This window comes from Pararhizobium capsulatum DSM 1112 (assembly GCF_030814475.1).
Taxonomy (GTDB): Bacteria; Pseudomonadota; Alphaproteobacteria; order Rhizobiales; family Rhizobiaceae; genus Pararhizobium; species Pararhizobium capsulatum.
Genome location: NZ_JAUSVF010000001.1, coordinates 1,075,876 through 1,133,546 on the forward strand (window position 1 = coordinate 1,075,876; position 57,671 = coordinate 1,133,546).

The 57,671-nt window shown below is 59.4% G+C and carries 48 protein-coding genes (1 of these 48 running past the window's edge); 25 read left to right on the top strand and 23 right to left on the bottom strand.

The window, feature by feature from the left end:
* Positions 1–10: 10 nt before the first annotated feature.
* Entirely contained in the window at positions 11–3,502 is a 3,492-nt protein-coding gene (locus tag QO002_RS05115) for a hybrid sensor histidine kinase/response regulator (RefSeq protein ID WP_307227336.1), read from the bottom strand.
* A 215-nt stretch (positions 3,503–3,717) separates the two neighbouring features.
* On the opposite strand from QO002_RS05115, the gene mscL reads away from it, so the two are divergent.
* From mscL to QO002_RS05150, 7 genes are all read left to right on the top strand, one after another.
* Positions 3,718–4,155, top strand: coding sequence for a large conductance mechanosensitive channel protein MscL (gene mscL, locus QO002_RS05120; protein WP_307227339.1), 438 nt, complete (start codon positions 3,718–3,720; stop codon positions 4,153–4,155).
* 194 nt (positions 4,156–4,349) lie between these two features.
* Positions 4,350–5,516: a pyridoxal phosphate-dependent aminotransferase gene (locus tag QO002_RS05125; protein ID WP_307227341.1), complete on the top strand. Its 1,167-nt coding sequence runs from the start codon at positions 4,350–4,352 to the stop codon at positions 5,514–5,516.
* Positions 5,517–5,603: 87 nt separating this feature from the next.
* Positions 5,604–6,596, top strand: coding sequence for a UDP-glucose 4-epimerase GalE (galE, locus tag QO002_RS05130; protein ID WP_307227343.1), 993 nt, complete (start codon positions 5,604–5,606; stop codon positions 6,594–6,596).
* A 228-nt stretch (positions 6,597–6,824) separates the two neighbouring features.
* Positions 6,825–7,595, top strand: a complete 771-nt coding sequence (gene rfbF / locus QO002_RS05135) for a glucose-1-phosphate cytidylyltransferase (protein ID WP_307227345.1) — start codon at positions 6,825–6,827, stop codon at positions 7,593–7,595.
* A complete protein-coding gene (gene rfbG / locus QO002_RS05140) occupies positions 7,595–8,680 on the top strand; it encodes a CDP-glucose 4,6-dehydratase (RefSeq protein WP_307227347.1) in 1,086 nt (361 codons plus the stop codon). The genes rfbF and rfbG overlap by 1 nt, the downstream gene beginning before the upstream one ends.
* 2 nt (positions 8,681–8,682) lie before the next feature.
* Positions 8,683–9,240 (top strand): dTDP-4-dehydrorhamnose 3,5-epimerase family protein, encoded by a 558-nt coding sequence (locus QO002_RS05145; protein WP_307227349.1) that lies wholly within the window; start codon positions 8,683–8,685, stop codon positions 9,238–9,240.
* Positions 9,237–10,466, top strand: coding sequence for a class I SAM-dependent methyltransferase (locus QO002_RS05150; protein ID WP_307227351.1), 1,230 nt, complete (start codon positions 9,237–9,239; stop codon positions 10,464–10,466). The genes QO002_RS05145 and QO002_RS05150 overlap by 4 nt, the downstream gene beginning before the upstream one ends.
* 83 nt (positions 10,467–10,549) lie before the next feature.
* Here the strand turns inward: QO002_RS05150 and QO002_RS05155 are convergent, their stop codons facing one another.
* A complete protein-coding gene (locus QO002_RS05155; RefSeq protein WP_307227353.1) occupies positions 10,550–10,858 on the bottom strand; it encodes a chorismate mutase family protein in 309 nt (102 codons plus the stop codon).
* A 152-nt stretch (positions 10,859–11,010) separates the two neighbouring features.
* Here QO002_RS05155 and QO002_RS05160 point away from each other — a divergent pair, with 152 nt between their 5' ends.
* A complete protein-coding gene (locus QO002_RS05160) occupies positions 11,011–12,228 on the top strand; it encodes a glycosyltransferase (protein WP_307227355.1) in 1,218 nt (405 codons plus the stop codon).
* 137 nt (positions 12,229–12,365) lie between these two features.
* On the opposite strand, the gene QO002_RS05165 is transcribed toward QO002_RS05160, so the two are convergent.
* The 3 genes from QO002_RS05165 to QO002_RS05175 are packed head-to-tail and all read right to left on the bottom strand — an operon-like array spanning position 12,366 to position 15,154.
* Positions 12,366–13,085: a cephalosporin hydroxylase family protein gene (locus QO002_RS05165; protein WP_307227356.1), complete on the bottom strand. Its 720-nt coding sequence runs from the start codon at positions 13,083–13,085 to the stop codon at positions 12,366–12,368.
* Positions 13,086–13,144: 59 nt separating this feature from the next.
* Complete coding sequence (locus QO002_RS05170) at positions 13,145–14,023, bottom strand: NAD-dependent epimerase/dehydratase family protein (RefSeq protein WP_307227358.1); 879 nt, start codon at positions 14,021–14,023, stop codon at positions 13,145–13,147.
* A 48-nt stretch (positions 14,024–14,071) separates the two neighbouring features.
* The gene (locus tag QO002_RS05175; RefSeq protein ID WP_307227360.1) at positions 14,072–15,154 is read right to left on the bottom strand and encodes a glycosyltransferase family protein; all 1,083 of its coding nucleotides are present in this window, start codon (positions 15,152–15,154) and stop codon (positions 14,072–14,074) included.
* Positions 15,155–15,697: 543 nt separating this feature from the next.
* Between QO002_RS05175 and QO002_RS05180 the strand changes: the two genes are divergently transcribed.
* Entirely contained in the window at positions 15,698–16,267 is a 570-nt protein-coding gene (locus QO002_RS05180) for a transglutaminase-like cysteine peptidase (RefSeq protein WP_307227362.1), read from the top strand.
* A gap of 139 nt (positions 16,268–16,406) precedes the next feature.
* Here the strand turns inward: QO002_RS05180 and QO002_RS05185 are convergent, their stop codons facing one another.
* The 5 genes from QO002_RS05185 to QO002_RS05205 all read right to left on the bottom strand — a co-directional run bounded on the left by QO002_RS05185 (position 16,407) and on the right by QO002_RS05205 (position 20,887).
* Complete coding sequence (locus QO002_RS05185) at positions 16,407–17,576, bottom strand: M20 aminoacylase family protein (RefSeq protein WP_307227365.1); 1,170 nt, start codon at positions 17,574–17,576, stop codon at positions 16,407–16,409.
* 1 nt (position 17,577) lies between these two features.
* The gene (locus tag QO002_RS05190) at positions 17,578–18,411 is read right to left on the bottom strand and encodes an ABC transporter permease (RefSeq protein WP_307227367.1); all 834 of its coding nucleotides are present in this window, start codon (positions 18,409–18,411) and stop codon (positions 17,578–17,580) included.
* Positions 18,408–19,136: an ABC transporter permease gene (locus QO002_RS05195; protein ID WP_307227369.1), complete on the bottom strand. Its 729-nt coding sequence runs from the start codon at positions 19,134–19,136 to the stop codon at positions 18,408–18,410. Before QO002_RS05195 ends, QO002_RS05190 begins: the two co-directional genes overlap by 4 nt.
* A 164-nt stretch (positions 19,137–19,300) precedes the next feature.
* On the bottom strand, positions 19,301–20,083 hold the full coding sequence (locus QO002_RS05200) for a transporter substrate-binding domain-containing protein (protein ID WP_307227371.1): 783 nt from the start codon (positions 20,081–20,083) through the stop codon (positions 19,301–19,303).
* 30 nt (positions 20,084–20,113) lie between these two features.
* Positions 20,114–20,887 carry an ABC transporter ATP-binding protein gene (locus tag QO002_RS05205; RefSeq protein WP_307227372.1) on the bottom strand — a complete coding sequence of 258 codons (774 nt, stop codon included), beginning with the start codon at positions 20,885–20,887 and terminating at the stop codon, positions 20,114–20,116.
* Between the two features lie 209 nt (positions 20,888–21,096).
* Between QO002_RS05205 and QO002_RS05210 the strand changes: the two genes are divergently transcribed.
* From QO002_RS05210 to QO002_RS05275, 14 genes are all read left to right on the top strand, one after another.
* A complete protein-coding gene (locus tag QO002_RS05210; protein WP_307227374.1) occupies positions 21,097–21,975 on the top strand; it encodes a dimethylarginine dimethylaminohydrolase family protein in 879 nt (292 codons plus the stop codon).
* Entirely contained in the window at positions 21,972–22,664 is a 693-nt protein-coding gene (locus QO002_RS05215) for a TetR family transcriptional regulator C-terminal domain-containing protein (RefSeq protein ID WP_307227377.1), read from the top strand. The genes QO002_RS05210 and QO002_RS05215 overlap by 4 nt, the downstream gene beginning before the upstream one ends.
* Positions 22,665–22,673: 9 nt before the next feature.
* Complete coding sequence (locus QO002_RS05220; RefSeq protein ID WP_307227379.1) at positions 22,674–23,876, top strand: pyridoxal phosphate-dependent aminotransferase; 1,203 nt, start codon at positions 22,674–22,676, stop codon at positions 23,874–23,876.
* Positions 23,873–25,483 (top strand): 5-guanidino-2-oxopentanoate decarboxylase, encoded by a 1,611-nt coding sequence (locus tag QO002_RS05225; protein ID WP_307227380.1) that lies wholly within the window; start codon positions 23,873–23,875, stop codon positions 25,481–25,483. Before QO002_RS05220 ends, QO002_RS05225 begins: the two co-directional genes overlap by 4 nt.
* A 146-nt stretch (positions 25,484–25,629) precedes the next feature.
* Positions 25,630–26,049 (top strand): hypothetical protein, encoded by a 420-nt coding sequence (locus QO002_RS05230; RefSeq protein ID WP_307227383.1) that lies wholly within the window; start codon positions 25,630–25,632, stop codon positions 26,047–26,049.
* A gap of 107 nt (positions 26,050–26,156) precedes the next feature.
* Complete coding sequence (gene secD / locus QO002_RS05235) at positions 26,157–28,685, top strand: protein translocase subunit SecD (protein WP_307227385.1); 2,529 nt, start codon at positions 26,157–26,159, stop codon at positions 28,683–28,685.
* A gap of 499 nt (positions 28,686–29,184) precedes the next feature.
* Positions 29,185–29,418: a hypothetical protein gene (locus QO002_RS05240; protein ID WP_307227387.1), complete on the top strand. Its 234-nt coding sequence runs from the start codon at positions 29,185–29,187 to the stop codon at positions 29,416–29,418.
* A 136-nt stretch (positions 29,419–29,554) separates the two neighbouring features.
* A complete protein-coding gene (locus tag QO002_RS05245) occupies positions 29,555–30,013 on the top strand; it encodes an RrF2 family transcriptional regulator (RefSeq protein WP_307227389.1) in 459 nt (152 codons plus the stop codon).
* Positions 30,014–30,276: 263 nt separating this feature from the next.
* On the top strand, positions 30,277–31,287 hold the full coding sequence (locus tag QO002_RS05250) for a KpsF/GutQ family sugar-phosphate isomerase (RefSeq protein ID WP_307227391.1): 1,011 nt from the start codon (positions 30,277–30,279) through the stop codon (positions 31,285–31,287).
* 57 nt (positions 31,288–31,344) lie between these two features.
* Positions 31,345–32,673, top strand: a complete 1,329-nt coding sequence (locus QO002_RS05255; RefSeq protein ID WP_307227393.1) for a capsular polysaccharide export protein, LipB/KpsS family — start codon at positions 31,345–31,347, stop codon at positions 32,671–32,673.
* A 75-nt stretch (positions 32,674–32,748) separates the two neighbouring features.
* On the top strand, positions 32,749–33,519 hold the full coding sequence (locus QO002_RS05260; RefSeq protein WP_307227395.1) for an ABC transporter permease: 771 nt from the start codon (positions 32,749–32,751) through the stop codon (positions 33,517–33,519).
* Complete coding sequence (locus QO002_RS05265) at positions 33,516–34,175, top strand: ABC transporter ATP-binding protein (RefSeq protein WP_307227397.1); 660 nt, start codon at positions 33,516–33,518, stop codon at positions 34,173–34,175. The genes QO002_RS05260 and QO002_RS05265 overlap by 4 nt, the downstream gene beginning before the upstream one ends.
* Complete coding sequence (locus QO002_RS05270) at positions 34,176–35,501, top strand: KpsE/RkpR family capsule polysaccharide export protein (RefSeq protein ID WP_370878454.1); 1,326 nt, start codon at positions 34,176–34,178, stop codon at positions 35,499–35,501. It begins immediately after the preceding gene.
* A 370-nt stretch (positions 35,502–35,871) separates the two neighbouring features.
* Positions 35,872–36,417, top strand: a complete 546-nt coding sequence (locus QO002_RS05275) for an acyltransferase (protein WP_307227399.1) — start codon at positions 35,872–35,874, stop codon at positions 36,415–36,417.
* Positions 36,418–36,421: 4 nt separating this feature from the next.
* Here the strand turns inward: QO002_RS05275 and QO002_RS05280 are convergent, their stop codons facing one another.
* The 5 genes from QO002_RS05280 to QO002_RS05300 form a co-directional block, all read right to left on the bottom strand.
* The gene (locus QO002_RS05280) at positions 36,422–37,720 is read right to left on the bottom strand and encodes a capsule polysaccharide biogenesis protein (protein ID WP_307227401.1); all 1,299 of its coding nucleotides are present in this window, start codon (positions 37,718–37,720) and stop codon (positions 36,422–36,424) included.
* Entirely contained in the window at positions 37,707–39,326 is a 1,620-nt protein-coding gene (locus QO002_RS05285) for an LTA synthase family protein (RefSeq protein ID WP_307227403.1), read from the bottom strand. Before QO002_RS05285 ends, QO002_RS05280 begins: the two co-directional genes overlap by 14 nt.
* Positions 39,327–39,411: 85 nt before the next feature.
* Positions 39,412–40,209: an SDR family oxidoreductase gene (locus tag QO002_RS05290; RefSeq protein WP_307227405.1), complete on the bottom strand. Its 798-nt coding sequence runs from the start codon at positions 40,207–40,209 to the stop codon at positions 39,412–39,414.
* Positions 40,210–40,311: 102 nt separating this feature from the next.
* Positions 40,312–41,727, bottom strand: a complete 1,416-nt coding sequence (locus QO002_RS05295; RefSeq protein WP_307227407.1) for an aminotransferase class I/II-fold pyridoxal phosphate-dependent enzyme — start codon at positions 41,725–41,727, stop codon at positions 40,312–40,314.
* Complete coding sequence (locus QO002_RS05300) at positions 41,724–49,256, bottom strand: SDR family NAD(P)-dependent oxidoreductase (RefSeq protein ID WP_307227409.1); 7,533 nt, start codon at positions 49,254–49,256, stop codon at positions 41,724–41,726. The genes QO002_RS05295 and QO002_RS05300 overlap by 4 nt, the downstream gene beginning before the upstream one ends.
* A 414-nt stretch (positions 49,257–49,670) precedes the next feature.
* Here QO002_RS05300 and QO002_RS05305 point away from each other — a divergent pair, with 414 nt between their 5' ends.
* On the top strand, positions 49,671–50,849 hold the full coding sequence (locus QO002_RS05305; RefSeq protein ID WP_307227411.1) for a polysaccharide biosynthesis/export family protein: 1,179 nt from the start codon (positions 49,671–49,673) through the stop codon (positions 50,847–50,849).
* Between the two features lie 55 nt (positions 50,850–50,904).
* On the opposite strand, the gene QO002_RS05310 is transcribed toward QO002_RS05305, so the two are convergent.
* From QO002_RS05310 to QO002_RS05340, 7 genes are all read right to left on the bottom strand, one after another.
* Entirely contained in the window at positions 50,905–51,186 is a 282-nt protein-coding gene (locus QO002_RS05310; RefSeq protein ID WP_307227413.1) for a hypothetical protein, read from the bottom strand.
* A 189-nt stretch (positions 51,187–51,375) separates the two neighbouring features.
* Positions 51,376–51,630 (bottom strand): hypothetical protein, encoded by a 255-nt coding sequence (locus QO002_RS05315; RefSeq protein ID WP_307227416.1) that lies wholly within the window; start codon positions 51,628–51,630, stop codon positions 51,376–51,378.
* An 843-nt stretch (positions 51,631–52,473) separates the two neighbouring features.
* The gene (locus QO002_RS05320) at positions 52,474–52,656 is read right to left on the bottom strand and encodes a hypothetical protein (protein WP_307227419.1); all 183 of its coding nucleotides are present in this window, start codon (positions 52,654–52,656) and stop codon (positions 52,474–52,476) included.
* A gap of 11 nt (positions 52,657–52,667) precedes the next feature.
* A complete protein-coding gene (locus QO002_RS05325; RefSeq protein ID WP_307227421.1) occupies positions 52,668–52,907 on the bottom strand; it encodes a hypothetical protein in 240 nt (79 codons plus the stop codon).
* Between the two features lie 109 nt (positions 52,908–53,016).
* A complete protein-coding gene (locus QO002_RS05330; RefSeq protein WP_307227423.1) occupies positions 53,017–53,430 on the bottom strand; it encodes a hypothetical protein in 414 nt (137 codons plus the stop codon).
* Positions 53,431–53,712: 282 nt separating this feature from the next.
* The gene (locus QO002_RS05335; protein WP_307233173.1) at positions 53,713–54,261 is read right to left on the bottom strand and encodes an OmpA family protein; all 549 of its coding nucleotides are present in this window, start codon (positions 54,259–54,261) and stop codon (positions 53,713–53,715) included.
* Positions 54,258–54,932, bottom strand: a complete 675-nt coding sequence (locus tag QO002_RS05340) for a L,D-transpeptidase (protein WP_307227425.1) — start codon at positions 54,930–54,932, stop codon at positions 54,258–54,260. Before QO002_RS05340 ends, QO002_RS05335 begins: the two co-directional genes overlap by 4 nt.
* A 477-nt stretch (positions 54,933–55,409) precedes the next feature.
* Here QO002_RS05340 and QO002_RS05345 point away from each other — a divergent pair, with 477 nt between their 5' ends.
* Positions 55,410–56,594: an HPP family protein gene (locus QO002_RS05345; RefSeq protein ID WP_307227427.1), complete on the top strand. Its 1,185-nt coding sequence runs from the start codon at positions 55,410–55,412 to the stop codon at positions 56,592–56,594.
* Between the two features lie 135 nt (positions 56,595–56,729).
* Here the strand turns inward: QO002_RS05345 and QO002_RS05350 are convergent, their stop codons facing one another.
* Positions 56,730–57,671, bottom strand: partial view of a helix-turn-helix domain-containing protein gene (locus tag QO002_RS05350; protein WP_307227430.1) — the 3' portion only. Its footprint extends 465 nt past the window's final position; 942 of the gene's 1,407 nt are visible here — the last part of the coding sequence; its start codon lies beyond the right edge, outside the window — the gene reads right to left on this strand; the stop codon is at positions 56,730–56,732.

The following is a 57,671-nucleotide window of genomic DNA, read 5'->3' on the forward strand; positions in this document are numbered from 1 at the left end:
CGTTGTGAGCCTATTCGGCCGCAGGTTTCAGGGCAGTTGAAAGTTGCGTCAGCCACGCCCTGAGCGCAGCGGGACGCACCGGTTTGTTTTGTATGGCAATTCCCTCGGGCTCAGCCATAGCCCTGACTTCGGGGGACCTGTCCGCTGTCACCAGCAGGGCAGGGATAGGCGCTTTGAAATGTGCGCGAATAGTTCGGACGGCGTCTGTGCCGACCGCATTGTCAAGATGATAGTCGGCGATGATGGCATCCGGTCGCAATCTAGGACCGGCAAGCCAGTCTTCAAGCGATTGTGTGGTCATCACATGACAGCCCCATCCCTCAAGGAGAAGGGTCATGCCTTCAAGGATACGCGGTTCGTTGTCGATGCAAAGGACGGCGAGCCCGGTCAGTGGTTCAGCGACCCGCAGCGCCGTGACGATGGCCGGACCTTTTACTGCCGTCGCGGTTTTATCGATTGGCATCGTCACCCGAAAGCGCGTGCCTTTTCCGGGTTTGGATTGCAGATCGACGGCGTGATTGAGCACACGGGATATGCGGTCAACGATCGACAGGCCGAGGCCCAGCCCTGAAGCCGTCTTTGCACCTTCGTCAAGACGGGCAAATTCCTTGAACACCGTGCGGAACTTCGATGCGGGAATGCCGATGCCGGAATCGAGCACTTGAATGACGGCATGGTCGCCCTCTCGTCGCACGCCAACCAGAATCTTGCCCTTGAGAGTGTATTTGATCGCATTCGAGACCAGGTTCTGCACAAGGCGACGCAGGAGGTTGGGGTCGCTACGCACCGAGAGCGAGGTTGGCATAATGGTGAATTTGAGATTGGCAGCGCGCGCCATTGGTGCAAAGTCTGTCTCGATGCGCCGAAGAAGATCATCAAGCATCACGGTCTGCAGGCGCGGTTTCATCGCGCCCGTATCGAGCCGCGATATATCCAGTACGGCTCCAAGAATAGTTTCCACGGACTCCAGCGAGGAATCGATATTCCTGACAAGCAGGCTGTTTTCAGAATCGCCAAGACGTTCAACGAGCGAGGATGAATAAAGTCGCGCCGCGTTCAATGGCTGGAGAATGTCGTGGCCTGCCGCGGCGAAGAAGCGCGTCTTGCCGATATTGGCCTCCTCCGCCGCGGCCCGTGCCTCGGCAACCTCGCGATTGACGCGCGTGAGTTCGCCCGTGCGTTCAGCAACGCGGAGTTCAAGTGTCTCGTTTGCCTGTTTCAGCGCCATGTCGGCGGCCACGCGCTGCGTGATGTCGGTATAGGTCGTCACGATACCCTTGTCGGGCATGGCATTGGTCCGTACTTCGATGATGCTTGCCCCTCCGGCAAGTTCGAGCAGAAAGGCCTTGTCGAGAATGAGAAAGTTTTCGATGATGACTTTCTCGTCTTGCCGGGCGATATCGCCCCGTTCGGCGAGTATCGAGACGATTTCGGCAAGAGGAAAACCAACCTCTCCAACTCTCTCAGGCAGGTCGAGCAGATGGCGGAAACGCCGATTCCAGATGATCAGGTTGCTGGAGCTGTCAAAGACAGCGATGCCCTGGTCCATCTGGGAAAGTGCGGTCTGCAACATATCCTGATTGTATTGCAGGGCTTCACTGGCCTGGTCGAGCAGCCAGGCTGTGTCAACCGGCGAATCATCCATACGTTGCAAAACGAGTGAAAGAACAAGGCGTGCCGACGAGGAGCCGATAGCGCTGCCGAGGAGCTGCTCGGAGAAATGCACGAGCGCGCTATCCGCTGGTTGGTGGTCTTCCAGCCAGCAGCCGTTCTGGCGCTCGTAAGTGTGGAAGGATCGCTGCATGCGTTCCCTTCCCAGATAGCGGGCAATCGTGGTCTTGAGATCGAGCACTGTAACCTTGGTTTTGCGACCGCGAAATACACGTTCTGTTCGCGACTTGCGCCGGATGAAGACGCCGGCCTGTGCTCGCTCGATCGGGTTTGGCGCACGGCTGAGCGAGAAAACGACATAGGCGATCGCATTGACCAGCAGGCTGAGCGTCGATGCGTTGACGAAGGGATCGGAGCCCGATTTGGAGAAGATGCTGGCGAAGGGGAAAAGGAACCCAAGGATATTTGTAGCAACGTGGGAGTTATCCGAGCCGCCAAGGCTGGGCAGGAAAAGCATGTAGGCCCAAACAACAAAGCCGAGCGTCATGCCAGCAATGGCGCCGCGCGCGTTTGCCTGATGCCACAACAGGCCTCCGAACAAAGCTGGCGCCATCTGGGCAATGGCCGCGAAGGAGAGGAGGCCGAGGGACGCCAATCCGGCATTCATGTCAGCGGATCGGTAGTATCCATATCCGAGGAGCAAGACGCAAAAGATTGCTGTGCGCCGGACGTTGAGCAGCAGGGTCGATACGTCGGGTACTGCACCACGGCGCAGCAGATTACGGCGCAGAATGACCGGCATAACGATATCGTTCGATATCATGATCGACAGTGCTACCGAGGCGACGATTACCATGGCCGTCGCAGCCGAAAATCCGCCGATGAAGGTGATCAGCGTCATGACCGGAACGTCAAGCGTTATCGGCAGGTTTAGGAGATAGAGGTCAGGCTCGCCGCCGCCCTGAAAAATGATGACGCCAGCGATAGCAATCGGCAGCACGAAGAGATTGATCGCGACGAGATAAAGGGGAAAAAGGATACCCGCGACGCGCAGTTCGCCGGCTGTGCGATTTTCAACGACCGTGACATGGAATTGACGGGGCAGCATGACGATGGCGAACGCTGACAGGAGCATCAACATGAGCCAGCGCTGTATCGGTGTCTTGTGGGTGATCGCGGCCATGACCTGTTGATTCTCGATTGCCCGGTTCCAAAGGTCGCCTGGCCCGTCGAATACGAAAAACACAATGTAGGCGCCGGCGGTTACCAGCGCGAGCAGCTTGACAAGCGATTCCATCGCGATCGCCAGGATCAGGCCATCCTGATGTTCGGTCGCGTCGGTATGTCGCGTTCCGAACACGATGGCGAAGCAGGCAAGAAAAAGCGTGACAAGCAGCGGAAGGTCTATGAAATTCTGCCCCGAACCGATGCCATAGCTGCTGGTATCGACCATGGCTGAAACAGAGCTCGAAACAGCTTTCAGCTGCAGTGCAATATAGGGGATGGCGCCGACCAGGGAGATAAAGGCGACAATGGCCGCGACGGTCGGATTCTTGCCGTAGCGGGCGGCAACGAAGTCCGCGACGGAGGTGAGCTTCTCAGCTTTGGCAAGCGTGGTTATTCGGCGAATAACCGGCATGCCGATCGTGAACATCAGAATTGGGCCGATATAGATGCCGGTGAATTCGAGCCCGCGTTCCGCGGCAAGGCCGATGCCTCCGAAATAGGTCCAGGAAGTACAGTAGATCGCCAAGCTTAGCGCATAAACTAAAGGTCGCCCCCTGATGGAAGGGGGGGACTTAAGTACCTTACGGTCGCCATAGCTCGCCACAGCAAACAGCAGCAGCAGGTATGTGAATGCAGCGGCAAATATGATCGGACCGGAAAGCATGATCCTCCTTATTCAGGTCTTACCCAAGGAAGTTGAAGCATAGAATAAGACTGCGGAGAAGAAAATATTTGCGCCATTGGTCTTAAGTCCAATACGTTTCCAGGTTCATTGGCGTTGACAATGTAAAAAGGCCGATATTTTTGCTTTTCTTTCCCGTCGCGCGCGATAGGTTTCGATTGCGGGTGACCACCTGCAAATGGAACAAGGAGAGCGGGATGCTGAACGAATTCAAGGAATTCATTGCGCGCGGCAATGTCATGGACCTGGCGGTCGGTGTCATTATCGGCGCGGCCTTCAACAAGATCGTCGAATCGATCGTCAACGATCTGGTTATGCCGATCGTTGGCGCGCTGACAGGCGGTGGCTTCGATTTCTCCAACTACTTCCTGCCGCTCAGCGCCAATGTCACTGCCACGTCGCTTGCTGCTGCTCGCGAACAGGGCGCAGTTTTTGCCTACGGCAACTTCATCACCGTTCTCATCAACTTCCTGATCCTGGCATGGATCGTCTTCCTGATGATCAAGGGCGTGAACCGGATGCGCAAATCGCTGGAAGCCAAGGACAAGGCGGGCGCACCGGAAGCGGCTCCGCCCCCGGCCGACGTACAGCTGCTCACGGAAATTCGCGATCTGCTGAAGCAGCCACGCGTGTAGGTTAAATCTTGTCCGCGGGCAGCGCGATACGGGTTCGGAAATCGCGCTGCGCTGCACGATACATCACAAAGTTCAATCGATGTGTCACCGATTGTCGCGTGATCCTCCCCCTGAAAAACGTTAGAAGCAACGGCATCCCTTTTGATCTGCGCACTCTTTCCTTTGGGAGAAAGATGCCCTTACCGGAGCCATCGATGAACGTTCTCGCCAGCCTAAGCCCCCGTTCGCTTGCGGCGCCAGAAAGCGGTATTGTCGAGGTGGTCAACTATGCGCGTGGACGCGAAGGTCTGATCCCGCTTTGGGTGGGCGAGGGAGACCTGCCTACGCCCTCCTTCATTTCCGAGGCTGCCCAGGCGTCGCTTACTGCAGGGGAAACCTTTTACACCTGGCAGCGCGGCGTTCCGCCGCTACGCGAGGCATTGTCACGTTACTATCAGCGGTATTTCGACAAGAACCTGCCGATGGACAATTTCTACGTGACCGGCTCGGGCATGCAGGCGATCAAGCTGGCGATCGAGGCCGTGACCTCGCCCGGCGATGAAATGGTTTATCTCTCGCCGGCATGGCCGAATTTTGCAGCCTCGGCCGCGCTCTCCGGTGTACGTCCCGTGTCGGCCCCACTCGAGTTCACCGGCGGCAAGTGGCAGGTCTCGCTGGAGCGTATTGCTACGGCAATCACGCCGAAGACCCGCGCACTGTTCGTAAACACGCCCTCGAACCCCACGGGCTGGACCGCAACACGAGAAGATCTGGCCGCCATAATGGCGCTTGCCCGTCGCCATGGTCTCTGGATCGTCGCCGACGAAATCTATGCGCTTTATTCCTACGAAGGCGAACGGGCGCCCTCCTTCCTCGATGTCATGGAGGATGACGACCGGATATTGTTCGTCAATTCCTTCTCCAAGAACTGGTTGATGACCGGTTGGCGGGCAGGCTGGATCGTCGCTCCGGCGGAAATCGGCCAGGTGCTGGAGAATCTCATCCAGTATTCCACCTCCGGCGTTGCCCAGTTCATTCAAGCCGGTGCCATTGTGGCGCTCGACAAGGGCGATGCCCTTATCGCGGAAAACGTCGCCAAGGCAACGCACTCGCGGGATATACTCTGTGATGCGCTGATTGCCACCAATCGCGTCGAAACGCTTAAACCTGATGGTGCGATCTACGCGTTTCTGAAGATCGACGGCGTCACCGATGCGCGCCGGGCGTGCCTCGACATCGTCGACAAGACAGGCGTCGGCCTGGCCCCCGGAACGGCCTTCGGAGACGGTGGCTCCCTGTTCATGAGGGCCTGTTTCCTGCGCGATCCGGTGCAGATTTCGACGGCGGCCGAGCGACTTTCCGGTTATATCGCAGCACTCTGAGGCCGACGAACGGGGTTTTTTAAACTCCAACCTTGTGAAATGGTGCCGAACCGGCTTTTATCCCGTCGGTTCTAACAGGAGTTTTGCATGGCGGTTTTGGTAACGGGCGGCGGCGGCTATATCGGCAGCCATATGGTCTGGGCGCTGATCGATGCCGGCGAAGAGGTTGTGGTCATCGATCGTCTGTCCACCGGTTTTCGCTGGGCGATCGCTCCGGAAGCGCGTTTCTACGAGGGTGACATTGCCGACCAGGATCTGATGCGTCGCATCTTCTCGGAAAACAACGTCGATGCGATCATCCATTTCGCCGGCTCGATCGTCGTCCCGGAATCGGTGGCCGATCCGCTTGGCTACTACGAAAACAACACCGTCAAATCCCGAGCCCTGATTGCAAGCGCAGTCGAGGCCGGCATTCCGCATTTTGTCTTCTCCTCGACTGCTGCTGTCTACGGCACGCCGAAGGTCCTTGAGCCGGTCACGGAAGATCTGCCGCTGGCACCGGAATCGCCCTACGGTTCTTCGAAACTGATGACGGAGATCATGCTGCGCGATACCGCGAATGCGCATGACTTCACCTACACCGCCTTGCGCTACTTCAACGTTGCCGGCGCTGATCCGAAGGGGCGCAGCGGCCAGTCGTCCGCGCTCGCCACCCATCTGATCAAGGTTGCCTGCGCAACGGCGCTCGGCAAGCGTGAATCGATGAATGTTTTCGGAACGGATTATCCGACGCCGGATGGCACCTGCGTGCGCGACTATATTCACGTCTGGGATCTCGCCCAGGCTCATCTGATGGCGCTGAAGCGCATGCGCGCCGGCGGCGGGTCGCTTGCCGCCAATTGCGGATATGGTCGCGGTTTCTCGGTGCTCGAGGTGCTGGAGGCGGTGAAAAAGGTGAATGGCTCGGATTTTCCGGTGACCTTTGCCGAACGCCGCCCCGGCGATCCCGCGATGATCGTCGCCAATCCGGGGCTTGCCAAGCGTGAGCTCGGTTGGGTGCCGCAATATGATGATCTCGAAGGCATCATATCGAGCGCCCTGGATTGGGAACGCCATCTCATGCGCAAGAACAGCTACTGAGTCCAAAGAGTTTCGCGCTCCAGTCTGACGACAGTTTCAACGACTAGGGTATCGGCCACGATAGATTATCCGGGCCTGATGCATGATGGAATTTGTTCGCCAAACGAAGCACAGGACGCCGCCGACGAGGCGCGGCCTTGTTGCGCGCCGTGCGGCTCCGTCAAATCTTCAGCCTGACGTCGCGATGCTCCGTTACGAACTGGTGGGCAGCGCGAGCGAGGGCGCTCGATGAAGGCTGTGATCCTCGCCGGCGGTCTCGGCACGCGCATTTCCGAAGAGACGCACCTGCGGCCCAAGCCCATGGTGGAGATCGGCGGCCGGCCGGTCCTCTGGCATATCATGAAGATGTACTATGCCCATGGCGTGCGCGATTTCATCGTCTGCTGCGGCTTCAAGGGCTATGTGATCAAGGAATACTTCGCCAATTACGGCCTGCACATGTCGGACATCACGTTCGATTTTGCGGAAAACAGCATCGAGTTTCATCGAAAGAGCGCCGAGAACTGGCGGGTAACCCTGGTCGATACCGGCGAGAACTCGATGACCGGTGGGCGCATGAAGCGGGTTGCAGGCTATCTGAAGGACGATGACGCCTTCTGCTTCACCTATGGCGACGGCGTCGGCGACATGGACATCGCCCGCACCATCGCCTTCCATAGGGAGCATGGCAAGCTGGCAACCGTGACCGCCTGCCGGCCGCCGGCCCGCTACGGTGCGTTGCAGCTCGAAGGCAGCGAAGTTCAGGGCTTTATCGAAAAGCCGGAAGGCGAGGGTGGCTTCATCAATGGCGGCTTCTTCGTTCTTTCGCCCCGTTGCATCGACCGGATCGAAGGCGACAGCACGACTTGGGAAGCCGAACCGCTGATGAGCCTCGCCCGTGAAGGCGAGTTGCAGGCCTATCTTCACGAAGGCTTCTGGCAGCCGATGGATACCCTGCGTGACAAAAACCATCTCGAAAGTCTGTGGCAGAGCGGTTCGCCGCCTTGGAAATGCTGGTGATGAGCATGACAAATGAATTCTGGCGCGGAAAGCGCGTATTGATCACGGGCCACACGGGCTTCAAGGGCAGTTGGCTTGCCCTCTGGTTGAAGCAGCTGGGCGCTCAGGTGTCGGGCCTGTCACTGGCACCCAAATCGCAACCCTCGTTGCATAACTTGCTGGGTGGTGCCGGCGAAGGTCCTGATATCGTCGATATCCGCGACCGTGCGGGTGTCACCCATCAGGTGCTGCGCAGCAAGCCGCAGATCGTCTTCCATCTCGCCGCGCAGGCGCTGGTGCGGGCAAGCTATCGCGATCCGGCCGAGACCTATGAGACGAATGTCAGCGGCACCGTCAATCTGCTCGACGCTTTGCGTCTTTGTGAAGATGTTCGCTCGATCGTCGTGGTGACGACGGACAAGGTCTATCACAATCCGGAAACCGGTCTTGCATTCATGGAGACCGATCCGCTGGGTGGTCAGGATCCATACAGCGCCTCCAAGGCGGCTGCCGAGATCGTGACAGCGAGCTACCGCTCCTCGTTTTTCTCCGCTCGCAAGGTCGGCGTTGCGACGGCGCGGGCCGGCAATGTCATTGGCGGCGGCGATTGGGCCGAAGAGCGGCTGATCCCCGATGCCGTTCGCGCCTGGCAGATGGGCGACACGCTCTACGTTCGTCGCCCGCGCGCCGTACGGCCCTGGCAGCATGTGCTGGAGCCGTTGAACGGATACATGAGCCTTGCCGAGCGCCTGTGGGATGCGCCGCTCGGTATCGAAAGCTACAATTTCGGCCCGAACCATTCCGAGGCTGCATCGGTCGGCACGGTGTTGAAGATGGCCGAGCGTCATTTCGGCGGTGGCATGGTTCGCTTGGGTGATGGTACCGAGGGGCCGCACGAGGCAGGCTATCTCGTTCTCGACAGCGCCCGCGCCCGCGCTGAACTCGGTTATATTCCGCGCTGGCGGCTCAACGAGACGGTCCGCCGCACGATGGAATGGTACCGCGCCGAGCGCGAGGGTCGATCCGCGATCGAGCTTTGCCTTGCCGATATCCGCGATTTCTCAAATGAAGTGGCAGGCACCCTGCCATTGAAGGTTGCGGGTTGAGCATGCGCCTGCAAGGAGGGGAAACCCCGCTTGCCGGCCTGATGGTGATTGATCGCCGCAGGCTGTCGGATGAGCGCGGCTACCTCTCACGCTTGTTCTGCCAGGACGAGCTTGCCGCCTTCGGCTGGCATGGCCCAATCATGCAGATCAACGAGACGGGGACGGTTCACAAGGGCACCGTGCGCGGCATGCATTTTCAGCGCCCGCCCCATGCCGAGATCAAGCTCGTGACCTGCACACGTGGACGCATCCTCGATGTCGCCGTAGACTTGCGTGAGGGTTCACCCACCGTCCTCAAGCATTTCGCCATCGAGCTTTCGGAGGAAAATGGCTGCTCGCTTTTGATCCCCAAAGGCTTTGCCCATGGATTCCAGGCGCTGACAGATGATGTCCGGCTCATTTACGCGCATTCGGAGCCTTATGCCGCCGGAGCCGAAGGCGGCCTTCACCCTCAAGACCCGGCACTCGCCATCGACTGGCCATTGCCGGTGGAGCGCCTTTCGGCGCGCGATGCGGCGCATCCCTTCCTGACCCCGGGCTATCTTGGAGTTGCCGCATGAAATGCCGCCACTGCGGATCGCAGCGGATGGTGCCCTTCCTCGATCTCGGAACTGCACCACCGTCGAATTCCTATGTAGCAATCGAGGAACGCAACAAGCCGGAACTCTGGTACCCGCTCGTCATCCGGGCCTGCCGGGAATGCCGTCTGGTCCAGACGGAGGATTTCGCGGCGCGCGAAACCTTCTTCTCGTCGAGTTATGCCTATTTCAGCTCATTCTCGACCTCCTGGCTGGAGCATGCGGAAAAATACGTCGGCGACATGCAGGTGCGTTTTGGCCTGAACGAGCGTTCTCACATCGTCGAGATCGCCGCCAATGACGGCTATCTGCTGCAATACGCGAAAGTGCGTGGTATCCCTTGCCTTGGCATCGAACCCACGGCGAGCACGGCTGTGGCCGCGCGTGGCAAGGGGCTGGAAATTATCGAAGACTTCTTCGGCGCCGAGCTTGGTGCGCGCCTTGCCGCTGAAGGCCGCTCGGCCGATCTGACGGCGGCCAACAACGTGCTTGCCCATGTGCCTGATATCAACGATTTCGTTGCCGGCTTTACGGCCCTTCTGAAGCCTGATGGGGTTGCCACCTTCGAATTCCCGCACCTGCTCAATATGGTCAGCGAGAACCAGTTCGATACCGCCTACCACGAGCATTATTCCTACCTGTCGCTGACCGCCGTCTCGCGCATCTTCGAAAAAAACGGCCTGACCGTCTTCGACGTGGAAACCACGCCCTGGCACGGCGGCAGCTTGCGGGTTTTCGCCCAGCGCAGTGATGAGGGCACCCGCGCCCTCACGCCCGCCGTTGCCGCCACCCTCGCGGCAGAGCGCGACGCCGGCATGCTGACGGACGCTTATTACACCGGCTTCCAGGCCCGCGCGGAAGATGTCCGCGACGGTTTCCTGGGTTTCCTCATCGAATGCCGGCGGGCCGGCCTCAAAGTCGCGGCTTACGGCGCCGCTGCCAAGGGCAACACGCTGCTGAATTTCGCAGGCGTGAAGCCCGACCTCCTGGCTTTCGCCGTCGACAAAAACCCCACCAAGCAGGACACTCTTCTCCCCGGAAGTCGCATCCCGGTTGTCACCGAAGACGTGCTCAAAACCGAAAAACCGGAAAGGGTGGTTATCCTGCCGTGGAATCTTCAAGACGAGATCAGACAGCAGCTTTCGTATATCAGCGACTGGGGTGGAAAGTTCGTGACGGCGGTCCCGACGGTGACGGTGCACCCGTAGCAGTCCTGCCCGAGGGGGCGGCGATCGAGCCGCAAATCGGTCACAAGGCAAGTCCCTGGTCGCCAAGGCCGGTTGAGCGTTGACTATTCGCCTTCGGTCTCGCCGAGAATGCTCTTCTCGTGCGCGATCGAATGGCGGACCAGACGGCTCCAGATATCTTCATAAAAATCCGGATCAAGCCCCGCCAGCGTGGCGTTATTGCGTGCATTCTGCTGAACTTCGGTCACACGCGCGGGAATGTCCGCCTTCAGGCCGGCAAGGTTTTTGATCTCGGCGGCACGGCCGATATAGTCGAAACGTTCCCGGAAAAGCGCGACCAACGCCTTGTCGAGCCGATCGATCTCGCTGCGGATATCCGTCATCGACTGGCAGTCTTCCGGGGTTTTTGGCATGCGGTTCTCCGGCTGTCATGCGGGCCACGCCGCAAGGGTATGGCACGCTGCTTATCAAGCAGCCCGGCTTCTGGAAAGGCCCCGCGAAACCCGTGTCTCCCGGACAAGCTTCGGGAAAGGCCCTGCCGCTAGGGTGCCGCAAACGGAGAAATATGATGTTCCCCCAGCCTAAACTGACGATCTGCGTGCCCTCGCGTAACCGCCAGCTCTATTTCCAGGAAACGATCCGCAGCCTTTTGATCAACATGCGCACCGACGTCGAATTCGTCTTCGCCGACAATTCCGACGATCCTTCGATCATGAACACGTTCATGGCGGAGATCAGCGGCGATCCGCGCGTCAAGTTCATCCCGTCGGACGATCATATCTTCTCGATGGTGGACAATTGGGAGCGCTGCCTCGATACGTCGACCGGCGAATTCATCTGCGTCATCGGTGATGACGACTATGTTGATGTCGATGTTGTCGATCTGATCAAGGACGTGCAGCGCAACGATCCGCGCGCCGACGTGATCGCCTGGACGCGGCTGACCTATAACTGGCCGAGCCATCGCCCGCGCAAATGCGTGGTAGCTGTTCCCATGGGTACGAGCTATTTCAGGCTTGATAAGAGCGTCCTCCTCAGGGACTTCTTCCACTGGTCCCATGATGCGGCGACGCCGAACAACCTCTTTGCGATCTACCACGGCGCCGTTTCGCGCCGCACGATGGAAAAGATACGCGCCAGGTTCAATGGCCGCTATTTCGAACATCCGGTTGTCGACTTCGAAAACAGCTGCAAGCTCCTGGTTACTGCCGATAACTTCATCCATGTCGAACGTCCGTTCTCGGTGCTCGGCGCCTGCGCGGAAAGCAACTCGGGGCGTGTCGCAACGGCTGCAGACCTTAAGGCCATGTACAGCCAGTTCATGTCCGATATCGGCCGCACGATCGATGACGATGCCTATATGAAGGACTTCCCGTTCCCGTTCTTCCTCGGCAATACGGCGGCCATCGGCCTCTGCCAGCAATGGTTCAAGTATACCTATGGTCATAAGGCGCCGGCCGGTTGGGAAAAGAACTTCGCGCGTGCTTGCGCCAAGAACTGCGGCATGGCCCTTGATCGGGAGAATTTCGAGCTGATTGCGCAAGGTTATCGCACGGCTTTCGAGAACTGGCAGGGCGGCAAGTTCCTGCAGCATTTCAACCCCACCTTCAGGGAGTCGGGGTCCGGCAAGCCTTACTATGGCCTCTTGAAAAATATGCTCTATATCGATGAGGATATCGCTGGCGTGCAGACCCCGGCCGAACTCTTCCACCTCGTCAAGCAGTTCATCTCGCCGCAGGAAAGCATGGAGTTTCGGACCGTGCCGCAGTTCGCCGTCGGCTGACCGGATAAGGTCTCAGTTACACCTATTGAGGAACCCGTCGCCGGAATGCTGGTGGCGGGTTTTTCGTTGACGGATCATCAGTCAGGCAAAAGTGGCGCCCGCGCGCCCCTTGATCAGTCCAGGCGATGTCGGCCGGCTTATCGTACGCGCTTCAGGAAACCGTGCGGCGCAACCGAGATCAGCAGCCTGTCGTCAATCGAGGTGTCGATCTCGAATTCCGGATGCGCCTTCAGCCATTCATGGACGGCGGTCTTCGGGTTGGCGCCCTTGTCCCAGGGGCGGTCGGGATAGCTGCCGGCCGGCACGTCCTCGATGAAGGTGTCAAACACGACGCAGTAGCTCGAAACCGTCGTGAGATCGGCATAGGCATCGAGTTCCGCCAGCACGTGATCGTGCGTATGGTTGGAATCGAGGCAAATCAGAACCGATTTTTTGCCCCTGGCAGCTGCACGAACCTGCTCGATGATAACCGGATCGATCGAGGAGCCCTCGATCATGGTGATGCGACGGTAGAGCGGATGTTTCTCGATCTCGACACGGTTATGGTCGCGGATATCGATGTCGATGCCGAGTACGGAGGCGTCGGCATTGCCGCCGCAGATCGCGTTCAGCTCCAGCATTGATGCGGAGAAGACGAGCGAGCCGCCATGGGCAATGCCGGTCTCGATGATCAGGTCTGGCTGCGTCCTCCAGATCAGCTCCTGCATGGCAACGATGTCCTGCGGATACTGGATGATCGGCCGGCCGAGCCAGGAGAAGTTGTAGGAATATTTCGGCTCGACCGAAGCTGCCATGAAGCGGTGTGCGGCCGTGCGCATTTCCTCGGTCGTATCCTTGGTGTCGATGTCCGAAGCCATGGTCTTTGCTTTCGATAGGCGACGCCCGGCTTTGGGTTTGTCGCGATAGGTTATTCAGGTCAGGCGACCGTTCCGGCCCGCAAGAGGTTTCGTTTCGCATCCGTGCCGAGAATACGCTGAAGCTTGCTGTCGTCGCCCCAGAATTCCATCGGCTCGTAGTCGGCATAGGGATAGTGGCCGAGATTGAGGCGCACATCCCAGTTCAGGTCGGCCGCCCATCTGGCCACGATATCGCAAACAGCAATCGGTTGGCCGGAGCAGAGATTGACGACGCCTTCATCGGGATGGTCGAGCGCGAGCGACACGATCAGCGCGCCAAGGGTCCCGATATCCAGGAAATCGCGCAGCTGCGCGCCACCCGACATATCGAAGACGGATGCGCCACGGCGATGAGCGTCCTGGAACTGCGGCCAGAGCGACTTCGGGTGCTGGCCCGGACCGTAGGTGTAGAACAGCCGTGCCCAGGTCAGTGCAAAAGGCGTGGTTTCCCGGAGCAAGGCGAGCTGCTGCTGTAGCGCATGCTTGGAAAAGCCATAGGGATTGGAGGGCAGGCAGGGTGTCTCCTCCGAAAGTACCCCCGATTGCATGCCATATTCGAAGCAGGTGCCGGCGCAGAAAATCGACTTCAGGCCACCCTGAACGGCGTATTTCAGAAAATCGTAGTGTCGCGGCAGTTCCGTCTCGAAATGGTGAAGCGACCGATAGTTCGGCAGTCCATCCCAGGCGAGGTGGATGAGAATGTCCGGCCGCGCCATCGCCTCGAACGGATCATCGCAGGCCTGTGCGATATCCAGTTGCTTCCGGCGGATGCGCGGTGACGACGCAAATCCTTCGGCGCGCCGCGAGATGGCCACGACGTCCACGGGGCGGCTGGCAAGAGCAGCCAGGACATGCCGGCCGATGAAACCGGATGCGCCGGTAACTGCTACGGTTTTCATCACGTTATGCCATCGATTTCCGAGCGCCCTTCGACCCGCGCCGGCAGATCATTGCGTCATGCCGTCGCAGATGACGTGAACGGACGGCATCATCCATTTCACGACGTTGTAGAACTCCGGCGCTGTCTGGGCGCCGCCGACAAAGCGGTCGATCAGCAGTGCCTTGTCGTACAGACCGCGCCGCTGGTCAGGGTTGCGCTCGGCGAATTGCGGGCGGAATTGCGCCGCGAGACGGCCGTTTTCAAACTGCTGGAGGGCCGCGAAATAGCCGTTGCCCTTCTGGCGGAAACTTTCGAAATCCCGCTCCAGAAGGCAGTCTATGGAGCAGGCACGCACGAAGTCCTCGCCGCCGCCACCCCATTCGGTACCGAGTTCACGCAAGACATGAAACTGTACTTCGGCCACCGCGCCCGCCAGCCCCAGGCCGGCATGGAATGGAAAGTCCGAGGGTTGGAGGAAAACGGATGGTGCGACATAGGCAGATGTATTGACCACCGAGAGCGGGCGGCTGCAGAAGGCGAGTTCCTCGGCAAAGATCAGGGTCTTGGCGGCCCATTCGTATTGCGGCACCATCGTCGACCAGGATTGCGGCGCAGGCACGGAGAGGATGGCGTCGACCACCGAGCGGCGGATCGCGGCATGATGGATTCCGAACGGCACCTTTGGAACGTTGAGACTACCCTTCCAATAGAAGAACGCCTTGAGCATTGCCGTCTTGTCGAAATGATCGATGTGGTAGCGGGTCGGAATGGCGATGGAGGTCGCCTTGCCGGGTTCGGCGTCGCGGTCGATCTGCAGCACGGTCCAGGCAAGCGCGTCTATGTGAGGCGAGGTGCGCTCCAGATAATCGACCATCTGAACCAGATCGGGCTCGATCATGTCACCGGGATTGACGAGCGTCACCCAGTCCCCGCTCGCAGCAGTGATCGCTGTATGCCAGAGGGATTGCCGGGAAAGTGAAGCATCGGTGACGACGACCTTGATGCGGCCATCGGTCTTTTCCACGGCTGCTTGCGGGCCGGCGAGCACGATCTCGATATTCGCCTTGGGGTCGGCCAGCAGCGCATCGATCAGCGGAGCATGATCGCCAGCGCCGGTCTCCAGGGGAATGCAGATCGAGAGTTTTGTCATGGCCGGTCTCCAGCGCGTGATCGGCCGCCAGTGTCTGGCGCCTGCCGCGTCACGCGAAATCGTCATTGCGTCACGGCCGGTCGGGTTTCCCCCTATCCTGGCCGCGCCCAGGATATTGCCTGCGTAGCGGAGGATTGGTCCTCCCCTCGCGGCTGGTCACGCCGGCAGACAATGCACTTCTGGGAGGAGGAGGGTGCGGTCCTGTCTCCGACCCGAAGTCATTGTCTGCCGGTGTGTGAAGGACAAGCTAGAGCGGCAAGCTTGAGCGAAGCTTTGCATCATGCGACCCGATGAAAGGAACGCATTTTCATCGAGTTTGCCGGTTGTTTGAATCTGATTTTCGTAAAAATGCCGATTGTGTAAAATTGTCGGTATCCGTTTAAGCGGCCTCTAAACTGTGTGGGCTATTGTCCATATCAAGGAAACGGAACCGGCTTTCGGCTTCGAGGCATGATGCACTTCCTGGGTCGGAATGAATCCGGCACCAAAAAATCCGACGCCACCCGGACAGGGGCGAGACGTCAGGAAAACAGGGACAGTATCATGTTGAACAGAGTTTTCTCGGTCGCCGCTGCGATCACCATCAGTCTCACCACCGTCGCTCCGGCGGAGGCCATGACCATTTCTTCGGCCGCTCGTTCAGTCGCTTCCGCTCTGCCGGTACAGAGCGCCGCCGTCGGCTTCAGCGAACGCGCCGCCTTCTCGCGCCAGCTCTTATGCCTCGAATATGCCGATGCATGCGGCGCCGAGCGTATCCGCACCATTTCCTATACCAGCAAGCTGCGCACCGTGCTTGCTTCGGTCAACCGTTCCGTCAACAGAGAGATGCCGGATATCCGTGCCCGTCGCGAGTTCCTGTCGCTGACGGCCATGTCGTCCAGTGGTGAAGACCACGCGATGATGAAGCGTCGCCAGCTGATCCGCGCCGGCCTGCCGGCCGATGCCCTGAAGCTTGCCACCGTCACCAACGCGGAAGGCCGTCGTCATTCCGTGCTGATCGTCGCGACCTCCCATGGCGAGATGGTGCTCGATCACCACACGTCTATTATCGTCAAGCGTCGCGACAGCGGCTACAGCTTCGCTTCTGCCGAAGCCGTGCGCTTCTTCGAATAGACCTCCAAAAGCGGAAACACATTGGGCAGCGCCGCAATACCGGCGCACCCCAAGATTGCCTTGAGGCAACCCTGCCTCGGCACGACTTTGCCTGACTGTCCCGACTTGCCGCAGGAATGTCCCTTCCTGCGGCATTTTTTTATTCGGATTTCAGATAGGCCTCGGCAAGCTCCGTCCAGAAGGCGGCACCGATCGGCAACAGGTCGTCGTTGAAGTTATAACCCGGATGATGCAGCGATTTTTCGTCGCCGGTCACGCGCGATCCCAGGAAGAAATAGGTGCCAGGGCGGCCGTCGAGCATATAGGCGAAGTCCTCGCTGCCCATGAACGGGCGCTCGAGATCGACGACATTTTCTACGCCGGCAAAACGGACGGCGAGATCGCGCACGAAATCCGTCTCGGCCTTGTGGTTGATCGTCGCGTTGTAGCTGCGCAGATAATCGACCGTCGCCGTCATGCCGAAACTCTCTGCCTGATTTTCGGCGATGAGCCTTATACGTCGCTCCAGCTCATCCCGCACCTTCGGATCGAAAGAGCGGATACCAACAACGATCTCGGCACGCTCTGGAATGATGTTGCTGGCCGACCCGCTGTGGAAAGAGCCGACGGTGATGACGGACGGATCCATCGGGTGGATGTTGCGCGAGATAATGGATTGCAGCGCCATGACGATCGAGGCACCGCAGACGATCGGGTCCGCCGTCTCCTGTGGTTCTGCGCCATGGCCGCCACGACCATGCACGGTGATGCGGGCTTCATCGACTGCCGCCATGATCGGGCCTTCGCGCAGCGCAAACTGGCCAAAGGGCAGGCCGGGCTCGTTGTGAAGGGCAAAGACGGCGTCGCAGGGGAACCTGTCGAAGAGGCCGTCATCCATCATCAGCTTGGCGCCGCCGAAGTTCTCCTCCGCCGGCTGGAAGATCAAGTGTACAGTGCCATCGAAATTCTTCCGCTCGGCAATTGCGCGCGCCGCACCGAGCAGCATAGTGGTGTGGCCGTCATGACCACAGGCATGCATCAGGCCCGGCGTCTTCGATGCATAATCGAGGCCGGTTTCCTCCAGGATCGGAAGTGCGTCCATATCGGCACGGATGCCGATTGAACGCTTGCTGGTGCCATTGGTCAGGGTCGCGACAAGCCCGGTTTTCGCCAGGCCGCGGGTCACTGTGTAGCCGAGTTTTTCGAGTTGGCCGGCAACGAAGTCCGAGGTGCGGAACTCTTCCAGTCCTAATTCAGGGTGGGCGTGCAGGTCGTGCCGGATGGCAACGAGTTCCGGCATGGCGTTGGTCAGGTTCACATTTGCATTCATGTCAGGCACCACGGGTTGGTATGCGATTTTCAAGTTTGCGGAAGGCCAGGACGAGAATGCCCGTCAGGCACAGATAAATGAGTGCCAGCAGAAGCAGCGGTTCGTAGGTGAGAAAAGTATCCTGGCGAACCTTGGAGATGATGGCATAGACGTCGAGTACGGTAATGGTTGCAACGAGGGGCGTCGACTTCAGCTGCAGCACGGTTTCGCCGGTCAGCGTCGGCAGTGCCCGATGGATGGCGCGCGGTAGCCAGATGCGGCGAAAGACGGTCCAGCGGCTCATGCCGAAGGCACGTGCGGCTTCCAGTTCGCCCGCCGGCACCCCGGCAAAGGCGCCGCGCATGACTTCACCTTCATAGGCAGCAAAGGAGATCGTAAGCGCCGCCACCCCATAGGGCCAGGATTCGCGTAAGTACGGCCACAGGAAAGAGCTGCGGATTGCCGGAAACTGCGGGAAGAGCGAACCAAGGCCGTAATAGAGCAGCCAGAGCTGGAGAAGCAGCGGCGTGCCACGAATGATCGTGCAGAACGTCTTGGCAAACGCCTTCAGCGGCCATGGTCCGGTGACCTGGACAAGCCCGAGCGGCACGGCAAGAAGGAAGCCGAGAATCGAGGTGCTGAACAGCATGGCCAGCGTCACGACGATGCCCCAGCCAAGCTTCGGCAGATATTGCGGCAGCCAGTCCCAGCGCATGGACCAGCTGACGTAGACGACCAGCGTTGCAAAGATTGCCATCAGCAAGATGCGGTGCGGCTGGAAGAAACTCTCAGCAGTCGGCAGGTCCTCCGGCGTAAATGCCAGGGCGTGGGTCGTCTCGGGTGCAGGACTTGTCATGCGGCCTCCGCCAGGCCACGGCGGGCGCGCCGCTCAATGATGCTGATGAAGACGTTCGAGACGAGTGTCAGGGCGAGATAGAGTACACCGGCCGCGCAGAAGAACAGGAGATAGGCCTTGGTCGTTCCGGCTGCCTGCCGCGTCACGAGCGTCAATTCCGAGAAGCCGACGACTGCGAGCAGCGCGGTATCCTTGGTTGCGATGAGCCAGAGATTGGAAAGACCGGGAATGGCGTAGGGCAGCATCGCCGGCAGGGTGATGCGGGTCATCACCTTGACGGGGGACATGCCGAAGGCGCGCGCCGCTTCGATCTGCCCCGAAGGCACCGCCTTGATCGCGCCGCGCAGCACCTCGGTCGAATAGGCACCCTGCACCACCCCGATGACGAAGATACCGGCGGCAAGACCGCTGATGTCGACGGCGGGAAGGCCGGCCAAGCCCATGAACTGGTTTATGAGGTCGGTGCCGGCATAATAGAGCAGCAGGATCAGCACGAGCTCCGGCACGGCCCGCACGATCGTCGTGTAGCATTCGAGAAGGTCGCGCAGGATCGGGCCGCCATAGAGCTTGCCGAAGGCGCCGCCCACACCCAGCAGCAGGCCCAGCGAATAACCGCCGATGGCAATCTGGATCGAATTGATCAGGCCGGAGAGCAGCACGCTACCCCAGCCGGGCGGCGAGAGCGCAAGCAGGCTCCAATTGATGAAGGGTGCAGGATCGGCCATCAGGTCCTCAAATCGGGGGCTGACACCCCCCCTCAAGAGGGGGTATTGTTCTTTTCTCGAAGCGGCTTCGACGCTGGTTGCTAGTCTCCCCCCTCCCCCCTTGGGGGGGAGATGTCCCGAAGGGGCAGAGGGGGTAACCCTCCGCCGGCGCGGGGCGAGAACCATCAACCGCCGTAGATGTCGAAGTCGAAATACTTCTTGGAGAAGGTGTCGTAGGTGCCGTTCTCGCGGATCGCCTTGATGGCAGCGTTGAGCTTGCCCTTCAGCTCGTCTTCGCCCTTGCGGATGCCGATGCCGACGCCGGCGCCGAGGATGGCCGGGTCGTCCTTGACCATGCCTTCGAGTTCGCAGCAATCCTTGCCCTGGTCGCTCTTGAGGAAGGCGTCGAGCGCGATCGAGTCTGCCTGAACGGCATCGAGACGTCCGGCGGCGAGGTCCTGGTTGGCCTCGTCCTGGGTCTGGTATTCCTTCACCGTCGCGCCGTTCTCACCGAAGTACTTGTTGGCATAGACCTGGTGGACGGTGGAGACCTGCACGCCGATCGTCTTGCCGGACAGGCCTTCAGGGGTCGGCTCGAACTTGGCGCCCTTGGCACCGATGACGCCGGTCGGGGTGTTGTAGTACTTGTCGGAAAAATCGATGGTCTTCAGGCGTTCGTCGGTGATCGACATGGAGCCGATGATGATGTCGATCTTCTTGGAGGTCAACGCCGGAATGATGCCGTCCCAGGCAACAGGCGTGATGACGCAGTCGAGCTTGGCTTCTGCGCAGACGGCCTTCTGGAAGTCGACTTCCCAGCCCTCCCAGTTGCCGGAGGCGTCCGGCGAGGTAAAGGGCGGGTAGGGTTCGGCGGCAAAGCCGACCTTGATCTGTTCGGCATGGGCGAGCGCGCCACCTGAAATTCCGATTGCTGCGGCCAGCGCGATCACTTTCAATGTCTTATGCATGCTGTTTCCCTTGTTTTGGTTGTTGAGCATTCAATGGATGGAGCTGATGAAGCGCTTCAGGCGCTCGGATTTCGGTGCACCGAAGATTTCGTCGGGCGGCCCCTGTTCTTCGATTTTGCCCTGCGCCAGGAAGACGATGTGATTGGCAACCTCGCGGGCAAACTTCATCTCGTGGGTGACAAGGATCATCGTGCGCTTTTCCTTGGCAAGATCGCCGATGACCGCGAGCACTTCGCCGACGAGTTCCGGGTCGAGCGCGGAGGTCGGCTCGTCGAACAGCATGACCAGCGGCTGGATGGCGAGCGCCCTCGCTATTGCCGCGCGCTGCTGCTGGCCGCCGGAGAGGAAGGCGGGATAGGCATCGCGCTTCTCAAAAAGCCCCACCCGGCGCAGAAGCGCTTCGCCCGTCGCGATTGCCTCGTCCTTCGGCCGTCCGAGCACATGCACCGGCGCTTCGATGACGTTTTGCAGGATGGTCATGTGCTGCCAGAGATTGAAGCTCTGGAAAACCATGCCGAGTTGCGAGCGCAGGCGCTCGACCTGCTTGCGGTCGGAAGGTGCCAGCCCGCCACGTCCATCCTTCTTCATGGCAATGGTTTCGCCATGGATGGAGACCGAGCCTGCCGTTGGCAGTTCGAGCATGTTGATGCAGCGAAGAAGGGTGGATTTTCCCGAGCCGCTGCCGCCGATGATGGCGATGACGTCGCCCTGGTTCGCGGTCAGCGAAACACCTTTCAAAACCTCCAGCGGACCGAAACGTTTGTGCAGGTCGGTGACCGCAATCGCCTGGGCTGGATCCGTCATAAAAACGCTGTCCCGTTGCAACGGGACGTCGGCACTGGCTGCATGAAAACAGTTCCCCTGGTTTTCTTTTCGTGCGGCATTTTTGCCTGTCACGCTGTTCCATGAAGCTCATCGTGGCACTTGTGCAGAAATTATTCAACCGTATAATAACGCGACCGCTGCTTTTTTGGCAGCCCCGCCAATGATTATTTTTCCAACAGGAGTAGACGATGACGGCATACGGTTCGCAGGAAATGTCGGCCAATCTGATGCGCGTTCTGATGCGCCGGCCGGGTGCGAGCCTGACGGGCGCGGATGCAGCCGAGTGGCACTACGGCCCGACCTTCAACGGCGAAAAGGCCGTTCGCCAATATGCCGAATTCGCAGCTTACATCGAAAAGTCGGGCGCCGAAATCCTCTGGCTGGAAGATAAAGGGGACGGCTTGGCCGACGCCATGTTCACCCATGATCCGTCGTTGATGACCGATCACGGCGCGGTCATCCTGCGCATGGGCAAGCCGCTGCGCGAAAAGGAACCGGCCCTGCACGAAGCCACCTACAAGAAGGCCGGCATCCCGATCCTCGGGCGAATCACCTCGCCGGGCACGGTCGAAGGCGGAGACTGCATTTGGCTCGATGCCGAAACATTGATCGTCGGACGCGGCGTGCGCACCAACGAGGAAGGCATCGCCCAGCTTTCTGAAATTCTGGAGCCGCATGGCATTACCGTGCTAGGCTACGATCTGCCACTCTGGCAGGGTGAAGAAGCCTGCCTGCATCTGATGTCGGTCATGAGCCCGCTCTCGGCCGATCTGGCGCTGGTCTTCACGCCGCTCTTGCCAGCATCCTTCTACCTGCTCCTGAAGGAATGGGGCATCACCATGGTCGAGGCGCCTGCCGATGAGTTCCACACCAGCAACGGCCTCAGCCTTAACGTGCTGCCGGTGCGGCCGCGGGAAGTGATCATGGTCGAGGGTTTTCCCAAGACCAAGGCGGCGATGGAAGCGGCGGGCTGCACCGTCACCACTTTCGAGGCCGATGCGCTGTGCATCGCCTGCGAGGGCGGCCCGACCTGCCTGACACGCCCAGTTCTGCGGCGCGATCAATGATACGGCGCCCGTTCCATCGCGCCCCGGAGGGGGAGCGCCGGCAGGAACTGATCGAGGCCACGCTCGACTGCATTGCAGAGTTGGGCCTGAAGGGCGCGACGGTTCGGCAGATTGCCCTGCGCGCCGGCGTCACCGCCGGGCTGGTGCGTCATTATTTCGATTCCAAGGACCAGATGGTCGCCGATGCCTACAGGCTGGTGCTGTCCACATTCGCGGCAAAGGCCGTGGACATAGAGGGGGATGCGCGTACGCGGCTTTGCCGGTTCATCGCGCTCAACCTGACCGCACCCGTGGCCAATGCCCGCAGCCTGTCGCTCTGGGCGTCGTTCATCAGTCATGTGCGCGTCGATCCGGTTCTGGCTGCCATCCATCGTGAGGGCTATCTGGGCTTCCGCAATGATCTGCAGGCGCTGATCGCCGACGTGTTGAATGCCGAAGGCCGCCCTTATGCCGAGAGCGAATGCAGGCGGTTATCGATCGCGATCAACGGCATAATCGATGGCCTCTGGCTTGAAGGCTGCCTTGCAGGAGAACTGTTTGCGGAAACGGAGCTGGTCTCCATCGCGCTGAACTCAGCCGAGGCATTGCTCGGCCTGCCGCTGGGCTCCTATGAGCCCGGTTCAAATGAAAAAGACGGCACCGCCAGTGCCTTGCGGCTGCCGGAAGGCGCCGACGTGCATGAAGAGTAGGACAATTCCATGCGTTACTCATCGATCACCGAACGCTTGGCGGATCTCGGTTCCGGCAAATGGGCGCTGCATATCCGCGCCCGGCAGTTGAAGGCGAGCGGTGCCGATATCATTGAGCTGACGATCGGCGAGCCCGATCTGCCGCCGGATGCGGCGCTTCTGGCCGAAGCGCAGCGCGCCATGAATGCCGGTCGCTATCGTTACTCCAACGGCCGCGGCGAGCCGCCGGTCGTGGCGGCACTCGCCGCGCGCTATGCCAGGCGCCGCGCCGATGTCACCGCCGAAAACGTGCTCTGCTTTCCCGGCACCCAGACAGCGCTCTTCGCCGTCATGCTGGGGTTGACCGAGGCGGGAGATGGCGTGCTCGTCGGTGATCCGCTTTACGCGACCTATGAGGGCGTCATCCGCTCGACCGGTGCGCATCAGGTGATCGTTCCGCTGAGGGCCGAGCATGGATTCCACATGCAGGCCGCCGATCTCGAAAAGGCGATCACGCCGGATTGCCGGGTTCTGCTTCTCAACACACCCCACAACCCGACCGGCGCCGTGCTGACGAAAGAGGATATCGCTGCGATCGGCGAAGTCTGCCGCAAGCACGATCTCTGGATCGTCTGCGACGAAGTTTACGAAGAGCTGATCTTCGACGGCGTCTTCGCGTCGCCCTTCGACATGCCGGAACTGGCCGAGCGGACCATCGTGGTTTCCTCAATTTCCAAGTCCCATGCCGCGCCGGGCTTCCGCAGCGGCTGGGCGATCGGACCGGCGGAATTTGCCAACCGGCTGTTGCCGGTCTCGGAAACCATGCTCTTCGGCGTTCAGCCTTTCATTGCCGACATGACAGCCTATGCGCTGACCCATGAGATCGGCACCTCGGCCGCCATGCGTGTTTCCTATCGCAGTCGCGCTGCCCGGATCGTTGCAGCGCTTGAAGATGCGCCGGGCGTCATGGCCTTGCCGCCGGAGGCGGGCATGTTCATCCTCTTGGATGTCAGCGCAACGGGGATGAGCGGTGAAGCCTTCGCCTGGAAACTTCTGGAGGAGGAGGGGGTTGCTGTCATGCCCGGCTCTTCCTTTGGCGAGGAAGCGGCCAGTTATGTGCGCGTCAGCCTGACGGTGCCCGAGCAGGCGATCGATGAAGCCTGTAATCGAATCACCCGGCTGGCGGTCCGGCTCTCGGGCGGGCAAGGTTTATTGAAGGAGTGCCAGGCATGAGCGGTGAGATGAAGACAGTCGGTGAAGTTCTTGTCAATCTGCTTGAGGCCAATGGCGTCGACGTCGTCTTCGGCATCCCCGGCGTTCACACGGTCGAGCTTTATCGCGGGCTTGCCGCCTCGAAAATCCGCCACATCACGCCCCGCCACGAACAGGGCGCCGGCTTCATGGCCGACGGCTATGCCCGCGTCAGCGGCAAGCCGGGCGTTGCTCTCGTCATCACCGGCCCGGGCCTCACCAACACCATCACGGCGATGGCGCAGGCACGGCAGGATTCGATCCCGATGCTGGTCATCTCCGGTGTCAACCGCCGCGATTCGCTCGGCCATGGCCGCGGCCTGCTGCACGAGCTTCCCGACCAGCACGGTATGATCAAGACGCTGGCGCTTTATTCCCAGACCCTGCTTAATCCATCGGATCTCGCATCTGTCGTCGAGCGCGCCTTTGCAGTACTGACTTCGGGGCGGCCAGGGCCGGTCCATATCGAAATCCCGACGGACGTCATGAGCGCCCGCATCGCGCCGCCTGTGCTGCGCAAGGCGACAGCAACCCGCCCGCGCGCCGATGCCGAGACGCTGCAGAAGGCGGCGATCCTCTGCGGCGATGCGCAGCGACCCGTCATTCTCTGCGGCGGTGGCGCGATCACGGCGGAGGAGGAAATCCGCATGCTGGCCGAGCGTATCGGCGCCCCCGTGGTGATGACGGTCAATGCTCGCGGCATGATGGCCGGCCATCCGCTCAGGGTTCCCGCGAGCCCGAGCCTCAAGGCCGTGCGTGCGCTTGTCTCGGAGGCTGATCTCGTTCTGGCGCTGGGAACTGAAATGGGCCAGACCGACTATGACATGTATGCCGACGGCGGCTTCCCGATCCTCGGCAATCTCATTCGTACCGATATCGACCCGGCCCAGCTCGCCCGTGGCCAGCATGCAACCCTGTCGATCCTCTCCGGCGCCAAGGCGGCGACAGCCGGCATTCTGGCATTCCTGACCGGCAAGCCGGCGGCAAAAGCCAAGGAACGCGCTGAAGCCGCCCGCAAAGCGGCACTCGCTGAGCTGACCCCCAAGATGCGTGCCGAAATCGGTGTCGTCGATGCGATCTACCGGGCTTTGCCGGACTGCGCCATCATCGGCGATTCCACCCAGGCTGTTTACGCCGGAAACCTATATTGCGACGCGCCACGTGCCCGCTCCTGGTTCAATTCCGCCACCGGCTTTGGCGCCCTCGGTTACGCGCCGCCGGCTGCCGTCGGTGCGGCAGTCGCAGTCCCGGGCACGCCGGTCGTCTGCCTCGTCGGCGATGGCGGCATCCAGTTTTCGCTGGCCGAACTCGGCTCGGCGGTTGATGCGGGAGCGCATGTCATTTTCCTTGTCTGGAACAATGACGGCTATCAGGAGATCGAAAACTTCATGGTCGAAAACGGTATCACGCCGGAAGGCGTGAAGCCGTCCGCGCCGGATTTTCTCCTGACAGCAACCGCTTACGGCGTCCCGGCCGTACGGCTGAAGTCGATTTCCGAGCTTCAGCTGGCTTTGACCGAGGCGCGTGGACGCACCGGTCCATCGCTGATCGAGATCCATCAGACCCGTACCGCAGGGGTCACGGCTTGAGCGTTACCGCTGATATGTCCAGCCGAGGCCGAACATGCTAAGGTTTGACTTTGATCCCAAGCGATGGTTCTTAGGCGCGCTCGCGCGCCTGAATCGGCGCGTCTGTCGGTAAATTACGGCCGGAGGGCCACCGGAAGGGACAGTCCTTGAAGGACTTTGAAGGCGAGATTTCAGAACGCAAGCAGAAGGGCAGGCTCTTTGCCCTGCTGTGGATTCTGTTTGCCGCCTTCGCCATGCAGTTCGTCGTTTCGGCCCAGACCTTCTCGTCACGCCTGACAGCCCTGCAGAATGCCGGAAATTTCTCGGTCCCTGACAACAAGTCCTCAGAGACCGTGCTATCGCGACATATCACGCGGGCTCTGCCTGCCGCCGACCTGCGCTTTATCGCGGATCGCAATGATTTCAAGGGCACGCCCGGCGGTCCTCATCCGCTGCTTCTGCCAACGGCCATCGCGCTTTCCACCGTCGCCTATGGCGACATGGCCCATGCCCAAGCCGTCGATTGCGCGCGGCAGAGCTCCATTGGCCGCCTGAACCGGGCACGCGGACCACCGCTTCTCGCGTAAATCCGGCGCAACCAGCCGTTTCCTGCATCTTTTGCAGCTTCAATCCGAATCCGTATATCACCCTGCGCCCGTTTGGCGGGAAATGCAGGCACTCATGGAAGCTTATCATGCGCACTTCGAAATGGGCTGCACTGGCCTATGTCGCGATTACCCTCTTCGGGATACTCGCGGTGCTACCAAACTTTCTGTCCTCGGAAACGCAGCAGCGTTATTCCGCCTTCCTCCCCGTAAAGCCTGTCACGCTCGGCCTCGACCTGCGCGGCGGCTCGCATCTTGTCCTTGAAGTTGATGCTGCCGGTCTGCGCCGCGCGCGCCTCAACACGCTGCTCGACGATGTCAGAGGCGTTCTCCGCGGCGAGCGCGTACCGGTTTCCTCGGCGCGTATCGCCGGCGACACGATCCAGATCAAGATCGCCGATCAGGCCGATCGCGACAAGGTTCTGCCGAAGATCCAGGAGCTGGCCGTGCCGGCTGGTGCGCTCGGCTTCGGTACGGCCAGCGCCGATACCGAGGTGACGACGGCTGACGATACGATCACCATCAAGCAGACGGAGGCGGGTCTCAGCGAACGCATGACCGCCGCTGTCGACCAGAGCCTTGAAATCATCCGTCGCCGTGTCGACCAGGTCGGCGTTGCCGAACCGTTGATCCAGCGCGTCGGTTCCGACCGCATCCTCGTGCAGCTGCCGGGCCTTCAGGACCCGACCCGCCTGCGCCAGCTGCTTGGCTCGACCGCGCAGATGAGCTTCCACATGCTGGACCAGACGGTCGACGTGACCCAGCCCGCACCGCGTGGTGTCGATATTCTGCCGGGCGCCAATGACGGCAACAGATATCCGGTCGAAAGCCGCATTGCCATTTCCGGCGAGCGTCTGGCTGATGCCAAGGCCGGCTTCAACCAGCAGACCAACGAGCCGATCGTCTCCTTCACCTTTGATGCGCAGGGTGCCCGCCAGTTCGCGGAAATCACCCGTGACAATGTCGGCCGTCCCTTCGCCATCGTCCTCGACGGCAAGGTGCTGACCGCACCGGTCATCCGCGAGCCGATCGTCGGCGGTCAGGGCCAGATCAGCGGCAATTTCACTGCCCAGGAAGCCACGGTTCTCTCCGCGCTGCTGCGGTCCGGCGCTCTGCCGGCGCCGCTCACCATCATCGAAGAACGCTCGGTCGGTCCGAACCTCGGTTCCGACTCGATCCGCATGGGCATTTATACGGGTCTTGCCGGCTTTATCGCCGTCTGCGTGATGATGCTGTCGCTCTACACGACCTGGGGCGTGGTCGCGATCCTCGGCCTGATCCTCCACACGATCCTGACGGTCGCGGTTCTGGCAATGCTGGGCTCGACCCTCACCTTGCCCGGTATCGCCGGTATCATTCTGGGTATCGGCATGGCGGTGGACGCCAACATCCTGATCAACGCCCGTATCCGTGAAGAGACGGCGGGCGGCGCCGGCGCGATGAAGGCGCTGGATGTCGGCTTCGGCAAGGCCTTTGCGACAATCGTCGACGGCAACGTCACGACCCTCGTCGGCACGGTATTGCTGTTCATGTTCGGCACAGGCCCGGTGCGTGGTTTCGCCATCACCATGATGATCGGTATCATCATCTCGATGTTCACCTCGATCACCGTCGTTCGCGCGCTGATGCACGAGCTGGTCATCCGTCAGAAGCTGAAGAAGATCGAGATCCACTCGATCATCGGCAAGGTTCCGAGCATCCCGACCTTCTCCTTCATGCGCGGGCGCTTCGTCGCCATCGGCATGTCGGCGTTCCTGTCGATCAGCTCGGTCATCCTGTTCTTCCACCCGGGTCTCAACTACGGCATCGACTTCGTCGGTGGTATCCAGGTCGAGGCAACGTCCAAGCAGCCGCTCCAGCTGGCGTCGATCCGTTCCAAGCTGGAAGATCTGAACCTCGGTGAAGTCGCGCTGCAGGACTTCGATCAGGGCAAGGCGGTTCTGGTCCGCGTCCAGCGTCAGGAAGGCGGCGAGGCCCAGCAGACGGTTGCGCTCAATGCCATCAAGGCTGCCGTGGCCGAAGCCATCCCTGACGCGACCTTCGAGCGCACCGAAGTCGTCGGCCCGACCATCAGCGCCGAGCTTGCCCGTTCCGGCTTCCTGGCGGTCGGTCTCGCGATGCTGGCGATCCTGATCTACATCTGGTGGCGGTTCGAATGGCACTTTGCCGTCGGCGCCATCGTGACGTTGCTTCTGGATATCACCAAGATGATCGGCTTCTTCGCGCTGACGGGGATCGACTTCAACCTCACGGCCATCGCCGCGGTGCTGACGCTGATCGGCTACTCCGTCAACGACAAGGTCGTTGTCTACGACCGCATGCGTGAAAACCTGCGCAAGTACAAGACGATGCCGTTCTCCGATCTGATCGACCTCTCGATCAACCAGGTGATCATGCGATGCATCTTCACCTCGGTCGCCATCCTCGCCTCGCTCGTTCCGATGGCGATCTGGGGCGGCGACCCGGTCAAGCCCTTCGCCTGGCCGATGGTCTTCGGCGTCGTCGTCGCCACCACCTCGTCGATCTATATCGGCGGTCCGATCCTGCTCTTCCTCAGCCGCTGGTGGAAGGACCGCGAGACGGCACGGGCGCCGGGCGCGGAAGTTGCCAAAAGCTGATCGCAGACGAAGCGGTCAAATAAATAAGGGCGATCCTTGCGGGCCGCCCTTTTTTCGTCGCAGCCTGCGTTTATACCCTTCAGCAGAATTAGACAAAGGCGGACCGTAGGTTAAGATTCCGCTACACAACTCGCGTAGGATAAATTTTGCCCGAATCAAAACAATTCGTGAAAATATGAGTAATATTTTCTCAGGTTTTGATTTTTTAGTTGACTGATTTGGTGGGTTATTTTAGCTTGCCATTATCCGCTGGGCAGATTGCTACGCGGGCCATTGATAAACCAGACCGCCGGTATGCCCGGCGATCCCAGAAACCGAAGGAGGGTGTCATGACAGTCAAAATCAGCCAGACAGCATTCTTCGGCGTGCATTCCAAGTGTCGCGCAACGAAAGACCTTTGCATTCGTGCTCTTTGCCGAATGTGAGCGAATTAGTCCTTTCCTTAAATTTTTGCACGATTTGAAATGATCCGCGCCCCGGCGTGGAGGGAGCGTTTGTCATGACCAAGCAAGTTATCGAATTTGGCGGTGAAGCCGTTGGTGTCGTGGTTCCGGAAGCCGGTTACCTCAAGTTCGTCGCCGTGAAGTATCACGTCTGGGATCTCGATTCGCGGCGCTTTCGCTCCGTTGACGAAGCTCGGGCCGCTGTCCGTCAGCTGGTTGCAGCTGGCCGGAGAGTGTCGGACGGCGCGAGCGCTCATTCGGGGAGCGACAGTCGCTTCGTGGCGGCATAAATTTTCGCAAATCGTGCGTTTGGTAACTCTTTTCACTAAATCGGTATATTGGCATGGCTGTTCTGTGCTATGCCATATATCCGTACTGGTAGGCGGGTATCATAGCTGTCATTGCCCGCGTGAAGAGTGAACTGCGATGCTGACGAAAAAAGGAAAATACGGGTTGAAGGCTTTGGTCGATCTGGCCAACCTTGATCCGGGCGAAACCGCATTCATCACCGAGATTGCGACCCGCAACAATATTCCAAAGAAGTTTCTCGATACCATTCTGCTCGAGCTCCGCAATGCCGGCATTCTGCGCTCGAAAAAGGGGCCGGGCGGTGGATATTCCCTGTCTCGCCCAGCCTCCGAAATCAGAATCGGTCAGGTTATTCGCACGCTTGATGGCCCGCTGGCGCCTATTCGCTGCGCGAGCCGGACGGCCTACGAGGTGTGCGATGATTGCAACGATCCGGAAACCTGCGAGGTCCGCCGCTCGATGACGACGGTGCGCGACGCCATTGCCGACATCCTTGACACGATGACGCTCGAAGATTTCTGTCGCAACGGTAATCTTCCGCTTTCGGAGGAGCCCGCGGCAAAACGGGCAGGCTAGGCGATCTCGGGATGTGTCATCCAGCTTGGCGTGTTCGTTCTCGCGTTATTACAAGCTAATCGATTAAATCCGCGATATCGGATCGAATCGCTGTTTGCTTGTTGTTTTTGATTTGATCGCGCCATATTGCGGATGTAACCGGACGCAAAGCCAACCGTGCCGTGGTCGCCAAACTGAGGCCGGCAAGCTGGATTGAGATTGAAACCCCGCCGCATTAAGCGTCATGAAGACGTGCTGACAGGGCGAATGGAAAGATGAAGAACATGGGTCTGAGGCAAGTCGATACGAACGCTCCCGAAGAACGGGCCGTGCTTGAGTCTGTTGCTCGATCCATTGCCGCCACGGTGGATGGCGTAAGCGCACTTGCCACCCGCTTCCAGGCAGACAAGGTTTTCTCCAGGAGCTTCATTGATGCGGTGGCGCTGATTTCGCAGCGTCGGGGTCGCGTTGTTCTGTCCGGTGTTGGCAAGAGCGGTCATATCGGTCGCAAAATTGCTGCCACCATGGCTTCCACCGGTACATCGGCGTATTTCGTCCATCCCACGGAAGCAAGCCACGGCGATCTCGGAATGATTACGTCCGATGATGTCTTGATCCTGCTTTCCTGGTCGGGTGAGACCGTCGAGCTTGGGCCGATGCTGGCCTATGCCAAGCGCTTCAACGTAGCCGTTGTTTCCGTGACATCGAATTCGGAGAGCCTCTTGGCAAGAAACTCCGATGTCGCAGTCACCTTGCCGAAAGTGCAGGAAGCCTGCCCGCATGGTCTGGCGCCGACAACATCGACGCTCCTTCAGCTCGCAGTCTGCGATGCTCTGGCCGTGGCGCTTTTGGAACGTCGCGGCTTTTCGGCCCAGGATTTCAAGACTTTCCATCCCGGGGGAAAATTGGGTTCGCAGTTGCTTCTCGCCGGTGAACTCGCCCATAGCGGTGAAGCAGTTCCGCTGCTCCCGCTCGGCAGCGCCATGGGTGACGCAGTCATCCAGATGTCCGCCAAAGGCTTCGGTGTCGTGGGTGTCATCGATGCCGAGGGCAAGCTCGCGGGCGTGATTACCGATGGCGACTTGCGCCGTCATATGTCGCAACAGTTGTTGCTGGAAACTGTCGATGCGGTCATGTCGCATCATCCCCGCGTCATCAAGGGCAGCATCCTGGCAAGTGCCGCAATGGAGATGATGCAGGCTCAGAAGGTAACGGTTCTGTTCCTCGTCGATGAGCAGGGCGTTGCTTCCGGTATTCTGCATATTCATGATCTGTTGCGGGCCGGCGTTGTGTGAGACGGCAACATCAGTCGTGGTCATCGCCCTGGCCGGTCGCTAGTCAGAGGGTCGTCCTTGCAAGCCATCGAAAGCAGCGGCGATCGCCATGGGAGTTCTTCAGCTCCGCACGCGTCGGTAGTCGGCGATGAGCGGCGAACGCCGACATTTGCCTTTCATTTCCACAGTTGGAAACGGCCTGTTTTCGAGCGTTACTTTCCCAACCGACAGTTTTCCTTCGTGCCGATGTACGTGTCTGGCAAAGCTTTCCGCAGTAAATGGTGCCCGTTGATCCTGGCTCAGGGGAAGCCGGAGATATTTGTCTGGAGCCAGCGCGCGCCGGATGGATTGCTGGCATTCGCCAGGGAAAACGCTATCCCGCTCTATTTTGTGGAAGACGGCTTTGTGCGGTCCGCCGAGCCGAGCGCGAGCCGGACTCCACCATTGTCGCTCACGCTCGACAGTGGCGCGCCCTATTTCGATGCTCGCTACCCGACTGATCTCGAAAGACTGTTGCTGTCCTATGATTTTGAGCTGGACAAGCAACTGCTGGCGGGCGCGAGGGACGGAATACGGTTCCTGCTGGAGACGGGTGTCAGCAAGTACAACAGCGACACGCTGTCCGATGTTGCGAGCCTTTATGGGGAGAAGAAGGGAAAACGTATCCTGGTGATTGGCCAGGTAGAGGATGATGCATCCATCCTCTACGGATGCGACCGCCCGTTCACCAATAATGATCTCGTTCGCCTTGCCTGTCAGGAAAATCCGGGTGCGCAGATCATCTACAAACCTCATCCGGATATTCTGAACGGCATCCGCCTCGCACAGTCCAAGCCCGCCGACGTCGCGCATCTGTGTACGATCATTGATGCACCCTTGCCGATGGCAAAGGCATTTGAAAGCATCGACCATGTCTACACGATTACCTCGCTCGCCGGCTTCGAGGCAATTCTGCGAGGCTTGAAAGTGACCGTCTGTGGTTCACCTTTCTATGCGGGATGGGGGCTGACCGACGACCGGCAGCGGAATGCAAGGCGCGGGCGGCCGTTGAGTGCTGAGGCGCTCTTTGCTGGTGCATACCTGCTTTATCCGCGCTACTTCGATGCAGCGACCGGCGCCGAAACTTCCTTTGAAGCAACCGTGCAGTCAATCCGGCAACGTCTGTCAGCGCCACGTTCTGCGATCGCGGAGGTGCGGGTCCGTAGGCCCGCATGGCGGCCCTGGGGGCCCTATGGACTTCTGGGGTGGCGGCACCTGTTGACACCCTTGATCGCGCCGATTATCGCCAAAATCGGACATGAGCGCGATGCGGAAGTTTTCCGGCAAAACCCGATAGAGTTTTTTCGCGAATTGTCTGAAGAGAAGTTTCGCAAGATTGGTCGCGTCCTCTATCCCTTCGGCGGTTGAAGGCGCAAACTATTCCACGCTTGCTAAACCATGTCGGGTGGCAGAAGAGGATCCGGGTCAAGGGATGAGTGAGTTTTGAATGCGTTCGTGACACATCTTCGCGTGGTTGGAGCGCTGCTCATTCGAGAGATGGAAGCCCGGTTCGGCAGCAAGCCGGGGGGCTATGTCTGGGCCTTGCTCGACCCTGCCGCCCATATTGTTCTGATGACGGTGCTTTTTCAGGCGATTGCCCGGGCGCCAGCGCTCGGAACAAGCTTTCCCCTCTTTTTTGCGACCGGATATCTCGGTTTTCAGTTCTATCAGGCAATGGTGGGATACATTAACGGCGCGGTAAAATCTAACCGCACCTTGCTCAGTTATCCGAATGTGGCGCCTTTCGACACTATATCGGCGCGCTTCCTGCTGCAGTTTATGACAACATCGCTTGTTGCCTGCATCGTGCTCGGAGTGATTATTGGCTGGATTCGCGTGTCGCCGAACTTGCATTGGCCGCCGATCCTCCAGGCTGCGACGGTTGCGGCTGTTCTAGACTTGGGTGTTGGCCTGATCAATAATGTCATGTTTCTGAAATATCCGCTTTACGAGCAGATTTTTGCCATCTTCAACCGGCCAATGTTCCTGGTCTCCGGCGTGTTCTTCCTGCCAGATGCGATCCCGCTGCCCTACCGGGACATCGTGCTGTTAAATCCACTGATTCATGTTACAATGATGTTTAGGACCGGTTTTTACGACGGCTATCGTGCAGCTGGCCTCGATCCCGGTTATCTCTATAACTTCGCATTTTTGACATTGTTCTTGGGCATGCTTTTGTTCACTTTTTCCTCCACCTTGCTGAGAAATGAATGATCAGGCTCGAACAGGCGACGAAATTTGCGCGTGCCAAAGGCATCAAGAAGCCCATTCTGGATGGCACGTCACTCGTTTTGCAACGAGGACGGAGCGTCGGACTTCTGGGTCGTAACGGCGCCGGAAAGTCGACATTGCTGCGTCTCATCGCCGGCACAATCCGTCTTGATAGCGGCAGGATCATACGGCGCGGAAAGGTTTCGTGGCCTCTCGGGTTCCAGGGCAGTTTCCAGTCGTCGATGACGGGCGAACAGAATGTTCGCTTCGTTGCCCGCATCTACGGCGTGGATACGCGGCAGCTGATCGAATATGTCGAGGATTTTGCAGAGCTCGGCCCTTTCTTCAAGGCGCCGGTCGGCACTTACTCCTCAGGTATGAAGGCGCGACTTGCATTCGGCTTGAGCATGGGTGTCAATTTCGACTACTATCTCGTGGACGAGATCACAGCGGTCGGGGACATGAACTTCAAGAAAAAGTGCAACGACGTTTTCCAAACCCGCCTTCAGGACTCGGACGTTATTATGGTGTCCCACAGCACGTCGACCATTCGCGAATATTGTGATTGCGGAGTCGTGCTCGAAAATGGGAAATTAACCTACTATGACGATGTTGAAGACGCGGTAAAAGCGCATAATACGAATATGAAGGTGTCTTAAATGGCAGTCATCAAGAACATGGACCGGGGCACCGCGAAGAACGAGACTGCCAAGGAACCGGAAAGTGCCAAGCCAAAGAGCGTAAACTTGCTGGAAGGGCTTCTGAGTCCCGAGGAGCGGGTGGTGACGCCCCTCAATCGAGGGCGGAACAAGCTGCGGCCCGCGACTGAGGCGCCTGCAAAGTCGAAGAGCTGGTTCAAAAAGGCGAGCAAGTTCAGGCTGCGGCATGCCGTGATCATGGGCAGCTTCGTCGCCGGTGTGGTTGTCCCTGCCTCGCTATCGACATTTTACATGATCTTTATCGCTGCCGATCAATATCACAGCACGGCGTCCTTTTCTGTACGAAGCATCGACGCTGTCGGTGGCGGCGATCTCATGGGCCTTTTCGCGCAGGCATCGACGGGTAATACGGGTTCCGATAGCTACATTCTCATCGATTACATCCGCAGTGATAAGATGCTGCGGCAGGTTGAAGAGAAGTTCAATCTGGACAGCATCTTTGCAGTCCGTGGCCTCGATTACTTCTATGGGCTGGGATCGAATGAAGCCGTCGAGGACAGGCTTGCCTATTGGCGCAATATGGTTCGGGTGAATTTCGATCATGCATCGGGCATCATGGAGCTGGAGGTCAGGGCTTTTGATCCAGTCGAGGCCCAGGCGGTCGCAGCGTTCATCATCGAGAAGAGCGATGAGCTGGTAAACAATCTTTCCTCTTCTGCCCGTGAAGGCGTTCTCAAGGCGTCGAGGGAAGAGATGCAAGTGGCTGAAACGCGGCTGGCTCAGGCCCGCGCGGCCTTGCGTGAATATCGCGATGTGTCGCAGGAAGTCGATCCCGTCGAAGGTGCAAAACTCGCTCTTCAGATAATCGGTGGCCTTGAGGCGGAACTGGTAAAGCTCAACTCCGATCTTGCCACTGCAAAGAGCCAGATGAGCGACGACACCCCACGCATGCGCGTTCTCAAGGCCCGGATTGATAGCCTCGAGAAACAGCTGAGCACCGAACGTCAGCGTCTCGGGAGTGGTGAACCGACGAGCAGTGGAGCGTCCTCCTCTGATGTCGCCGGTCGCATCCAGCAATACGAATCTCTTGAAACGGAACGAGAGTTTGCAGAACGGGCTTATGGTGCATCGCTGGCCGGCCTGGAAAAAGCGCGCCTCGATGCGAGCAGCAAGCAGCGTTATCTCGCCGTCTTCATTGAACCGACTCTCTCGGAACTCGCCCAGTATCCGAGCCGGTTCCTGAATTCCTTCATCGTCACGCTCGGCCTGCTTTTTGCCTGGGCCATTTTTGTCATGGGCTACTACAATATTCGCGATCGTAACTGACGCGGCAAGATTGTGGTCTTCCTGTAGAGAAAATGGTGTCCGGCGAGGGGCTTCAGTCCGCGTGAGCGACTCCCCAGGACTGATGTTTTGTACGCTGCGCTTGCCCGACGGCTCGAAGCTTGTCTAAAGGATATTTCGGTCGCGGTGGTGGTTTGGACGTCGATAACAGTCGCAGTTGATACACCGCTGCCGCCCGGCATTCATGAGCTTGAGAATGAATTTCCTTTCACGATTCCTGTTCCGTCTAAGATCCTTGCCACGCCTGCGTTTTTTGCGCCCCTTAGCTATTGTTTTGGATTCAGGCGCCGAAAACCGGGTTCATGCTCTTGGCAGAATGATGGCGACGGTACGTATTCGCGGGCGGGGAAATGTGATCGAGATCGACAAATCATCCTCTTTCAAGGGCCATATCACCGTCAAGGGCAAGTACAATCGCGTTGTTGTGGGCAGGAATTGCGCACTTGTCGGCGAAATCATGGTCAAAGGAAACAATCAGACCGTCACGATCGGGGATGAGACGACATTCGTGTCAGTCTATCTACTGTGCCTTGAAAACAAGGACGTGACGATCGGTCGATCCTGCATGTTTTCGCGCGATATCGAAATTCGCACGAGCGACGCCCATGCGTTGATCGACAACAAAAAGAAGACCCGGCTTAACCTGCCAGCGTCTGTCGTCATCGGTGATCACGTGTGGATTGGTGTCGGCGCGGTTATCAGCAAGGGCTCCGTCATCGCAGACGATAGCGTCGTGGGAGCGAAATCTTTCGTCAACAAGGCATTTTCGGAAAGCAATATTGTGATCGCGGGAACGCCTGCAAAGATCATCCGGCGTGGCGTGACATGGAACCGTCAACGCCGGTCACGCTACACCCGCGAAGCCTTGGATGCCTGGCGGCTACCTCCCGAAGACTGACAGCCTACCCTTGTTGCCGTTTGACGGGCCGTAGACGCGGCCTGATTTTGACGAATGCGCCGGGTTCGTTGATTGTGCGGGCATCAAGCCTTTCGGCAATTGCAGCAGCGCCCGCATCGGTTCCGCGTTTCGAATAAAAATTCCCGCGGACCTGGATGGTCGCAGCGACCAGCCGGAAAAAAGCCGTTCGCAATAGCTCTTCCGGGGGTCGAGGTGCCTCCCAGAATTCATCGAGGGATCTCTGGTCTGTGAGGCCTGCCATGTTGAAGATCGCGCTGCCGAGGACTTTGACCGGAACGCCCTTCTGCAAAGCGTTCAGCCCGACCGTCGAGTTGACCGTGACCACGCCGCGGCAGGAAAGCAGCATTTCGTCCAGATTGCCGCCATCCAGAAAAACGATCCTTTGTAGAAGGCCCAGCTTGGCGCTCCGCTGCACGATGAAACGTTGCCAGTTGATCAAGCCGTTGTCGAGAGGGTGGATCTTGACGGCAAGTCGCGCATTTGCGGGGGCATGGCCAGCGAAGGATCGCAGCACATCATCGATCGCTTCGCGCTGGTCATTGTAGGAGGAGTGAGCACGCAGCTGATAGTCGGTCTGGAGCTGGAGCGGATAGACGAAGAACGGCGTATCCTCCGCCTTCAGCGCGTGAATTGCCGCCTCGGCCGCCTTCTGTCGGCGCTTTCCGCCGGCAAGACGCATGAGCCAGCCGGCATATTCGGCGAGCGGATGAAAGAGTGCATGTCGATGGTAGTGCGGGTAGAGAAACGAGAGGAAGACGTTGGGCAGATTGTAGAGAAGATCATAGGCCGCTTCTGCCATGAAGGTCTGGCGGTAGCGTCTTTTCCAATCCGGCTCAGGCAACGTCTTTGCAGCTTCGACGATGTAGTCGGGTGCTATCGGGAAGTGGGAGTTCGAAGACATGCCATTTCGCTCGATTGTCAGCCAGTCGGGGCGCAGGTAACCCATCTCGATGACAGTGACGTCTATGTCGTGATCCCCCGCGAGAGCAACCGCAATCCTGTGGTAAGGTCGCTCTTCCCCGAGGAGAACAAGGTCGGTGACACCCTGGGTGTGCATGAACCTGTCCAGATATTGCCGCCAGTGCTCGCCACCTTTACCGCGATAGGCATGGGCATTCCTCCGTCGCCAGAAAATCTGATCGCCGACATTGAGATTGACGCGCAGGCAGCGATGGCCGCGGAGCTCCAACTGGTCGGCGATCTTCGTGAAGAGCGATGAGGAAGGCCCCTGAAGGAACAGGAAAACCCGTGCGATGTCGGAATGTGCTTCAGAGGCCGGCATGTCGCAACAGCGCCTTCAGAAGATTCCACGGCTCTTCCTCGCACTCAGCCACCGGCGTTTCCTCGCCGGTTCGCGCTTTTGCCAAGGGTACGATCAAATAATCTGTGCGGGGATCGGGAAAAGGATCCGCGAAGGATTTCAGCAACGGTGCGTGGTCACCGTAGAAAACCAGCCATACCGGGCGGTCGAGCGTATCGAGTTCGGCGACGAACTCTCCGAGTGCTCGATCGGATTGCTGCAGGATATCGAGGTAGATGTCCACCGGGTTTGTCAGCCCTTCGACGCGCCCGGGTTCCCACGGGCCGTGATTGGCCATCGAGGCCACGAAGATGAAGCTGCCATCGCTGTCAGGCTGCTCGGTGACGGCCTCCATTACCTTTTGCCCAAGCGTTGCATCCGAGACATAAGGCCCGTCGCGCGTTGGATTGTGGTCAAATCCGTCGAGCATCGTCATTTTTTCGAAGCCAAGCTGCGGCATGGCCTTGTGGCGCAGAAAGAAGGTCCGGTCGTAGGGGTGGATGAAGTGGGTGTTCCATCCAGCCTTCTTCAGCTTGGTGGGCCAAACGATTTCGGTGTAATGGCTGGCGCGCAGGTAGGGGTAGCTGGCATCGACGTGCAGGTCGTCGGGCACCAGGCCGCTCAAAACTGCGAATTCCGTGCGCAGGGTGTAACCACCCTCAAACACGGTTGCCAGACGTCCCCATTGCAAAGCCCGCTTTCGCAAGCGATCGATTGTGGGCAAATCGAGGCTCTCAACGCCGCAATGACGCATGTCCAGGAAGGATTCCGACTGCCACACGATGATAAGAGGGGCTTTGTTTTCGTCATCATGGCCGATCAGGTCCTGTACGACGGACAGGAAGCGCTCCGACAATTCCGCGACGATTTTTTCCCGCTGGCGGCCGAGCCAGATGATGAAATGGAAGATGACCGATACGAAGGTGCCGAAGCGAAGTGTGCTGACTTTGGCATTCGGCTTGCCGACAAGGTGTTGTACGGCGCTGGCGATCGGTCTGTTGACCGGTCCGTAGAACAGTAGCACCCAGGGCAGGTCGGCCACGAGGATCATGACGGTGATCCACCACAGGCGATTGCCGGCGGGGAGAATATGGGGCTCGAAATACATGTAGAGCGCGGAGGCGCCGAACACGTAGAGGAGCGAGACGAGCCAGAACACGATGTTCAGTGAATTGGCGTAGAAGATCGACTTGTATTTGAAAACATCGGCAACGAGCGCGATATCGGAGAAAACCAGCGGCTCGCGGATGAACTGAAACTTGGCGCGCGAAATGCCGGTGAAAATGACGAAGAAACTGATCGTACCGGCTGAAGCATAAAGCGGACGCCAGGAGATCGAGAAGAAGCCCGCAAAGACCAGGGCAATGATCGGCAGCCTTGCGATCAGATCCAGGGCAATTTGCCCGCGGCTGCGGGAAGGGGTGTGCTTGCGCCGCTGCCGCGCCGGCAGGGCGTATTTGTCCGTCGCGAAAACGATGGCGCTGGAGAAGAGATAGCAAAAGACAGTCAGCGCTAACGGATGATCATGCAGATGCAGCGATGTCGTCAGCAAGCGGTGTCCTCGAAGCAGTTCGGCGGCGGCGAGCATGGCTCGCTGTTGTGCTCAGCCGAGATTTAAAGCAATCGACGTCAGATACAAGCCAAGATTGGCATTTCGACCGATCACTCCCGGCTTAGCGCCGGGTAATCCGGCCAATGGCACGATCGAGCCACCAGTTGAGCAGCGGTTTGATGAGAGAACCGAAACGGCCAAGGCCGTACAGGGTCGGGCCGAAGAAGACCTCGAAGATTCCCCGATCGATGGCGCGCACGATCCGGCTGGCGACAACGTCCGCAGACCACGGGGCAACGCGGCCCATCACGACGGCGGCTTCAAGCGGGCGTTCGTCTAGTTCCCTGGCGAATTGCGGTGTCTCTGTATCCGGCGGAAAGCAGACGGAAATTTTCACGCCATGGGGCTGCGCTTCGGACCGCAATGCCTCAGCAAATCCGTGCAACGCAAATTTCGAGGCGCTGTAGGCGCTATAGCCGTAAATGCCGATAAGGCCGGCTCCCGAGGAGACGAGCATGATGCGGCCGGAGCGGCGCGTTTTCATGGCGGCGTAGACCGCGCGCGCGGCATTGACGCTGCCGGTCAGGTTGGTCTCGATCTGCCGGTTAAACGCTTCTGCCGAGATCGCTTCGAACAGGCCGGGCTGCACGATACCTGCAGAAGCAACCAGGATATCGCATGCGCCGAACCGGGCCTCGCAGCGATCCACGGCATCCACCACGGCCGTTTCCCGGCTGACATCAACACTCTCGACGCAGACTTGTGCATTCGGGTGAACTGCCAGCAAACCGTCACGGGCAGATTGCAGAAGAGCGGGTGTGCGGGCAAGTAAAGACACCCTGTCTCCACGCGCGACGAAAATGCGAGCAACGGCAAGCCCGATGCCGCTGGAGCCGCCGGTGACGATCACATGCGCCATGAATGCCGTCCGAAAGAATGAAGACCGAGTGTCTTTCTGGCGCGCTTTTGGTTCGCGCGCAAGTAAGGCGATGGAGTGGATGGGATCAGAGAAACGATGGCCTCAACGTGCTGCAAGCATCGCCATCATCTGCTGGATATCGACGGAGGCGAGGCCGAAATTGCGCTCGGTCAGATCCTTCAGTTTTTCAGCCGTCAATGTCACCGTATGGCGGATCTGTTCTTCTGTATGCTCGCTGGTAATGAAGAACCTCAGGCGGGCAAGTCCCTCCGGCACGGCCGGATGGATGATCGGCAGGGCATTGATGCCGGCCGCCAGCAGGTCGTTGGAAAGCTGCACCGCCCGCAATGAATCCCCGATAAGGACAGGCACCACCGAGAAGCCGCCACTCAGTCCGATGTCGAGGCCGGCCTCCTGGGCCAGCTTCAGGAAAAGGGCACCATTGCGCTTGAGCGCCGCGGACCGCTCCGGCTCCTGCTCCAGGATATCGAGACTGGCGATGGCTGAGGAAGCAAGAGCAGGCGCAAGGCCGACGCTGTAGACGAAGCCCCCGGCAGAAGCCTTGAGCACGGCGGCGAGTGCTGCGCTACCGGCGATATAGCCGCCGCAGCTCGACGTCGTTTTTGAGAGCGTGCCCATCCAGATATCGACCTGCGTGGGGTCTATGCCGAAATGTTCGAACGTACCGCGTCCGCGCTTGCCAAGAATGCCGAGGGAGTGGGCCTCGTCGACCATCAGCCAGAAACCGTATTCCGACTTGAGTTTCATGATCGCCGGCAGGTTGGCAACGTCACCGTCCATGGAATAGACGCCTTCGACAATCACCAGGATATGGCGGTAATCGCCGGAAACCGTGCGCAGCACCTGTTCCAGGTCATTGGCATCGTTATGCTTGAACAGCCGGCGGGTGGCGCCGGAAAGCTTGATACCGGCAAGAGCGCTGTTGTGGATGAACTCGTCATGGACGACGAGGTCCTTGGGTCCCATCAGGCAGCTGATCGCAGCGACATTGGTCAGGTAACCGCTGACGAAGCATACAGAGGCTTCGACGCCGTAGAAGGCGGCAATGCGCTCTTCAAGCTCCGCATGGGCAGGCCGTTCGCCAGCAACCAGCCGGCTGGCGGAAGCCGAAATACCGAAAGTATTGATTGCATCACGGGCATGGGAGAGCACATGCGGGTGTTTGTTGAGCCCCAGATAATCGTAGGACGCGAAATTGATTAGCTTGCGTCCGTCGATGACGGTCGTTGCACCGGCAGCGGTCTGGTGGGCGCGGTAGAACGGATTGGCGATCCCGAGCTGTTCGCCGGCGATCTTCTGGGTAAGGACCTGCTTATATTCCGGCAGGTCCTCGAAGCGCGTCTGCTTGCGACGGACGGGTGGAGCGACTTCCCGCTCGGTCCGCGCCATGCGATTGCGCTCGGACGACTGGTGCGTGTTGCGCATGCGGTCAAGCAGGTTCTGCTTGACGCTGCTGGCCATCTTCGGCCCCATCTCGCGATCGTCGTTCTTGTTCATTGGCTCGCTGCCTTTTCCGCATCGGTACCAGCATGGCGTTGGGCGAGTTCGTGGACGATCTTGTTTTCGCCCGGATCGCCATCGTCTCCGCCACCCTGGTCGCGTTTGCTGACCTTTTCATAGAGTTTGCGCGCCACGTCGCCGACCGTGGTGTTGTCAGCCACGCCGCTCAGCGGCATATCGAAGCCGGTATTTTGCTGGAAGCTGATGCCAAGCTCCACCGCCATAAGGCTATCGAGGCCGATTTCCTTGAGGATCTTGTTGCGCGAGATCGTGTCCTTCGACACCCGCAGGATTGCGGCAATCTCGTTGGCAACCAGATCGTAGAGAATGTCTTCGGCTTCCTGCGAAGACTTGCCCTCGATCATCGCGACGAGATCGAGCGACCTGCCGTCACCGCCCTGGGTATTCTGGTCGGCACTGCGCAGGATGACGTCGAAGAGCGCATTGCGAACGACCGGCAGATTACGTGCGGCTGCCCAATCCAGTTCGGAGATCATCGAGACCGCCGCATCCACTGTGCCGGGGTCCGAGCGAATATACGCCTCCACCTGGGCGAGAGCAACCTGCGCCTTCAGCGCCGTCTTGCCGATACGCTTGGAAAGCAGATCGTTGACATCGGTGTTCTTGGCCAGATAGCCGGCATCGGCGATCGCGCCGAAGCCGATTGCCAGCGCGGGAAGGCCCGCCTTGCGGCGCGCGCGCGCCAGGCCTTCAAGATAGCCGTTGGCCGCGACATAGTTGCCCTGGCCCGGGTTGCCGACCAGCGTCGTTGCCGACGAGAACATGATGAAGCGGTCGAGCGCATCGGTGCGCGTCAGGCGATCGAGCACGGCCGCGCCCTTGGCCTTGACGTCGATGACGGGCTTGTTGCGGGCGCGGTCGAGATTGCTGATCAGTGCGTCGTCCAGAACCATCGCGGCGTGGATCACGCTCTTCATCGGGCCGATCGTGCGCAACTGTGCCAACAGGTCCGCTGCTGCGATCTCATCCGTCACGTCGCAGGCATGCACCGTGGTCGAAACGCCCTTTTTCTCCCAGCGCCCGATTGCTTCCAGCGTTTCCTGATCGGCAAGACCGCGACGGGTGCTGAGCGCGATATTGCGTGCGCCCTTTTCCACCAGCCAATTGGCCGCGGCAAGGCCGAAGCCGCCGATGCCGCCGACGACCAGATGTACACCCTCGTCTTCGATTGTGAGGCGACTTCCGGCCGTGCGCTTGATTTCATCGCGGCCGGCAACCGGCGGAACGACGACGATCTTGCCGATATGGCCGGCATTCTGCATCAGACGGAAGGCATTGCCGATCTCGTCGAAATTGAATGCCCGGTAAGGCAGCGGCACAAGCTTGCCTTCTTCGAACAGGGTGCCGATCTCGGTGAAGATACGCTTCGTCAGATCCGGTGCGTTGACCAGCAACTGGTCGGCATCGATGCCGAAGTAGCTGATGTTGCGGCGGAAGGGGCGAAGCCCGATCTTGCTGTCGGCGTAGTAGTCGCGCTTTCCAAGCTCGAGGAAGCGGCCGAAGGGCTTCACCAGCCCGAGGCTCTGTTCCATCGCTTCGGAGAACAGCGAATTAAGCACCAGATCGACGCCTTCGCCATCAGTTACATTGCGAACGTCCTCGACGAAGCCGAGCGTGCGGGAATCAAAGACATGATCGGCGCCGAGCATCGTGACGAAGCGGCGCTTTTCCCGCGTACCGGCCGTGGCGATAACCTTGGCGCCGGCAAGCTTGGCAATCTGCAGGGCGGCAAGGCCGACACCGCCGGCCGCCCCGTGGATCAGCACGGTTTCGCCCGCTCGTATACGGCCAAGTTCCATCAGCGCATAATAGGCCGTGAGGAAAGCGACGGGCACGGTCGCAGCGGCAACGGGGCTGACCGTCGCCGGCAGCCTGGCAACGCCGGAGCGCGAAACCACGGCGTGGGTGGAGAACGCAGCCGGCGCAATGGCCATGATGGCATCGCCCGCGGAAAGGTCGTTGACACCCGTGCCGACGGCAACGACGTGGCCGGAAAGCTCCATGCCGATCGTTGCACCCGCAAAGCCGTCTTCCAGCGCCTCCTCGGGCAGGAGACCCATGGCCCACATCACGTCCCGGAAGTTCAGGCCGGTCGCCGCAACCTTGACGACAACTTCACCCGGACCCGCCGTCGGTATGACGGTTTCTTCCCAGGCGATGCTGCCAACCTGTGAGCTGACCTGTTGACGGATCGTGGCCGCATTGAAGTCCCGTGTTCGACGAAGCGCCTTGCCCGCCGGGCCGGGCACGGCCCGGATCTCGCTCAACACGCCGGTCTTGTCGTTTACCAGCCATTCCCGGTTTGCACCGGCACGCTGAAGCGCAGAGCGCGCAGCAGCGATATGGCTTGCTGTATCGCTGGTATTCACGTCGGCGAAATCCAGGCAATGGATATCAAGATTGTCGTATTCGTTCTGCAGAACGCGCGCGAAAGTCCACAGACCGCTATTGACGGCGGCCGTAGAGGTTTCCTTCGTCGCGGCCGTCACAGGCGCGCCCCCCGGCAGGACAAGCGCCAGACGAGGGTGAGTGGCCGGTTCTGCATTTGAATGGAATGCGCGGACGGCTTCTGCAAATGCGCTCAACTGAAGGACCGCGCTTTGCAGAACTTCCGAATCAGCAAGAGCATCCACAGAGCGTTCCGGCGCAACGTAAATTGCGCGGAGAGGTTTGCCGCTGAGGGAAGCGAATGCCTGCAGAAGCGCGCTCTTGTCTGCCTCGAGGTCGCCCTTGAGCGCGATCGGAACGGCATCGATCTCACCGATCGTTTTGCGCATCAGCTTGAAAGACGAATCATGCAGGACAAGCATGGTCTCCGCTATCGCGGCGGAGACATCGTTTGCCGCAGGGCTGGAAGCTCCGCTTTCCGCTTCCACGGCAATGATGTTGCCATAGGCCGTCTCGCGATCATTGATGGAAACGTTGCGCAGGCCGAGATCATCGAGGCATTTCTGCCACTGCGTCGTGGTCGCCAGTCGTCCGACCGGGAATTCGATCGCCTGGCTGCGGGCAAACCAGTTTTCCGTCAAGCCGAAGGCAAAATCGCTGAACACGGTCGGCGCATTGGTCGCCGCGACGACGACGCCACCGGGCCGCAATCCGGCGCGGATGGCGCCGCGCAATGCGGTGTCTTCATCGATCAGCGTGAAGATCGAGCCGGAAGCGCTGACCAGAAGGTCGAACGCAGGGATCGTTCCCAGTTCGTCCTTTTTCAACACCCGCACATGAGCGTCTTCTTCAAAGGCGATTTCAAGATTGCGTTGCGCATTGTCGCGAGGCTCGGCAATCAGCAGCGCGGCTTGATGGCGTGCTGCAAGGTTTGCAAGGTTTCGGGAGAACGCGGATGAGACGGTTCCCGCCTCCACGATCCGCAATCCCTGGCCGGCTGTCGCCGATGTCAGAGCCTTTTCAACCGCGGCAAGCACGATCTCCGTTCTCAATCGGGTCACCGGAGAATGGACCGCCTGATGGTCAAGCGTCGCTTCGCTGATGAAGGTCGGCGTATGCGCTTCGTCTCTCTCGACACCCGTCTTGTCTGCTTCCTGCAGGTTGTCGATACGCTCGAGCGCTTCCACATAGGTGTCGTTGATGAGAACAGCCTCGACAACACGCTCGGAACGTTCGCCGTAGACTTCCTTGAGGATATCGGCCACCGGCGGCAGTGCGAAGTCAGGCTGGATGACCCAGTTGCCCGCCTTTTGCTCCCCAAGACCGGCGTCTTCGAGAATGTAGAGACAGTTTGCGAGGAAGCACCGGAAGGCGAAATCACCGGGCAGAGACCGTGTATCGACCTTGTTCTTGCCCTTGGCGAGCTTCAGCGCGATCTCGTGGCAAGCCCGGTAGATCGCGGCAGTGAGCAGAAGGGTCGTGTTGTCGATGCCAGTGTCGGTGGCGGGAACGAGCAGCGGCAGCTGGAGGGCTGTCGCTTTCGCCTGCGTCCGGGCTTCCGAGGGAACGGCCTCGTAGTGGAAGGAAAGCATGTCCAGCGTCTTGTGCTGACGCAGATAGGTACGCCGGAAGCGGCAATCGTCGAAAGCGGCGATGAGGCCGCCGTTCTTGCCGTAAAAGCGGAATTTCGCCTTGATCGAATTGGCGCTGACGCGCTCGATTTCGACGATGGCACGATGGATCGTCTCACCCGAATTCAGAACCCTTACGGAGCCGAAACGCACTGGAATATAGGGCGCGCCGCCGATATCGCCGGAAAGTCTGTCGAAAAGCGCGACCAGACCGTGGAAGGTCGCATCGACGGAGATCGGGTTCAGGCTGTAGGTGACGAAGGGATGGCCGGCAGCTGCCGGTGCCTTCAGCTCGACGTCGATGAAACGATCACCATAGGTAACCGCCTTCGTCATCAGCTGGAAATTCGGGCCATAGTCGAGGCCGAACTGCCGGGCGGTCTCATAGGCGCGGGCCGGGAGCACCGTTGCCGTGGCCTGCAGGCCGGCCAACGTTGCCGCGGCGGTGGTTTCTTTATGCGCGATAGGCTTGCGACTGCGGGCGACTGCGTGAATGGCCCAATCGTCTTCGGTCAGGCGTTCGCGCGAGCGGATTTCGATATCGCCGGTTTCCGGAGAAACGATCGTCGACAGTTCCATCATCCGGCTGTCGGACAACTCCAGGGGTCGCACGATTTCGAGGTTGGTAATGTCGACTTCGGTGGTGCCATAATACTGCTGGGCGGCGGAAACGGCGATCTCGATGAAGCCGCTCCCCGGCATGATGGCCTTGCCGTCGACGACGTGCTCGGCGAGATCCGGGAAGAGGTGGGCGTCGATGTGGTTTTTCCAGCTACCGCCATTGAGGTCGGACCGCCAGCCGCTCAAGCTGTATGTATTCGTCCCAAGCCCGAAGAGATCGATCTTGTCGCTCGTCGATGCGGGGCGAAGTCCCGTCGCTTCAAATGGCAGTTCCGGCAGGCGGATATGGGCATTGCGCTGACCGAACAGACGGCCGGCTTCGAAGGCGGCGCCATGAGCAATCGCCCGCGCCATGGCGCGCGAGACCGGATCCTGGCCTTTTTCGCCGGTGTCGCGCGACAATGTCGATACGACGGTACCGGGAACCGCGGCCTGCTTGACGGTTTCCTTCAGGTAGGAAGCAAGGATTGCCCGTGGCGAGATTTCGACAAACAGGGTGCAGCCGAGCGCGATTGCGGCCTCGGTTGCCGCCTGGAAGCGAACCGGCTCGCGCACGTTCTTCCACCAGTAATCGGGATCGAGCTGCGTACCGTCCAGCCGCTCGCCGGTCACAGTTGAGATATAGGCAAGCTCGGAGCGGCGTGGCGCGATATCCGGGATATCTGACAGAAACGCCCTTTTCGCCTGATCGATGATCGGATGATGGAAGGGGTAGTTGATGTCGAGAACCTGGGCGGGAATCTTCGCCTTGCGGGCCGCATCGCGATAGGCCGAAACCTCGTTTGCCGGGCCGGATATCGTGACGGAGTTATGGGCGTTGATAGCGGCAACGCAGATATTGTCGAAGCCATGCGCTGTGGCGAAGGCAGTAGCCGCGTCCTCGCCCAGCATGACGGCTGCCATCGTGCCCTGGCCGGCAAGCAGATCCTGGTGCAGCGAGCGCTTTGCAACGATGGAAACAGCATCTACCAGCGACAGGGCGCCTGCCGCATAGGCGGCGGCAATTTCGCCGACAGAGTGCCCGAAAACCGCCGTCGGCTTGATGCCCATGGCAACGAGCGAATCCGAAAGGGCTGCCTGGACCGCAAACAGCAGTGGCTGGGCGACTTTTGTATCTGCCAATTTCCGGTCGAGTTCGGGATCGTTGAGGAGATCGATCAGGGAGATATCAGCGTGGAACTTGAAGAGGGCGCTGACGGACGTGAAGCACTGGCGGAAATGCAGGTTTTCACGGAATGCCTCGACTCCCATGCCCGCCCATTGCGAGCCGTTGCCGGAAAAGACGAAGGCGACCTTGGCGTCCTTGGTTACCGCTTCGCCTATTTCGCCGATATCCGAAGCCGGCTTGTCGAGGTGGTTGGCGATCGCGCGAACAATATCTTCAGGATTGTCGCTGCGGGCGGTGAAACGATGGCGCATCAGGGTGCGGTTTGCGCCGGAGGCGGCAATGATGGAGCGCACTTCCTCGCGGGAGGTCTTGCCGAATCTGGCTTTGTAGGATTTCAGCAGTTCGTTCAGGCTGCTTGCGGTATGGGCGCTCGCCATGAAGACATGGCCGGTCGCATTGTTACGCTGGCGCTCTTCCTGGACCGGATCGGGATCGGAAATAACCACGTGCGCATTGGCGCCGCCGAAGCCGAAGGAATTGATCCCGGCGAGACGGGCACGCTTTCCGCGCAGCAGTTCGATCGGGTTCGCCGTGACACGGACATTCAGGCCGTCAAAATCGATATTGTCGTTTGGTGTGTCGAAATGCAGAGAAGCTGGAAGATAGTTGTTTTCCAGGGCCATGACGGCCTTGAGCATGCCGAAGAGACCGGATGCCGGCTCGGTGTGGCCGATGTTCGATTTGATTGAACCGATCGGAACCGGTGCGCGACGGTTGGCGCCGATCACGGTGCCGATCGACCAGACTTCCGCGGGATCGCCGACCTTCGTGCCGGTGCCATGACCTTCAACGAAGGCAACCTGGTTGGAATCGATATTGTTGCCTTCATAGATTGCCCGCAGCAAGTTCGCCTGGGATTCCCGGGAAGGCAGGGAAATACCGTTCGTGCGCCCGGCAGAATTCACGCCGGTCGCAATGATCTTCGCGTAGCTGCGATCCTTCTCCTGGCGGGCGCGATCGGAACGCCGCAGGACAAACACCACGCCACCTTCAGCGCGCACATAGCCGACGCCATTATTGTCGTAGGCGCGGCAGAGGCCTTCCGGAGACAGCATGCGGGCCTGGGCAAAGCCGACGAACGCGAGCGGATGAGCAAGGATATTGACGCCGCCGACGATGGCGGTATCGATCTCGCCGGTGTCCAGTGCCCGCATTGCCTGGTCGAGAGCGACGAGCGATGAAGAGCAGGCCGTATCGATCGTCATGCTTGGGCCGCTCAGGCCGAAGATGTGCGAGATGCGGTTGGACACGATCGACAATGTATTGCCGGTCATGAAATAGGGGCCGGCAGCGGCCGGGTCCTGAACCGTCAGGTTGGCATGGTCGAGGCTGGAGGCGCCGATATAGACGCCGACATTTTCGCCATGAAGAGAAGGAATGGAGATATTGGCGTCTTCCAGCGCCCGCCAGGCCAATTGAAGAAGCACGCGCTGCTGCGGGTCCATATGCATGGCCTCGCGCTGCGACATGCCAAAGGCGGCCGGATCGAAATTGTAGATGCTGTCCATCACGCCTGCGGCAAACGTATAGGTCTTGCCGGGAATGCCTTGAGATGGGTGCCAGAAGCGTGCGAGATCCCACCGGTCGAAGGGAATGCTGCTGACCGTGCACTTCCCCTGGCGCAGAAGCCGGAAAAGAGCCTGCGGAGAATCGGCACCCGGGGCGACGCAAGCGCGCCCAATAATTTCAACTGTCATATTCAATCGAACGCTCTGAACTGCTGTGGGTTGTCCTGCTGATCGCACCTGGATTCGCAAAATGCAATCGGAACTTCATGCCTGCCATTCCACCATCTATACGGGTTGTGGATATGTCGTCATCAGCTACATTTATGAACCTCTAATCAATGTTCACCAGCTTTCAACCTTTTTCGTGCGAAAATACACATGTTGCACATGCGTCCAATACAAAAATGGAGACAGGACGTAACGGTTGCGGGGGAGTATGGCAGGAAAGGCGCACCCACCAATATTTGCGTGCAGCGTCGCTCAAATGGCTTGTTGTGGGACAATGATTGTGCTTTGCAGAGTGCGATCGGAAGTCCGGTTGAAATGCAGCGGTCCTGGCGCGCGTTTGAAAATGCGCTCAAGGCCGATTTCGGAGTGGTTTAATTGAACCGTTTGAATGCCATCCTGATCTGCGCCGTTCTTACGGGCTGTCAGGCAGTTCCGGGCGAAGGCCCGCTTTCTTCTGAGATTGTTAAGGATGCCGGACGGTCGTCGCAGGAGATAGGCCGGGAGAATACGGTTGCCTATGACGTTGTCGATGTCGATGCGCGTTCGGCACGTCTGGTTTCCAACTATGTTGCGACGGCGCTGAGCCGGCGCTTTGGTATCGGCGGTGGCGTCGGCCAGGTGGTGATCGGCATCGGCGACTTGCTGAAAGTGACGATTTTCGAGGCCGGCAGTGATGGCCTCTTCTCCACGGCTGATTCGAAGCAGACGAACCTCGATCTCGTGGTCCAGCCGAATGGCGCCGCCTCCATTCCTTATGTGGGGCAGGTGCAGTTCGGGGGCAAGACGCTCGAGCAGGCGCGCCAGACCATTCTGGATGCTCTCGTCAAGAAAGCTGTCGAGCCGGATGTCATCGTGACCAGCATGGGCACGGCATCGCGCAACGTCACGGTTTCGGGTGCCGTCGGGCACTCTTCTCTCGTTCCACTCAATCTTGTTCCGGAAACGATCAACGAGGTCATCGCCAAGGCAGGCGGTCCGGTAGCCCAGCCTTACGAAAGCTATGTGACGCTGGTTCGGGGAAAGAAGACCGGAACCGCGCTGCTGAAGACGATCATCGAAAATCCATCTGAAAATATCTTCGTGCGTCCGGGTGACCAGATTTATGTGACGCAGGATCCGCGGACCTTCACGGTGCTTGGTGCAGCCAAGATCAACAGGCGCATAGAATTCGGCGCAAATGACCTGAATGTGCTGGAGGCCGTAGCGCTCGCAGGTGGCGGCACGGATGCCGTCGTGGATGCAAAGGGCTATTTCGTATTCCGCTATGAAGAGGCTGACGTCGTGAGGAGCCTGCTCGGAACCGAGCGTTTCAACGCGATGTTGAACAAGGGTATGCAACCCGACAGTGTCGGCCGCTATCCGATCGTCTACCGGCTCGACATGTCCCATCCCGACAGCCTCATGGTCGGTCAGACATTTCCGATCAAGAGCCGGGATGTCGTTTATGTATCCCGCCACCCGTCCGTCGATCTTATCAAGTTCCTCAACATCGTAGCGCGCCCTGTCGGTGTGGCGTCACAGGTATCCAATGTGGTAGACGATTTTACGAACTGATCGACCTGCCTTGGATCATGAAGGAAACGGCCGCCTTGCGCGGCCGTTTCCTTTTTCAGTTCCGGCTGAAGCTGATATCCGGAAGAATATCGCGACGAATAAGCTTCAGCGAACGATCCGGCTGGATGACATAGGTCTCTTCCGCCGTGCCTGTTCGATAGGGAAAGCGATGCTTGATGGTGCTGCCAACGGGCGATTTTGTCAGTTTCGTGGAGGGTTGTCCACCATAGGTGATGCTGCCGGGGATCGGCTCGAGCGGCTCCGCGGAGGTCGAGCACGATGTCAGCGCCATGGATATGCCGATACAGACCGCTGCTGAAAGAATCATTGTTTTCATCACGATCTCCTTGACTGGTTTCAGCATAGATAATGCGGCGAAATCACGGATCAAGCCATTCGGCCGCTGGCTCGGGATATGATGCTCCCTAAGCATGGCGCGCAAAAGTGCGCAGCCTCTGAGCGTGTCGACATCAACGATATCTTGGCCAACGGAACCCTCATGCAATTCTTTCAGGTCGAGCCGGCTTCAAACCAGCGGGCTGTCGCGATGGCAGAGCGCATCCTCGTTCAGGACATCGGCGATGTCGCGAGCATCGTTCTGATCGAGCTTCGTCAGGTCACGGCCGTCTGATGCAGCCGGCAAGCCGGTCAACGTATCCAGGACCGTCCAGGAGCCATCCCGCTCCTGTTGAATTTCGTAGCGATTTTCTTGCATCTGTTCCTGCCGGAGCGTGCTCGGCCTGGCCTTGGCTGGCCGATTGGTGATCCTTGCCGATGTCATGAGCCCGCACCGGCGAAGAAGTTGAACGGTGAAATTATATAGCAATCATTCTCATCCTGCGGTTCTTAAATCTGTCCCGTGCCAGCGGCAGAGTGAACGAAATTCTCTCCATAGTCACGTCGATGTCACCGGTTTAAGCCGACAGGCCACGATCGAGCGGGAACGGCGACGCTTTTGGCGCGAAGGGCGCTCTTGATTGTCCTTCCTGGGAAGGTCGCGCAAGAGCATACAATGCGCCGCCATCGCGATGAAAAAGAGAACGCAATGCACAGGGTCGGGGATTTGACCAATCGTGACGCGTTTCAGGAATCCTCGTCCAATCCCCTGAGAACGCGCGTTAGGAGCTCATGTTCCTCCCATACCCCGTGGCGGTAAAGGGTGAGAACAAAGGCTGCCACGGGATCGCGCGCATCGCTTTCGGTGTCAATGCTCCTGGCAAGGCAAGCGGCATTGAAAACCCTCTGACAAAGATCAACATGCTCGGGATGCATCGGTTCATTACGCCACTGGCCCATGGGGCGCCTCCTCGCATACTGATATGCACGCCTTTCCGGACACGCTCCCCCGCAAAGGCCAGTCGTCCAGAACGGCTATTCACAGTCAGCAATACGAAGGGGGATTTTGACCAAATCGCGGCGAAGCCGCCGCCTTTAGCAAGTTATACCAAATCTCGATGATAGGGACCTATAGGATGGCTTATGGCTGATCTCTGGCTAGGCGCGATGCGCAGGGCGATGCTTTCGCATCGGGCAAGCATCGCAACGACGCCAGAGATCAGCCATAAGCCACCTTCGGTCGAGTTCACAGCGCCTTGGTCTGCGATCTTTCGATACCGCTGGCTTGTCAGTGGCGAATGGTTTCGTCGTTTTCCATCGAGAAGACGAAGTGAAACTGGCCGTTCCTGTCGGTTGCGGGTTCCGTCAGTTGCCGTGCATTGGCACGGTAGATCAACGCCCGTTGGCGCAATGCCTTCGATTGTGCGACCGTCGCGCGAACGCGCTCTATAATTTCCTCTGTCCTGCTCATGATGATCTCCATCAGGCGGCAAGATCGGCGATCTCACCGAATTTTATCAAAAGACGTGGCTCCAGCATGTCTCCCGATTCTTCATCGATCCTCACGGCATAGGCCGCAACACCCGGAAATCGGGATGCCATGGCGATGGCGATTTTCTCCGCGCTGGCAGGGTTGGATGCCTGGCGCATCTCGCCGGCGACGAGGCCGCCACGCGCCGTCTTGCGGAAAGGAAGGACGATGTATTTCTCGGTCGAAGCCATGCTGATCCCTCGTTTGTTCACTTTATGTTCCAATCTGAGGCGAATGTCAAGTGTGCCGAGGAGGAGCAGATCATGTGGTGTCGTGGGTGGTCGGCTTTTGGACGCAGTATTATGAAGGGGGCAGGGAGTTGGGCAAAGTCTCCGGGGCGTCGTCATCTTCCGCAAAGGCGCCGCTGAGAGCGGCAATGCACAGCGCCAGGGCTGGCGTGGCGGCCGTGAAGTAGGCGCCGTTATCGAGCTTGGCCGTGCCGCCTTCCTCGTCCCAGCTGACGCCGCCAACGCATCCCGGCAGGATGCTTCTCGTCAGAAAGTAGGCATCCTCGAGGTTTTCGGTAAACCGTGGCAGAGAAACCTCGTCGCCCTTTTTGGGATACAGCCAAACGACTTTTCGGTCCTTGCTCTCGTCTGGGCCTCGCATTTCGACCTTGCGCTTGTAGCCCATGACGATCCCGATGGAGACATCGAGGTCATAGTTTGGCCCCTTGGCATGCTGGAGCTGAAGAATAAGATCGGAGATGGCCATGAAGACGGTCGGTCCTGTGCTTTTCGGCTCTCTAGCGCTTCCGGAGCAATCGATCAATCCTCATTGCTCGGCTGTAGCACAAAGGGTTGGTGACTGTAGCCGTGGGTACACAGATGGCCGGGAACCGTAGTGGTCGTCACCGAGGACGATGATTGGGATTTTTAGCAAAGCGCAATCATTGGCGCCCAAAGCATGTCGCGCAACAGGGTGCCGCGCGACAACGATATTCCTAAAAACAAAGAACGAGAGCGTGAAAGCGAACCTGATAGATCGCGACGCGCTCTAGTCTCGCTGGGTGCGCAGGTTGGAGACGACGCGCCGGTTCTGCACCCTGCACGAACGGTCCGTGCAGTCGCGGACTTCGCGATCATTGCCGTAACCCTTGGACCACATGCGGTTGGCGTCCACGCCCCTTGACGCCAGATAGGTCATCGCCGCATCGGCGCGCTTCTGCGACAGTGTCGCCATTTTGGAGGCGGACCCGGAATCGTCGGCAAATCCCTGCAGCTTGACCAGCCAGCGCGGATTGCTGACGAGCCACGCGGCCTGCTTGTCCAGCGTCGCCCTGGCAACGGAATCGAGCGTGGCCGAGTCCTGAGCGAAGTAGGTTCGCCGGCCCACATTGAGGATGAAGTCCTCTTCGCTGCCGGCCGAGACACTCTCGAAGCCGGGCGCGGGATCGTTGGTCTGGCCGGTCATCGGTGCCGCGGCAGGCTCTTCAACGGCGGCGATATCGGTTGTATTGCAGGAAGCGAGCGTCAAGAGTAAGGCCGCGGCAACAAGGTGCCTCGTGAATCCGATCGTAGCTGGCATGAGGGCGATATTCCTTATTCGACCGGGGTTGTTGCGCTAACCTGGGTGGCATTTTCAGCCTGGTCGGCAATATGGGGCAGAACCTGCACGGCGGTACCGATGGGGCAGCGCTGGTAAAGGTCGATGGCGTCTTCGTTGAACATGCGGATACAGCCGCTGGAGGCATCCTTGCCGATGCTGCCCGGTTCCAGCGTGCCATGGAAGCGGTAGCCGGTATCGACGCCGTCGCGCAGCAGATACATGGCGCGGGGCCCAAGCGGGTTCTTCGGCGAGCCGCCGTCGACGAATTCGGGAAGTTCAGGATGGCGTTCGCGCATTTCCGGCGGCGGCGTCCACTTCGGCCACAGGGTCTTCTGGTCGATGGTCGCCCGGCCATACCACTTGAACCCTTCACGGCCGACACCGACGCCGTAGCGTATGGCTGTCTTGTTCTCCATGATCACGTAGAGAAAATGGTGTCTCGTATCGACAACGACCGTGCCAATCGGCTCAGTGCTGAAATATTTGACAACCTGGCGGTGCCATTTCTTGTCGATCTTGGCGAAGTTGGTTCTGCGAAATGTCACGCCGTTATCGACGGCGGTTCCGTCAAAATAGGAAGCGGCCGCGGCAAATACCGGTTTCTGGGCCGCGCCGGCGCCCATTAACGCCAAACCACCAAGCAAAATATCTCTGCGGGTCCACGCCATAGCCAATATCTCCCTCGAAAGCTAAGCAGCGAAATGGCAGTAAATCAGATTTTTCATCTGCGACAACAGAAAATTCCTGTGGGTCGATTCTTCGACAGAGCTGCTCCGGCAATAAATCTCTTGTCGAGGACATCGCTGCGCACAGAATGCAGATCGGTTCGAGCGCGAGGTGTCGTCCCGTTTGTTTGGGAAATAGGAACGAAGATTTTCGGTAATTGTGCGGTGCGAAATAACAATCTTCGCGCGGCAAGTGAAAGCGAGGCCAGCGAACTATGCATCGTCCGTTTGCAATGGTAGCTCGAATTCCCAGCCGGAAAACTGGCGCTGTATGGGCATTCTGCAGCGGCGCGCCATTGGTTCGCAACTCCAATTGATATATCGCAGCGATACGACCGTCCGCGCGGCCGCAAAAACTGCTCGCCCCCACCGATCTTCCATTCGCCTCCGCATGAACAATCTGCGACAGTGATCCTCTCCATGCACGCAATCCTGAAGAAATTCGTCCCCGAAGCACCTGCGATCAGCATCACCGAACGCGTTCGAACCGGCGTCGGCGCATTGGCGGGAATAGGCATCACAGGCCTTTTGGCGTTGATGTTCGTCGGCGAGGGGTCGACGATCCCGGCACTGATCGCACCCATGGGCGCATCTGCCGTGCTTCTGTTTGCGGTGCCGTCCAGCCCGCTTGCTCAACCCTGGCCGGTCGTCGGCGGGAACCTGATCGCCGCGCTGACGGGCGTCACGATCGCGCTGCTTCTTCCAAACGTCTTCCTTGCCTCGGCCGTGGCAATCGGCGTCGCCATCGCGCTGATGATGACGCTTCGATGTCTTCACCCTCCAAGTGGCGCAATAGCGCTGACCGCAGTACTCGGAGGCCCGGCGATCCGCGAACTCGGATACGGCTATGTTCTTTGGCCTGTCGCCGGGAACACGATTATTCTTCTGCTGATCGCGCTGCTCTACAACAACCTGACTGGCAGACCGTATCCGCACGCGCTGAGACACACCGCAGCCGACCACAAGACCTCCGACCCGCCAGTTGCCGAACGGGTCGGCTTCACGACGGAAGATCTGGATTCCGTCCTCGCGGAATATGACGAGGTGATCGACATTGATCGCGACGATCTGGCCGAAATCCTTCACCGGACGGAGTTGCGATCACTCAGCCGAAGGGCCGGCACCACGTTGTGCCGCCATGTGATGTCGCGTGATGTGATCGCCGTGTCCCCCGATGCGAGCCTGAGGCACGCGCTTGAGCTCCTGCAGCTCCATCATATCAAGGCACTTCCTGTCACCAACGATCATGCGCAGGTCATCGGGATCGTCACGCAAACGGATATCCTCGACAAGGCAACCTGGAAGAACGGCCTGCCCACGATCGGCTTTCGGCAGCGGATACGGCTTTCGTTGAAATGGGGCCAGGCGCCGTCAGGCATCGTGCGCGACATCATGACGACGCCGGTGCGCACCGTGTCGCCGGAAGCAACAATTTCGGAGGCGATCGTCGGTCTCGCTGGGGAAGGGCTGCATTATCTGCCCGTCACTGTGGCCGACAACAAGCTGGTGGGGATTATATCGCAGTCAGACGTCATGATGGCGATGCTTGCCGATAGGGCCGCAGTGGGGGGAGAGCCTTCCGCAGAGACACTCCCGCCGCTTTGACAGAACCCGTGTTTCACGTTGCCGCCGGTTGTCACCAAGGCGAAAAAGCTGGCCGTTCAAAGATTACCGGCTTGAGGAATCCAGCGCGCAGTCGGCGAGTTTCCGATGGCTCGATTTGCGGAGCAGCCCTCGCCATCACAGCTTGTAGGGTATCATTGCCCTCAGATGGTGATCGACTGCGATCTTCTGGCGGAGCGGAGGAACCGATCTGCTGGCGCAGTCGCGCCGCTCGCACAGCCGGCAGGATACCCCGATCGGATCGAAACCGCGCTGGTTCGATATATCGAGATCGTCCGCATAGACAAAGGCGTCCGCGTAGGTGATCTCGCAACCGAGCGCCAGGGTGAAGGTGGGACGGTTGTTCCGGTATCCGGCCACGGCTTTCGATGTCTGCGTCGCAAGACAGAGGTAGCGAACGCCATCCGGCGTTTCCGCCAGCTGCCGCATGATCTGCCCCGGCGTTCCTGGCGCCTGATGGGCGATCCAGAGGGGGCACGCGGCGCCGAACCGTGCAAACTGAAGTTTTGTGGCGCTGTGCCGCTTGGTAATATTCCCCGAGCGATCGATCCTTGCAAAGAAGAGGGGAACACCCTTGGCGCCGGGGCGCTGCAGCGTCGAAAGACGATGGCACACCTGCTCCAGCGAAGCGCCAAACCGGGCGGAGAGAAGCTCCAGGTCGTGCCGGAGTTCGGCGGCGGTATCCTTGAAGACCTGATAGGGCAGAAGCAACGCACCGGCGAAGTAGTTGTGCAGGCCGATACGACAGATCTCCAACGCTTCCTGTGTCTTGAAGTTCGCCGCCAATGCGACGGCGTCGATGGTTTCAGCGCCGTGTAGCTGGGCGATCTGCAGTGCGATCTGGAAGTCCCTCGTTGGCGCGGGAAGATACTGGTTCAGCGTCAGTTCCCGGGAAACCGGATCGAAACGGCGAATGGCCGCATGGACCTCGGCATCCTTTCGCAACCTGACGCCATACCGGCTCCCGAGAAATTGACTGAGGGTCGTAAAGGTATCCTGCTCGGCAAGGCGGAGTTCTTGCGCGAGTGCTTCCGCCTGCTGGTCGACGTCGTGAATGTA

Bases quoted from the DNA above. Each gene is read 5' to 3' on its own strand.
- QO002_RS05115 (WP_307227336.1), bottom strand. From the start codon at position 3,502: ATGCTTTCCGGTCCGATCATATTTGCCGCTGCATTCACATACCTGCTG.
- mscL (WP_307227339.1), top strand. From the start codon at position 3,718: ATGCTGAACGAATTCAAGGAATTCATTGCGCGCGGCAATGTCATGGAC.
- QO002_RS05125 (WP_307227341.1), top strand. From the start codon at position 4,350: ATGAACGTTCTCGCCAGCCTAAGCCCCCGTTCGCTTGCGGCGCCAGAA.
- galE (WP_307227343.1), top strand. From the start codon at position 5,604: ATGGCGGTTTTGGTAACGGGCGGCGGCGGCTATATCGGCAGCCATATG.
- rfbF (WP_307227345.1), top strand. From the start codon at position 6,825: ATGAAGGCTGTGATCCTCGCCGGCGGTCTCGGCACGCGCATTTCCGAA.
- rfbG (WP_307227347.1), top strand. From the start codon at position 7,595: ATGAGCATGACAAATGAATTCTGGCGCGGAAAGCGCGTATTGATCACG.
- QO002_RS05145 (WP_307227349.1), top strand. From the start codon at position 8,683: ATGCGCCTGCAAGGAGGGGAAACCCCGCTTGCCGGCCTGATGGTGATT.
- QO002_RS05150 (WP_307227351.1), top strand. From the start codon at position 9,237: ATGAAATGCCGCCACTGCGGATCGCAGCGGATGGTGCCCTTCCTCGAT.
- QO002_RS05155 (WP_307227353.1), bottom strand. From the start codon at position 10,858: ATGCCAAAAACCCCGGAAGACTGCCAGTCGATGACGGATATCCGCAGC.
- QO002_RS05160 (WP_307227355.1), top strand. From the start codon at position 11,011: ATGATGTTCCCCCAGCCTAAACTGACGATCTGCGTGCCCTCGCGTAAC.
- QO002_RS05165 (WP_307227356.1), bottom strand. From the start codon at position 13,085: ATGGCTTCGGACATCGACACCAAGGATACGACCGAGGAAATGCGCACG.
- QO002_RS05170 (WP_307227358.1), bottom strand. From the start codon at position 14,023: ATGAAAACCGTAGCAGTTACCGGCGCATCCGGTTTCATCGGCCGGCAT.
- QO002_RS05175 (WP_307227360.1), bottom strand. From the start codon at position 15,154: ATGACAAAACTCTCGATCTGCATTCCCCTGGAGACCGGCGCTGGCGAT.
- QO002_RS05180 (WP_307227362.1), top strand. From the start codon at position 15,698: ATGTTGAACAGAGTTTTCTCGGTCGCCGCTGCGATCACCATCAGTCTC.
- QO002_RS05185 (WP_307227365.1), bottom strand. From the start codon at position 17,576: ATGAATGCAAATGTGAACCTGACCAACGCCATGCCGGAACTCGTTGCC.
- QO002_RS05190 (WP_307227367.1), bottom strand. From the start codon at position 18,411: ATGACAAGTCCTGCACCCGAGACGACCCACGCCCTGGCATTTACGCCG.
- QO002_RS05195 (WP_307227369.1), bottom strand. From the start codon at position 19,136: ATGGCCGATCCTGCACCCTTCATCAATTGGAGCCTGCTTGCGCTCTCG.
- QO002_RS05200 (WP_307227371.1), bottom strand. From the start codon at position 20,083: ATGCATAAGACATTGAAAGTGATCGCGCTGGCCGCAGCAATCGGAATT.
- QO002_RS05205 (WP_307227372.1), bottom strand. From the start codon at position 20,887: ATGACGGATCCAGCCCAGGCGATTGCGGTCACCGACCTGCACAAACGT.
- QO002_RS05210 (WP_307227374.1), top strand. From the start codon at position 21,097: ATGACGGCATACGGTTCGCAGGAAATGTCGGCCAATCTGATGCGCGTT.
- QO002_RS05215 (WP_307227377.1), top strand. From the start codon at position 21,972: ATGATACGGCGCCCGTTCCATCGCGCCCCGGAGGGGGAGCGCCGGCAG.
- QO002_RS05220 (WP_307227379.1), top strand. From the start codon at position 22,674: ATGCGTTACTCATCGATCACCGAACGCTTGGCGGATCTCGGTTCCGGC.
- QO002_RS05225 (WP_307227380.1), top strand. From the start codon at position 23,873: ATGAGCGGTGAGATGAAGACAGTCGGTGAAGTTCTTGTCAATCTGCTT.
- secD (WP_307227385.1), top strand. From the start codon at position 26,157: ATGCGCACTTCGAAATGGGCTGCACTGGCCTATGTCGCGATTACCCTC.
- QO002_RS05240 (WP_307227387.1), top strand. From the start codon at position 29,185: ATGACCAAGCAAGTTATCGAATTTGGCGGTGAAGCCGTTGGTGTCGTG.
- QO002_RS05245 (WP_307227389.1), top strand. From the start codon at position 29,555: ATGCTGACGAAAAAAGGAAAATACGGGTTGAAGGCTTTGGTCGATCTG.
- QO002_RS05250 (WP_307227391.1), top strand. From the start codon at position 30,277: ATGGGTCTGAGGCAAGTCGATACGAACGCTCCCGAAGAACGGGCCGTG.
- QO002_RS05265 (WP_307227397.1), top strand. From the start codon at position 33,516: ATGATCAGGCTCGAACAGGCGACGAAATTTGCGCGTGCCAAAGGCATC.
- QO002_RS05270 (WP_370878454.1), top strand. From the start codon at position 34,176: ATGGCAGTCATCAAGAACATGGACCGGGGCACCGCGAAGAACGAGACT.
- QO002_RS05280 (WP_307227401.1), bottom strand. From the start codon at position 37,720: ATGCCGGCCTCTGAAGCACATTCCGACATCGCACGGGTTTTCCTGTTC.
- QO002_RS05285 (WP_307227403.1), bottom strand. From the start codon at position 39,326: ATGCTCGCCGCCGCCGAACTGCTTCGAGGACACCGCTTGCTGACGACA.
- QO002_RS05290 (WP_307227405.1), bottom strand. From the start codon at position 40,209: ATGGCGCATGTGATCGTCACCGGCGGCTCCAGCGGCATCGGGCTTGCC.
- QO002_RS05295 (WP_307227407.1), bottom strand. From the start codon at position 41,727: ATGAACAAGAACGACGATCGCGAGATGGGGCCGAAGATGGCCAGCAGC.
- QO002_RS05300 (WP_307227409.1), bottom strand. From the start codon at position 49,256: ATGACAGTTGAAATTATTGGGCGCGCTTGCGTCGCCCCGGGTGCCGAT.
- QO002_RS05310 (WP_307227413.1), bottom strand. From the start codon at position 51,186: ATGAAAACAATGATTCTTTCAGCAGCGGTCTGTATCGGCATATCCATG.
- QO002_RS05315 (WP_307227416.1), bottom strand. From the start codon at position 51,630: ATGACATCGGCAAGGATCACCAATCGGCCAGCCAAGGCCAGGCCGAGC.
- QO002_RS05320 (WP_307227419.1), bottom strand. From the start codon at position 52,656: ATGAGCAGGACAGAGGAAATTATAGAGCGCGTTCGCGCGACGGTCGCA.
- QO002_RS05325 (WP_307227421.1), bottom strand. From the start codon at position 52,907: ATGGCTTCGACCGAGAAATACATCGTCCTTCCTTTCCGCAAGACGGCG.
- QO002_RS05330 (WP_307227423.1), bottom strand. From the start codon at position 53,430: ATGGCCATCTCCGATCTTATTCTTCAGCTCCAGCATGCCAAGGGGCCA.
- QO002_RS05340 (WP_307227425.1), bottom strand. From the start codon at position 54,932: ATGGCGTGGACCCGCAGAGATATTTTGCTTGGTGGTTTGGCGTTAATG.
- QO002_RS05345 (WP_307227427.1), top strand. From the start codon at position 55,410: ATGCACGCAATCCTGAAGAAATTCGTCCCCGAAGCACCTGCGATCAGC.